The organism is Amycolatopsis sulphurea, from assembly GCF_002564045.1.
Classification (GTDB): domain Bacteria; phylum Actinomycetota; class Actinomycetes; order Mycobacteriales; family Pseudonocardiaceae; genus Amycolatopsis; species Amycolatopsis sulphurea.
On record NZ_PDJK01000002.1, the window covers coordinates 1 to 57,671 of the forward strand.

46 protein-coding genes and 3 pseudogenes (1 of these 49 running past the window's edge) are annotated in these 57,671 nt (G+C 70.0%); 17 read left to right on the top strand and 32 right to left on the bottom strand.

Annotated features, from left to right (window positions below):
- The 3 genes from ATK36_RS06120 to ATK36_RS06130 all read right to left on the bottom strand — a co-directional run.
- A partial coding sequence (locus tag ATK36_RS06120; RefSeq protein ID WP_098510380.1) for a YhjD/YihY/BrkB family envelope integrity protein occupies nucleotides 1-886 on the bottom strand: 886 nt, incomplete at its 3' end.
- 40 nt (nucleotides 887-926) lie between these two features.
- Complete coding sequence (locus ATK36_RS06125; protein WP_098510381.1) at nucleotides 927-1,718, bottom strand: transglutaminase-like domain-containing protein; 792 nt, start codon at nucleotides 1,716-1,718, stop codon at nucleotides 927-929.
- A gap of 84 nt (nucleotides 1,719-1,802) precedes the next feature.
- Nucleotides 1,803-2,279: a pyridoxamine 5'-phosphate oxidase family protein gene (locus tag ATK36_RS06130; RefSeq protein WP_098510382.1), complete on the bottom strand. Its 477-nt coding sequence runs from the start codon at nucleotides 2,277-2,279 to the stop codon at nucleotides 1,803-1,805.
- An 82-nt stretch (nucleotides 2,280-2,361) separates the two neighbouring features.
- Between ATK36_RS06130 and ATK36_RS06135 the strand changes: the two genes are divergently transcribed.
- On the top strand, nucleotides 2,362-3,174 hold the full coding sequence (locus ATK36_RS06135; RefSeq protein WP_098510383.1) for an alpha/beta fold hydrolase: 813 nt from the start codon (nucleotides 2,362-2,364) through the stop codon (nucleotides 3,172-3,174).
- Between the two features lie 262 nt (nucleotides 3,175-3,436).
- Here the strand turns inward: ATK36_RS06135 and ATK36_RS06140 are convergent, their stop codons facing one another.
- Together ATK36_RS06140 and ATK36_RS06145 are read right to left on the bottom strand one after the other, a co-directional pair.
- Nucleotides 3,437-4,012: a VC0807 family protein gene (locus ATK36_RS06140; protein ID WP_098510384.1), complete on the bottom strand. Its 576-nt coding sequence runs from the start codon at nucleotides 4,010-4,012 to the stop codon at nucleotides 3,437-3,439.
- A gap of 135 nt (nucleotides 4,013-4,147) precedes the next feature.
- Nucleotides 4,148-5,344, bottom strand: coding sequence for a low temperature requirement protein A (locus ATK36_RS06145; protein ID WP_098510385.1), 1,197 nt, complete (start codon nucleotides 5,342-5,344; stop codon nucleotides 4,148-4,150).
- Nucleotides 5,345-5,839: 495 nt separating this feature from the next.
- Here ATK36_RS06145 and ATK36_RS06150 point away from each other — a divergent pair.
- The 3 genes and pseudogenes from ATK36_RS06150 (at nucleotide 5,840) to ATK36_RS06160 (ending at nucleotide 9,565) form a co-directional block, all read left to right on the top strand.
- Nucleotides 5,840-6,880 (top strand): annotated as a pseudogene (locus tag ATK36_RS06150) (fatty acid desaturase family protein).
- 1,338 nt (nucleotides 6,881-8,218) lie between these two features.
- A pseudogene (locus ATK36_RS06155) lies at nucleotides 8,219-9,079 on the top strand (MaoC/PaaZ C-terminal domain-containing protein).
- Between the two features lie 27 nt (nucleotides 9,080-9,106).
- Nucleotides 9,107-9,565 (top strand): riboflavin kinase, encoded by a 459-nt coding sequence (locus ATK36_RS06160; RefSeq protein ID WP_098510386.1) that lies wholly within the window; start codon nucleotides 9,107-9,109, stop codon nucleotides 9,563-9,565.
- 551 nt (nucleotides 9,566-10,116) lie between these two features.
- On the opposite strand, the gene ATK36_RS06165 is transcribed toward ATK36_RS06160, so the two are convergent.
- The 4 genes from ATK36_RS06165 to ATK36_RS06185 all read right to left on the bottom strand — a co-directional run bounded on the left by ATK36_RS06165 (nucleotide 10,117) and on the right by ATK36_RS06185 (nucleotide 15,751).
- The gene (locus ATK36_RS06165; RefSeq protein WP_245915338.1) at nucleotides 10,117-10,674 is read right to left on the bottom strand and encodes a DUF5134 domain-containing protein; all 558 of its coding nucleotides are present in this window, start codon (nucleotides 10,672-10,674) and stop codon (nucleotides 10,117-10,119) included.
- Nucleotides 10,675-11,530: 856 nt separating this feature from the next.
- The gene (locus tag ATK36_RS06170; protein WP_098510388.1) at nucleotides 11,531-12,040 is read right to left on the bottom strand and encodes a trypco2 family protein; all 510 of its coding nucleotides are present in this window, start codon (nucleotides 12,038-12,040) and stop codon (nucleotides 11,531-11,533) included.
- A 16-nt stretch (nucleotides 12,041-12,056) separates the two neighbouring features.
- Nucleotides 12,057-13,568 carry a CHAT domain-containing protein gene (locus tag ATK36_RS06175; protein ID WP_098510389.1) on the bottom strand — a complete coding sequence of 504 codons (1,512 nt, stop codon included), beginning with the start codon at nucleotides 13,566-13,568 and terminating at the stop codon, nucleotides 12,057-12,059.
- 1,643 nt (nucleotides 13,569-15,211) lie between these two features.
- Nucleotides 15,212-15,751 (bottom strand): Uma2 family endonuclease, encoded by a 540-nt coding sequence (locus tag ATK36_RS06185; RefSeq protein WP_098514678.1) that lies wholly within the window; start codon nucleotides 15,749-15,751, stop codon nucleotides 15,212-15,214.
- A gap of 494 nt (nucleotides 15,752-16,245) precedes the next feature.
- Between ATK36_RS06185 and ATK36_RS06190 the strand changes: the two genes are divergently transcribed.
- The gene (locus tag ATK36_RS06190) at nucleotides 16,246-17,925 is read left to right on the top strand and encodes a TIGR04141 family sporadically distributed protein (protein WP_098514679.1); all 1,680 of its coding nucleotides are present in this window, start codon (nucleotides 16,246-16,248) and stop codon (nucleotides 17,923-17,925) included.
- 3 nt (nucleotides 17,926-17,928) lie between these two features.
- On the opposite strand, the gene ATK36_RS06195 is transcribed toward ATK36_RS06190, so the two are convergent.
- A complete protein-coding gene (locus tag ATK36_RS06195; protein ID WP_098510391.1) occupies nucleotides 17,929-19,296 on the bottom strand; it encodes a WS/DGAT/MGAT family O-acyltransferase in 1,368 nt (455 codons plus the stop codon).
- Between the two features lie 59 nt (nucleotides 19,297-19,355).
- Between ATK36_RS06195 and ATK36_RS06200 the strand changes: the two genes are divergently transcribed.
- A complete protein-coding gene (locus ATK36_RS06200) occupies nucleotides 19,356-20,624 on the top strand; it encodes an alpha/beta hydrolase (protein ID WP_098510392.1) in 1,269 nt (422 codons plus the stop codon).
- Here the strand turns inward: ATK36_RS06200 and folE are convergent.
- Nucleotides 20,588-21,181: a GTP cyclohydrolase I FolE gene (gene folE / locus ATK36_RS06205; RefSeq protein WP_098510393.1), complete on the bottom strand. Its 594-nt coding sequence runs from the start codon at nucleotides 21,179-21,181 to the stop codon at nucleotides 20,588-20,590. The two genes, ATK36_RS06200 and folE, sit on opposite strands and share 37 nt — an antisense overlap.
- A 129-nt stretch (nucleotides 21,182-21,310) precedes the next feature.
- Here folE and ATK36_RS06210 point away from each other — a divergent pair, with 129 nt between their 5' ends.
- Nucleotides 21,311-22,006 (top strand): helix-turn-helix transcriptional regulator, encoded by a 696-nt coding sequence (locus tag ATK36_RS06210; protein ID WP_098510394.1) that lies wholly within the window; start codon nucleotides 21,311-21,313, stop codon nucleotides 22,004-22,006.
- A gap of 460 nt (nucleotides 22,007-22,466) precedes the next feature.
- On the opposite strand, the gene ATK36_RS06215 is transcribed toward ATK36_RS06210, so the two are convergent.
- A complete protein-coding gene (locus ATK36_RS06215) occupies nucleotides 22,467-23,297 on the bottom strand; it encodes an LLM class F420-dependent oxidoreductase (RefSeq protein ID WP_098510395.1) in 831 nt (276 codons plus the stop codon).
- 109 nt (nucleotides 23,298-23,406) lie between these two features.
- On the opposite strand from ATK36_RS06215, the gene ATK36_RS06220 reads away from it, so the two are divergent.
- Complete coding sequence (locus ATK36_RS06220) at nucleotides 23,407-24,105, top strand: class I SAM-dependent methyltransferase (RefSeq protein ID WP_098510396.1); 699 nt, start codon at nucleotides 23,407-23,409, stop codon at nucleotides 24,103-24,105.
- A 4-nt stretch (nucleotides 24,106-24,109) separates the two neighbouring features.
- Here ATK36_RS06220 and icmF read toward each other — a convergent pair whose 3' ends face one another.
- Nucleotides 24,110-27,349: a fused isobutyryl-CoA mutase/GTPase IcmF gene (icmF, locus tag ATK36_RS06225; RefSeq protein WP_098510397.1), complete on the bottom strand. Its 3,240-nt coding sequence runs from the start codon at nucleotides 27,347-27,349 to the stop codon at nucleotides 24,110-24,112.
- 134 nt (nucleotides 27,350-27,483) lie between these two features.
- On the opposite strand from icmF, the gene ATK36_RS06230 reads away from it, so the two are divergent.
- The 3 genes from ATK36_RS06230 to ATK36_RS06240 all read left to right on the top strand — a co-directional run bounded on the left by ATK36_RS06230 (nucleotide 27,484) and on the right by ATK36_RS06240 (nucleotide 28,589).
- On the top strand, nucleotides 27,484-27,828 hold the full coding sequence (locus tag ATK36_RS06230) for an ArsR/SmtB family transcription factor (RefSeq protein ID WP_098510398.1): 345 nt from the start codon (nucleotides 27,484-27,486) through the stop codon (nucleotides 27,826-27,828).
- A 50-nt stretch (nucleotides 27,829-27,878) separates the two neighbouring features.
- On the top strand, nucleotides 27,879-28,082 hold the full coding sequence (locus ATK36_RS06235) for an SRPBCC domain-containing protein (RefSeq protein WP_342752082.1): 204 nt from the start codon (nucleotides 27,879-27,881) through the stop codon (nucleotides 28,080-28,082).
- Nucleotides 28,083-28,385: 303 nt separating this feature from the next.
- The gene (locus ATK36_RS06240; protein ID WP_211291820.1) at nucleotides 28,386-28,589 is read left to right on the top strand and encodes an SRPBCC family protein; all 204 of its coding nucleotides are present in this window, start codon (nucleotides 28,386-28,388) and stop codon (nucleotides 28,587-28,589) included.
- A gap of 147 nt (nucleotides 28,590-28,736) precedes the next feature.
- Here the strand turns inward: ATK36_RS06240 and ATK36_RS06245 are convergent, their stop codons facing one another.
- The 4 genes from ATK36_RS06245 to ATK36_RS06265 are packed head-to-tail and all read right to left on the bottom strand — an operon-like array spanning nucleotide 28,737 to nucleotide 35,427.
- Nucleotides 28,737-29,360 carry a GTP-binding protein gene (locus ATK36_RS06245; RefSeq protein ID WP_098510399.1) on the bottom strand — a complete coding sequence of 208 codons (624 nt, stop codon included), beginning with the start codon at nucleotides 29,358-29,360 and terminating at the stop codon, nucleotides 28,737-28,739.
- Nucleotides 29,341-30,114 (bottom strand): DUF742 domain-containing protein, encoded by a 774-nt coding sequence (locus ATK36_RS32785; protein WP_211291821.1) that lies wholly within the window; start codon nucleotides 30,112-30,114, stop codon nucleotides 29,341-29,343. The genes ATK36_RS06245 and ATK36_RS32785 overlap by 20 nt, the downstream gene beginning before the upstream one ends.
- A gap of 7 nt (nucleotides 30,115-30,121) precedes the next feature.
- Complete coding sequence (locus ATK36_RS06255) at nucleotides 30,122-30,574, bottom strand: roadblock/LC7 domain-containing protein (RefSeq protein WP_098510400.1); 453 nt, start codon at nucleotides 30,572-30,574, stop codon at nucleotides 30,122-30,124.
- On the bottom strand, nucleotides 30,571-35,427 hold the full coding sequence (locus ATK36_RS06265) for a sensor histidine kinase (protein WP_245915339.1): 4,857 nt from the start codon (nucleotides 35,425-35,427) through the stop codon (nucleotides 30,571-30,573). Before ATK36_RS06265 ends, ATK36_RS06255 begins: the two co-directional genes overlap by 4 nt.
- A gap of 1,028 nt (nucleotides 35,428-36,455) precedes the next feature.
- Between ATK36_RS06265 and ATK36_RS06270 the strand changes: the two genes are divergently transcribed.
- Together ATK36_RS06270 and ATK36_RS06275 are read left to right on the top strand one after the other, a co-directional pair.
- A complete protein-coding gene (locus ATK36_RS06270) occupies nucleotides 36,456-36,890 on the top strand; it encodes a DUF485 domain-containing protein (protein WP_098510401.1) in 435 nt (144 codons plus the stop codon).
- A complete protein-coding gene (locus ATK36_RS06275) occupies nucleotides 36,887-38,485 on the top strand; it encodes a solute symporter family protein (RefSeq protein ID WP_098510402.1) in 1,599 nt (532 codons plus the stop codon). Before ATK36_RS06270 ends, ATK36_RS06275 begins: the two co-directional genes overlap by 4 nt.
- Nucleotides 38,486-38,531: 46 nt before the next feature.
- Here the strand turns inward: ATK36_RS06275 and ATK36_RS06280 are convergent, their stop codons facing one another.
- The 5 genes from ATK36_RS06280 to ATK36_RS31300 all read right to left on the bottom strand — a co-directional run bounded on the left by ATK36_RS06280 (nucleotide 38,532) and on the right by ATK36_RS31300 (nucleotide 42,313).
- Nucleotides 38,532-38,882 (bottom strand): DUF3817 domain-containing protein, encoded by a 351-nt coding sequence (locus ATK36_RS06280; RefSeq protein WP_098510403.1) that lies wholly within the window; start codon nucleotides 38,880-38,882, stop codon nucleotides 38,532-38,534.
- Between the two features lie 26 nt (nucleotides 38,883-38,908).
- Complete coding sequence (locus ATK36_RS06285) at nucleotides 38,909-39,280, bottom strand: hypothetical protein (protein WP_386999667.1); 372 nt, start codon at nucleotides 39,278-39,280, stop codon at nucleotides 38,909-38,911.
- A 78-nt stretch (nucleotides 39,281-39,358) separates the two neighbouring features.
- The gene (locus ATK36_RS06290) at nucleotides 39,359-40,246 is read right to left on the bottom strand and encodes a lytic murein transglycosylase (protein WP_098510404.1); all 888 of its coding nucleotides are present in this window, start codon (nucleotides 40,244-40,246) and stop codon (nucleotides 39,359-39,361) included.
- A gap of 1,030 nt (nucleotides 40,247-41,276) precedes the next feature.
- Nucleotides 41,277-41,759, bottom strand: a complete 483-nt coding sequence (locus ATK36_RS06295) for a transcriptional regulator (RefSeq protein ID WP_098514682.1) — start codon at nucleotides 41,757-41,759, stop codon at nucleotides 41,277-41,279.
- 308 nt (nucleotides 41,760-42,067) lie between these two features.
- Nucleotides 42,068-42,313 carry a hypothetical protein gene (locus ATK36_RS31300; protein WP_141544385.1) on the bottom strand — a complete coding sequence of 82 codons (246 nt, stop codon included), beginning with the start codon at nucleotides 42,311-42,313 and terminating at the stop codon, nucleotides 42,068-42,070.
- A 137-nt stretch (nucleotides 42,314-42,450) separates the two neighbouring features.
- Here ATK36_RS31300 and ATK36_RS06300 point away from each other — a divergent pair, with 137 nt between their 5' ends.
- A complete protein-coding gene (locus ATK36_RS06300; protein ID WP_098510405.1) occupies nucleotides 42,451-43,002 on the top strand; it encodes a GNAT family N-acetyltransferase in 552 nt (183 codons plus the stop codon).
- A 108-nt stretch (nucleotides 43,003-43,110) separates the two neighbouring features.
- On the opposite strand, the gene ATK36_RS06305 is transcribed toward ATK36_RS06300, so the two are convergent.
- Entirely contained in the window at nucleotides 43,111-44,265 is a 1,155-nt protein-coding gene (locus ATK36_RS06305) for an acyl-CoA dehydrogenase family protein (protein WP_098510406.1), read from the bottom strand.
- Nucleotides 44,266-44,366: 101 nt separating this feature from the next.
- On the opposite strand from ATK36_RS06305, the gene ATK36_RS06310 reads away from it, so the two are divergent.
- Nucleotides 44,367-44,981 carry a TetR/AcrR family transcriptional regulator gene (locus ATK36_RS06310; RefSeq protein WP_098510407.1) on the top strand — a complete coding sequence of 205 codons (615 nt, stop codon included), beginning with the start codon at nucleotides 44,367-44,369 and terminating at the stop codon, nucleotides 44,979-44,981.
- 547 nt (nucleotides 44,982-45,528) lie between these two features.
- Here ATK36_RS06310 and ATK36_RS06315 read toward each other — a convergent pair.
- The 8 genes and pseudogenes from ATK36_RS06315 to ATK36_RS06350 form a co-directional block, all read right to left on the bottom strand.
- Entirely contained in the window at nucleotides 45,529-48,531 is a 3,003-nt protein-coding gene (locus ATK36_RS06315) for a helix-turn-helix transcriptional regulator (RefSeq protein ID WP_098510408.1), read from the bottom strand.
- 1,163 nt (nucleotides 48,532-49,694) lie between these two features.
- On the bottom strand, nucleotides 49,695-49,934 hold the full coding sequence (locus ATK36_RS06320) for a hypothetical protein (RefSeq protein ID WP_098510409.1): 240 nt from the start codon (nucleotides 49,932-49,934) through the stop codon (nucleotides 49,695-49,697).
- 175 nt (nucleotides 49,935-50,109) lie between these two features.
- Nucleotides 50,110-50,310 (bottom strand): DUF397 domain-containing protein, encoded by a 201-nt coding sequence (locus ATK36_RS06325; protein WP_098514683.1) that lies wholly within the window; start codon nucleotides 50,308-50,310, stop codon nucleotides 50,110-50,112.
- Nucleotides 50,311-50,373: 63 nt separating this feature from the next.
- Entirely contained in the window at nucleotides 50,374-51,246 is an 873-nt protein-coding gene (locus ATK36_RS06330; protein ID WP_098510410.1) for a helix-turn-helix domain-containing protein, read from the bottom strand.
- A gap of 405 nt (nucleotides 51,247-51,651) precedes the next feature.
- A pseudogene (locus tag ATK36_RS34370) lies at nucleotides 51,652-52,549 on the bottom strand (acyl-CoA thioesterase).
- Between the two features lie 34 nt (nucleotides 52,550-52,583).
- Nucleotides 52,584-54,008 carry a pyruvate kinase gene (gene pyk / locus ATK36_RS06340; protein WP_098510411.1) on the bottom strand — a complete coding sequence of 475 codons (1,425 nt, stop codon included), beginning with the start codon at nucleotides 54,006-54,008 and terminating at the stop codon, nucleotides 52,584-52,586.
- Nucleotides 54,009-54,114: 106 nt separating this feature from the next.
- The gene (locus tag ATK36_RS06345; protein WP_098514684.1) at nucleotides 54,115-54,780 is read right to left on the bottom strand and encodes a DUF2461 domain-containing protein; all 666 of its coding nucleotides are present in this window, start codon (nucleotides 54,778-54,780) and stop codon (nucleotides 54,115-54,117) included.
- A 95-nt stretch (nucleotides 54,781-54,875) separates the two neighbouring features.
- A complete protein-coding gene (locus tag ATK36_RS06350; RefSeq protein WP_098510412.1) occupies nucleotides 54,876-56,108 on the bottom strand; it encodes a glycoside hydrolase family 18 protein in 1,233 nt (410 codons plus the stop codon).
- Between the two features lie 185 nt (nucleotides 56,109-56,293).
- Between ATK36_RS06350 and ATK36_RS06355 the strand changes: the two genes are divergently transcribed.
- Together ATK36_RS06355 and ATK36_RS32045 are read left to right on the top strand one after the other, a co-directional pair.
- Complete coding sequence (locus ATK36_RS06355; RefSeq protein WP_211292001.1) at nucleotides 56,294-56,596, top strand: ArsR/SmtB family transcription factor; 303 nt, start codon at nucleotides 56,294-56,296, stop codon at nucleotides 56,594-56,596.
- Between the two features lie 571 nt (nucleotides 56,597-57,167).
- On the top strand, nucleotides 57,168-57,314 hold the full coding sequence (locus ATK36_RS32045; RefSeq protein WP_170069641.1) for a hypothetical protein: 147 nt from the start codon (nucleotides 57,168-57,170) through the stop codon (nucleotides 57,312-57,314).
- A 142-nt stretch (nucleotides 57,315-57,456) separates the two neighbouring features.
- Here ATK36_RS32045 and ATK36_RS06360 read toward each other — a convergent pair whose 3' ends face one another.
- Nucleotides 57,457-57,671, bottom strand: the end of a protein-coding gene (locus ATK36_RS06360) for a 6-phosphofructokinase (protein ID WP_098510414.1). The gene runs 811 nt beyond the window's last position; 215 of the gene's 1,026 nt are visible here — the last part of the coding sequence; its start codon lies beyond the right edge, outside the window; it ends in the stop codon at nucleotides 57,457-57,459.

The window sequence follows — 57,671 nt, forward strand, 5'->3', positions numbered from 1 at the left end:
GCGGGGCGTCGCGGGCGGTCGCCGTCCACGCAGTGATGTAGACGAGCATCCGGGCGATCAACGAGATGAAGAAGAGGACACCGATGACCGAACCGAACGCCACCACCGACGGCGAGTTGCTGATCAGTCGCAAGTAGAAGCCACCGGCCTGCTTCAGCAGTTCGAAGCCGAGCGCCGCGGCCACCGCACCCCGCATCGCACTGCGCGGGCCCACCCGTTCCCGCGGCAGGCGCGTAAGCACCCACAGGAACACCAGCCAATCGGCGAGCAGCGCGAGCGGCACGGACGCCACCGTCAGCACTGTGTGGCCCCAGCCCGTGTCCTCGACCCCGGCGACCTTCAGCAGGGAATGGCCGACCGCGGTACCGGACACCGTGATACCGAAGGACACCAGAAGGGAGGCTGCCAGCCCGAACAACGCGAGAATGTCCATCACGATCGTCCGCAGCAGCGGTGCGTCGGAACGGTTCTGCCCGTACATCGCGGTGAGCGCGTCCCGCAGCGCGTTCATCCAGTTCCACCCGGAGTACAGCCCGACCACCAGACCGGCGATACCGACCCCGGTGCGCTGCTCGACGAACCCGGTCAGCAGGGTGGTCGCCTGGCCGCCGAGGCCGCCCGGCAGCACCCCGGTCAGCGCATGCAGCAGCGAGGTGAGCAACTGCGGCTGGCTCGCCAGCACGAACCCCGCGATCGAGAAGGTCAGCATCAGGATCGGGACCAGCGAAAGCAGGCTGAAGTAGGTGATCGACGCGACGTAGTGGTAGCCGCCGTACTCGATGTACCGGTTCGTGGCCAGGGCCAGGTGGTCGAGCCATCGGTGCCGGGCACGCGCCTGAGCCCACTTGCTCGGCCCGGGCACCTTGCGGGAACGCTTCACGGACATTGTCTACCCAGCTATCACATGCTTTGTCGCGGGACACGCGTCACGCGAGCGAGACCGACGCGTGTCCGTCATCTCGGGGCAGCGGTCCGTCTGTGGTGGCGAACACAGTCGCACCGAGAAAATCAAGTTCACACCCGAGCGTCGCGAGAAACGGCGTATCGGCGGCGTCGCGTCCGGTGGCGATGCGCAGCATCGTCTGCCGAGGCGCAAGCCGCGTTGCGTCGAAAACGTACCAGCGGCCGTCGACACCGGCTTCGAAGACTGCGTGGAAGTCCATCGGCTGCAAACCCGGCGCGTACACCGACGTGTAACGCGCAGGGATGTCGACTAAGCGGCATAGCGCGATGCATACGTGCGCGAAGTCGCGGCAGACGCCTTCGCCGGCCAACAGCGTGTCGATCGCGTCGCAGGTCGGTCCTCCGGAGCCGACCACATACGCGATGCGCTCGTGTACGTGGTCGACGATTGCCCGTACCCGCGCACGGGCATCACCGAAGCTGTCTATGCCCGGCGGCAGCAGCCCGCCCATCCGGTCCGATGGGCAGTACCGACTCGGCCTCGTATAGCGCGCAACGTCAGCGAGCGTCACCGTCTCGGCCACGGCACGCTGCACCGTGCGCTCCCCGTGGTAAGTGACGCGATGCTCACCCACGTCAAGGTCATAAACTTCCGCGCGGGTGCCATGCTCAAACTCGGCGATGCGCGGAGCACCCGCGCCGGACACCGCGATTTCCCCAGAATCCGCGTGCACCGCGGCGACCGAGACCGCCGCGAGACCGGGTTTCGTCACCCGAACCCCGAACTCGGCATCGACCGTCACACGCTGTGCCATCGCCCCATCATGCCGGGGCGCCGCGCACGCCGCCGATCAGGCTTGGACCAACCCCGCACGCCGATCGCCCCATGCCATCCCGCGTCACCCCAGCACCGTTCGCACCACCGGCCCGTTGTCCGGTCGCGCGAAGCGCACCCATCGGCCCGGGTGCCACGACTCGATCAGCAGAGTGTTCCCTTCGACCCAGGTCAGCACCGCCTCTTCGATCTCCAGCCGGAACAGGTGAGTCGGCTCCGGCCCTTGCATGCGGGTGACCTCCGCGAGATCGGTGATCGCCACCGCGCGCCCGGCGATCTTCGCGTCGCCGCCCTCCTCGATGGCGGGCGCGGCGTGCAGGGCGAACCGGCCGTCGCGGAGGAGGTCTCGGGCCTTGCGGGCGTCCAGCATCGAGCCCACGTAGGCCTCGTCGCCGCGGAAAGCGATCTCACTGCCGCTGACGCGGGGCGCACCGTCACTCCGAAGGGTCGCCAGGACGTGGGATTCCGCCGCACTGAACCTCGCCTTCACCCGCTCGGCGAGGGACGGGACCGCGGTACTGAACTCAAGCCAGGTGGTCATGCGGATACCGTCTCATCCGGCACCGACAAAATCCGGGCTCCGAAGCGGATCCGGCGGCCCGAGTTGTGCTTGACTTCTCGGCATGATCGCGGAAAACGGGGACAGCACGGAAAGCCGCTGCCCGGTCGCCGAGGGCGAACTGGCCGTCCGCATCACCGGTTCCGGGCCGGTGCTGCTCCTCGTCCCGGGCGGGACCGGCGGCGCCACCTCATTCCGCGCGCTCGTGAAGCAGCTGAACGCCGACTACACCGTGGTCACCTATGACCGGCGCGGCCACTTCGCGAGCACGGACGCCACCACCGGCCCGGTCACCGTGCCGCAGCAGGCCGACGACGCGCTGGCGGTGCTGGACCACGTCGGCGCCGGCCCGGTGCCGGTGTTCGGGACAAGCGCCGGCGCACTGATCGCGCTTGACCTCGTCGCCCGGTACCCGGGCCGGGTATCCACGCTGGTCGCGCACGAGCCGCCCGCGGTCCAGCTGATGCCCGACGCGACCGGGATCCTGGAAGCCGCCGCAGCCCAGGTTCGGCTAGCCCGATCGGGTGATCTGATGGGGGCCGTGACCCGGTTCGCGGAGGGCATCGCCGGTGCAGCACTGCCCGATCTGCCGAATCTGCGCCTGCCGAACGAGGCCGACTGGCTGCGGCTCTTCGACCGCGAACTGACCGAGTTCTTCGACTACCTGCCCGACCTGCGCGCGCTCCGCCGCGTACGGACCGAGATCCTCCCCGTCGCCGGCGGGGCCAGCCGCGGCCGTTACCACTACCAGCCGGCCCGGATCCTTGCCCTGGAACTGGGATTGCCGTTCACCGAAGTGCCCGGCGCGCACCTGGCACCGCAACGGAACCCGGCCAAATTCGCGGCGGCACTGCGAGATCTGCTCGCCGGCCTCTGACGCCTCCGCCGCCGATACGCGACCACGGAACCCGACCGCAGCACCGCCAGGAGCCCGCTCACCAACCCCGAAACGTCGAGCCCGGGCGCAACCGCAAGACCCACTCACCGAACCAGTGACGTATCGGACCGCGGCCCTTTCGCGATCACAAAACCCGCCGGGTCCATAACACCTGCATCAAATCCGACGCATCAAGCCACATCGCGAAAACCAGCCACATCCGCGCCACCGCCACCGGCCCAGCACACCCTGGTCCGGCCCGTCAGGCGGTAGCCCGCGCGCGGTTGCGATAGCCGAGGCAGGCAAGTACTCCGAGCCCGATCACCGCCCAGCCGGCGGGCTGGCTGACCGTGAGGAAGGTCGCCGTCGGCAGCAGGAGAGCGAGCATCAGGATCGCCAGTGCGTGCAGCACGAGCATGCCGCCGATGAGCGCGGTCAGTACCGTCAGCGCCCGTTGGCGGGCAACGCCGGTGAGCCTGCCCTCGGACTCCGCACCGCGTTTGCCGGCGAACCGCATCAGCACCGGCAAGAGCGGCTTCCCGATCAGCGCCGAGCCGAGGAACACGATCCCGACCGGCCCGGTGAGCAAGGTGTCGCGCAGTTTGAGCACCAGTTCGCTGCCACCCGACAACGCCAGCACCACGAGGAGCACAGTGAACCCGGCTATGGAGCCGACACCGATCGGATCGATCCGCCGCTGTACCGCGAACTCGCCGACGGTGACGAGCAGCGGAACCGAAGCCCCGATCGCGAGCGCGGGCACCTCCCCGACCGGCGTCCGCAGCAACAGGTAGAGTGCAAGCGGCACCACGGCGTTCACGATGAGGCTCGGCGCCATGCGGCGCAATGGTGCGGTCACGGGTCGGGCGGACATCGGCAGGCCTTCCGGTCAGCGGCTGGACTTCTCCAGCGTGACCGGCGGACCATCGCCGAGCATCGGAGCCAGGGTGGGGCTTTCTGTCCACCCCAGGGTCTAGTGCCGTCGCCGCTTCCGCCTGGCCAGCACATCGCCGGCGAGACTGGCCCCGACCGCCACGACGAGCAGAAACAGGAACTGCACCGGCGTCACCTCCCCACCGAAGAATCCGAGCCACGCCGGGATCACCAGGCCGGCCACCAGCGCCCCGACGGCCCACCTCGGCTCGCGCCCCGAAGCCAGCCCGGACACGGCGCCGATCATCACGAAGGCAGCGACGCACCCACTCAGCAGCCACCTCGTGACCGGCTCGACGTGCCCGTGCTCGGCGGCTTCGACGACGTCGCCAAGACCGCCTGCCAGCACCGCCAGCAGCCCCACGACCAGACAATGCAGCGGAAGCAGCACCCGTGGCCCGGCTTTGCCCTGGCTCAGGTGCGGAATCCCGGCGAACCCACGGCGCAGCGCGCTGGCCCACAGCGTCGCGAGCAGCACAAGGGCGGCGATCACCGTCCAGTACAGCGCCGGGTGCCATTCCGGGATCTCGGCGATGGTCTGGGTCACGGTGAGCACACCTTCACCGAGCACGATGATCGTGAACAGCCCGAGCCGTTCGCCGAAGTGCGCCAAGTCCAGCCGCGCTTGGGCGGGCTTCACCGACGCCGGCTCGTGCCCGCGCCGGACCCGCCGCGCCGAATCGCGGTGGGCCAGCCGCGCCGAAAGGGACCCGATGAACCGCTCCCCGACTCTGGTGAAGGTGATCAGCAGATCAAGCCCGAGTCCGATCGCCCACAGCGCGTACCGCCACGGACCGTCCACCCAGATCGAAACGATCCACGGTACCATGCTCGCTCCGGCGTGCACCACCGGCCACTCGACGACTACCCGCGCCTCATACCCGCGCCGACCTTCCCACAACCGGCTCGCCAGCGCCCTAACCGCGAGATACGCAACGGCGAAGACCACCGCGTGCCCCTCCCGGATCCCGGCTACCGACGCAGCCATGAAGACCAACCCCACCATCCCGAGCAGCACCGGCAGTACGTGCGCCGCGTCGCCGGTGGTGCTGCCGTAGACGGTGAAGCACATCCACGCCGTCCAGAACGCCAGGAAGCACAGGACGTACAACCCCGCGCCGCTCCATGACGAGCTGCCGTGTACCAAATGCGCGAGTTGTCCCACCCCGGCGACCGCGACCAGATCGAAGAACAACTCGAGCCAGGACGCATGGCGTTCCTCAGTCTTCTCGTTCACGGCGGCCAGTATTCCGCCCCGGCTCCGGATGTCCACGGCACCACCCGACAGAGCTCCACGCGCCCCGGACACCAGCCGATCCGGCTATCCGCCGACGGCATCAGCATCCGGCCCGCACTGCCGTGCCCCGCCACGCATTCACCGAAGCCCGCTCCCGACCGAAGAACCGCTTGTTCCGGCCATCGAGCGCGCCCGGTTGCTCGGCATCTTCATCGATAGGCCTGCAGGTCCCGGAAACAGTGCGCGGCGCCATCACCGGACCTGCTCGTCGCCGCTTCGCCCGCCGACCGGCCACAGATCACCAGATGGGCACACCGGCAGACCCCATTGCTGAAGCCCGCCCGCTTACCTCCTAATCACCTGCCTCACCCACATACGGTCTCTGTTCCGACAGCCACCGAGGTGGGGCCAGCACCCCTGTCTCTCCTCGGGTCTGCCCCGTTGTACCCAGCCCCCGGCGCCGAAAGACTCAGGCCGGTGACCACTGACAAGTTCATCCTCGCCCCACCACCTCGGTCCGGTAGCGATTTCTCCCGTCTCACTCGCCGGATCTCCGACGCCGGTCTCCTGGATCGCCGCCCCGGCTAGTACATCGTGCGCAGCACTGTCGTGACCATCCTCTTCGCCGGCGGTTGGGTCGCGTTCGCATTGCTCGGCGATTCGTGGTGGCAGCTGGTGATCGCCGCATTCCAGGCGTTCCTGTTCGGTCAGATCGCACTCCTCTCCCACGATCTCGCGCATCGTCAGGTGTTCCGAACCCGCAGACCGACCGAGATCACCGGACGGCTGGCAGGCAATCTCGGCATCGGCATGAGCTACGGCTGGTGGATGGACAAGCACACGCGCCACCACGCCAACCCCAACCACGAGGAGCTCGACCCGGACGTCGAACCGGACATCCTGGTCTGGTCCCAGCGGCAAGCCAGGGAGAGCCGCGGCCTGCCCCGGTTCGTCGGGCGGCACCAGGCTGCGCTGTTCTTCCCGCTGATCACGCTGTAAGGCCTCAATCTCCACTGGTCCGGGATCCACGCTGTGACACGGCCCGGCATGCGTCACCGCCGTATGGAGGCGACACTGCTCGCCACCCACTTCGCGGTCTACCTGTCCGCACTGTTCCTCGTTCTCCCTCCGGGGATGGCTCTCCTCTTCTTCGTTGTCCACCAAGGACTCTGGGGTGTCTACATGGGATCGATCTTTGCGCCGAACCACAAAGGCATGCCGACACTCACCGGCCGGCCCGAGTCGGACTTCCTGCGCAAACAGGTCCTGACCTCACGCAATGTGCGAGGTGGGCCGGTCATCGACGTCTTGCTCGGCGGCCTCAACCACCAGATCGAACGCCACCTTTTCCCGAACATGCCGTCGGTCCATCTGCGTCGGGCACAGCCGATCGTCGAGCAGTACTGCGCCGAACTCGCGCTCCCTTACTTGCGCACGGGACTCGTAGAGTCCTATCGACAGACCTTGACGCACCTCCACGAAGCCGGGGCGCCGCTCCGGTCGAATGGACATTCCTCATCTTTACTCCGTTCTTGAAGACTCGACTACTTGGATGGACGATCAGATTTACTACTGGCAAAGGAAAATGGGATGAGTGACGCCGACACGAACAGCGCTTCCGAGCAGGACCTCAGAGGGACACGGGAACGGTCGATCACCGGATCCCTTGGCAACACTGGGATTTCAGGAAGGTCAGCGCGAATGCGCCGCGCGGCACCCGGCCGCTTTCAATCTCGTGCCTACCACACTAGACGAGACATGCCGGCAGTGCCAGGAAGTCCCCCGATCGAGGGGAAGGCGATGATCATGGTGGCAATTGCCCCAGCAGACAGGGAATACTGGACATCGACGGCGAGGGATGGCCGCACTGGGAGCCGCGCAATGGCACGCGCAGCAGGGATAGACCGCCACAATTCGGTGTCCGGGCGGCAAAGCATCAGAACACCGGCTCGGACGAACTCACGGGTATTCCGAGCGGCGAACGAGTTGCCGAGCCAGGACTACGGTCGACGCGGTCCGGGCAGCGATCGAGGAAGGGGTCGCAAAGGGGAATCGTTGATGGAGATCGTTCCCGGCAACGGTTCGCGCGACACGAGAAGCACATCGTGCGGTTTCCTGCACGGGAAGAACGTCACAGTGTGTGGGTAGAGAGGAGAAGGACGCTGGACAAACGTCAGTCGGATCTTCATACACCTCCACGGGAAGTGATGTGCAGCGGTCGTCAGAGCGGGACCAGGCATCAGAGCAGCGAGAGCGGCTAGGCCCTGCGCAGTCAGGGGACAGTGACGCCGGTGGAACGGCATTCGGTGTGACAGCAGCGGCTGGAGGTCCGAGGGTTCGCCGAGCGTGGCGACACAGCCGATTGCCACGCAGTGGCCGCCTCCAAGGTGCACGACCCCGGGGTGTAGAGCGCCCGGGTGAGCGCGCACCCGTTGAGCTGGGTGCCCTGAGCGACGAGGCGAGGCCGATGGCAAAGCGATCGCCGCCTCGGCTTCCGAAGGTCACCGTCAAGTCCTGCTGATGATGGACAGGCACGTTGGCGACAAAGCTCCCGGCGGTGGTGGGCAGTGGCCAGGTAAGCGAGGCACGGATAGCGCAGACAGAGGAGGCGGATGACACGGACGAGCACGCAAGGGGTGGGTCGACCGAGCGCGAGGGGTGAGCAAGTGCAGGGAGGCTGAGCGAGCGCGAGGGGATGGACTGAGCAAGAGAGCACAAACATCGGGTTGAGCCGGGCTGGGGCGCTGCGAACGATTGGAGGGTGGAACAAGACCAGACCGGCGATGGTGGCACGTCAAGGGGATCGTGCTGGGCTGCACAGTGGGTACGGTTGACCGAGGCGGGTGCCGGTCAGCGACGAAATGAGAAGCGTCTGTGCCTATTGATCCCGCGGTCGCGATCGGCGCCGATCTTGGCGAACTGCATTTCTCCTGGACTCGATCGGACGTGCTGCTCTACCACCTGGTGCTGGGCGCCGGGGCCGATCCGCTGGACGAACACGAGCTGCGCTACACCTATGAACAGGACCTGCGGGTGCTGCCGACGTTCGCCACCGTGGCGGCCGACCTGCGCACCTTCAGCCTCCCTCGATCACCTTTCCCGGAGTGGACATCGACCTGGCCAAAGTGCTGTACGGCAAGCAGGAAGTGCAGGTGCACCGGCCGATCCCGGCCGAGGGTGCGGCGATCGCCCGGACCCGGCTGGTGGACGTGTTCGACAAGGGCACGGCCGCGGTGCTGGTCCAGCGGACTGAGGCGACCGACGAGCAGGACGATCCACTGTGTACGGCCACAGCCAGCCTCTTGGCCCGCGGCGAAGGCGGATTCGGCGGAGAACGCGGGCCCTCGGACCGGATCGACCCGCCCGAGCGCGGCCCGGACGCGGTACTCGAGGTGACGACACTGCCGCAGCAGGCACTGCTCTACCGGTTGTGTGGCGATCGCAACCCGCTGCACGTCGATCCGGAGTTCGCTCGGCGCGGCGGTTTCGGCCGGCCGATCCTGCATGGCCTGTGCACCTACGGCATGGTCGCCAAGGCCGTCGTGGACGCCTTCCTCGACGGCGACCCGGCACGCGTCTCACTGTTCGGGACGAAATTCGCGGGCGTCGTGTTCCCCGGTGAGCGGCTGCGTGTACGCGTGTGGCGCGAGGACGAAAAGGCTGCTGGTCACCACTACTGCCCCGGAGCGCGACGGCGTGCCTGTGCTCTCGGACACAGTTCTGATCCCTCGGTGACCCGAGTCCGCGTACTACGGTGTCCACATGTCGGACGAGAGCTACTTCGTGGTCCGTGGCCCTGTCGAGCCGGGCGACCAGCGCGGCCGTGAGCTGGGCTTTCCCACGGCCAACATCGCACTGCGCGACCAGCGCGGCGAACTCGGCGACGGGGTGTGGGCCGGGTGGGCCGAACGTCCGGACGGCACCCGCGTGGCCGCCGCGGTGTCCGTCGGCCGTCGCCCCACTTACTATGGCGCCGACGGGTACCGGCTGGTCGAGGCGTTCCTGCTGGACTTCGAGGGCGATCTGTACGGCGAGACGCTCACCGTCTGGCTGGGCAGTCACCTGCGGGAGCAGAAAGCCTACGGCTCAGCCGGGGAGCTGATTGAGGCGCTCGCGCACGATGTCCAGGAGACGCGCGACTGGGTATCGGGGCATCCGGCCGCAGCGCTGCCCGCACTCGGCACTCCGCCACCGGACGGCGAGGTCCGGCGGGTCGGCTGAAAAGTGCCCTAGCCGGATGCGCCAACGGTGACCCGCCCGAAGGCGGATGCGCCGCAAAGCGGACGACGGAAATCGGAAAGCCGAAGGCCGAGATCGGAAATCGGACGGCCGAGGTCGGAAGACGGAAGGCGCCCGAGGCTGAGGGGCGTGCCGGGTCTCGCAGTGGCAGAGGACTCATCGCCAAGGCGGTTCGGAGGCCGGGTCCCTCCTGCCCGACCTGCAGCGCCCATCCTGCCAACCCCTGCAGCGCGTCCTGTCAGACCTGTTGCGCATCCGTCCTACCAGACCTGCCGCACGTCCGCCCCGCCCGAACTGCAGTGCGCCCGTCCTACCAGACCTTCAGCGCGTCCGCCCCGCCCGAACTGCAGTGCGTCCGCCCTACCAGACCTTCAGCGCGTCCGCCCCGCCCGACGTGCAGTGCGTCCGTCCCATCCGACCTCCAGCGCGTCCGTCCCGCCCGACCTTCAACGTCCGTCTGCTTGCCTGCGACGTCCGTCCTCCTTGACCTGCGGTCTCCGGGTTGTCGCAGCTGCTGGACGGGCGTACTCGTGTCAGGCCGCGGCCAGCAGCAGGTAGCCCATCCCGGCACCCATCGCGGCTCGGCACCACGTGCGGGAGGCGTGACCGGGCAGCGACTCGGTGCCACGCAGTCGCATCGCCTGTGCTCCGGCGCGGAGTGCGTCCGCTGCGAAGTAGGTGGCCAGCACCGCAGCCGCCGGCCAGGCCAGGCCGGTGTCCATTGTGGACATAGTGAGCCAGGGGCCGTGTGCCGTGCCGTGCTGGGGCATCGCGCTCACCATGTACAGCATGGCGAGCGCGGACAGCGCGTGGTGCCCACAGCCGGACGGCTGGCAGGAGCGGCGCTCGCGCAACCAGGAGACCCCGAGCCAGCCTACGGCGAGCCCGAGCACGGCCTGCCAGCCAGCCGCCGGAATCGGCCCGCCGACCGGCGAGAGCATGGCCACCATGGCGATCACGAGCAGTAGTTCCGCAAGATCGCCGGCGCGTACACCGGGGCCGAGGCGCACGTAATCGAGCCGTACCAAGCGAAGCACGCACGGCAGCGCGAGCAGCGCACACAGCACCGTGAACGACCAGGCCAATGACAGGTTCACCGCGGACCGCGCGACAGCGCAGCAGAGACGGGCATCCTCGGCCACCTCATTCCCGGAACGCGGACACTGGCATTTCACCGTGGCATGCGCCATCCGCCCGCGACAGCCAGCATTGTGGTGAAGCGGACCCACCGAAAGGACTACTCGGACAGGAACCATCCCACCGGCCGGGATGCCGGTGACGGGCCGCTGTTTCGCGGCCTCGATCCGATCTGTGGAGGTGTCGAGCAGTTTCTTGCGGCCTCAGCGAGGTCCCCGTGGACGTAGGCTACGCCGAACTGACCGCCGTGCGGATTCCCCAATCGTTCCGCTGAGAGCCAAAGCACCCGCACCGCCGCTCTTCTGCCCGCGGACGCAGGCCTCGCCGAACCAGCCACACGGATCCGGCCGTTCCGCTCAGGATCACAGCATCCTCAACGATGTCGTTCACGCCACGCAGTCAGTGCCCACCGAGCTGACCACCGCACGTTGGGTACATCGGTAGGCAGCAAGTCAACTGCGATGAAGCCTTCGCCTCGTGGCGGCGCAGAAGCCGGGTTCCTCCTGCTGCGCCCGCATGTGCCGTCATTCAAGACGATATCCACGTCAGGGGGTCAGGACACGGCTGCCGCCCCGGCCCACCCGTTCCAGCCTGGATTCCCTGGAGACTAGCCGGCGGGAAAATCTGCGCGGGAGCGGCAAGTGTCTGCTGTGGACAGTCGGGCGGACAGGTTCAGACGGTTTCGCCGAACGCGCCCGACGAGGTCTCGTGACGTTCAGTGGGACCACGGCGATCGCGGGATTGTGCCTCGAAGCAGGCGAGCCGGAACATCGTGGAACTGAACCTGGGAAAGCCTGACCAAGCACGCCCTCAGCCGACCGGCGCGACGGTGATCTTGAGCTTGTGCGACAGCTCGTCCTTGGTCTCGGTATCGAGACCCAGCGAGATCGACCCGTCCTCGGTCACGGTGAACGAGAGTTCCACCGTGCTTTCCTTCAGCACGAACGGGTCTTCGCCACCGCCGGCGACCGCGAGCACGGTCATGATCGTGGTGATCGCATCCACCAGCACCTGGTCGACGGTGCCGTCGCGGATCTCGTGTGCGGGCGCGAGGTCCGGTGGCACCAAAGTGATATCGATCGCGTGGGTGTCCTTTGTGGTCAACGTGGTGCCGAGCTTGACGGTCATCCCGACGAACGGGATCTTGAACTCCAGCCGCGCGCCCGAACCGGTCGTCGCGATCGCGTTCAGGGTCAGCTGGACCGCGGTGACCCGGACGGTCCGGCCGGGGTCCGCGCTCGAGATGCCGGCGTCGCGCACCGCGGCCTTGACCGCGTCCACCAGACTGCTGACCGGTACCCCGGTCGCCGTGACGTGCATGCTCGTCCTCTCGTGCTCAAGCGGGCGGGAACGCCGTCGCTTCCGGATCACCGTAGGCGGTGTAGGCGAGCCAGCTGGGATCGGGATCATCGTGAACGGCCGCCCGGCGCGCCCAGCCGAGCGCGTTGCCGAGTGTGGCGCCATCCTGCAGGGAACCGTAGAACGTCTCCGCGAACACCCGGGCGCTCCGGCTGCGGACCGGCCACAACGTGCCGACGAACGCCCCCGCGCCGGCTGCCATGAACTGCTGTGCCCAGCCGATCATCCGGCTGAACTCCAGCGCGTTGCCCGCAGTCCGGCAGGCGTTGAGGAACACCAGCGGGCGGTGCCCGGCGAGGCTCTGCCGGACGGCCGCGCTGTTGAGCAACCCCGGCACGAACGGGCCGCCACGCATCGCGACGGACGCGCCGTCTTCCGGAGTGAACGTGTTGTGACAGGCGAAATGCAGACCACCGCGGGGGCCGGCGGCGATCAGATCGAGCAGAGCGCCCAAGTCGCCGAGGGACGCACCGGGGCCGAGGACCCGCCGGAGGGCATCGACTTCCTCCTGCGCGTCGGTCGGGGCCGGTTCCGAAGTCACGTAGGTGCACGGGGTCACCGCGAGCTGGGCGTTGCGGGCCTGGCCGAAAACCCGGCGAAGCACGGGGAACTGCTCCACCAAGAACCCGTCGTCCGCGCCGGGGCGCAACGGGTACAGCAGTTCCCACGGCACCACGTCGAAGTCGGTGGCGATCGAGAACGCCGAAATGTGCTCGCGAATCTGCCAGAACTGGTCCTGCAGCACGTGCGGCACCATCGCCTGCCACAGCCCGACGCCGGTCTCGGCCATCCAGCGCCGGGCCATGCTTCCGGTGTAGGGGCCACGGCCCTGTGCGAGTTGTTTCAGCGTCGTGATCGCTCGTTCGATGGCCGCGCTCGCGTCACCGGCCGCGCCCTGCGCGAGGACCGGCTCGAACAAGTAGGCGTCGGACAGCAACTGGAAGACGGTCTGCCCGCCGAGCGACCGGACCTGCAACGTCACCTCGCCGCGGCGAGCCCGCACGTCCAGTGGCCCTGACCTGGCCCATTCGGGCTGTCCGGCCGGGCCGCCCGGCTCCACCGAAACCTGGGTCTCCAGCTCGGCGAGGAAGGTGCCGCCGGCGAAGGCCATCAAACGCACGCCGTGCAGACCGGGCTGCTCGGTCCGGAACACGAACCGGACCGGTTCGGACTCCCCGTGCGGCGGCACCGTGAGTCGCTGCTCCGGCGCACCGAGCGGGACGAGGCCCGTGGAAGGTTGCACCAGCAGGGAAATCGCGGTGGCCCCGGCCAGCCGATCAAGGAGTACCGAGGCGGACCACGGCCCGGGATCGGTCGCGACGCGCACGAGGAGGCTGATCTCGGTACCCAGCGCGGCCCGGCTGGGCAGCCCGGCGACCAGATGGCGAGGGTGGGACGCCGGAGCGGGCTCGACGTCGCCCTCCGGCGCCGGATCGCCAGCAGGGCTGAGCCGGTGGGAAGTCTCGCTCGCGCCCAGCCTGGTGTCCACGTCCGCGCGATCCGGAGCCGGGCCGGGACGGGCTCTGGCCGGCCTGCGCTTCGGTGCGCCGCCGTTGGCAGGAGCCGGGGCAGGTCGCCGGGCTTCGCGGATCCGGGGGCGGCGGCGGGCAGATCGGGCGCCGTCGGTCCCCGCCGAGCCCTCGTTTCCCCATCCGGACGGGGTATTGCCTGTGACGGCCTGGCCGTAACCACCGGGCGGCCGTTCCACCGGGCTCGCGGCGCCGCTCTGGTTTTCCGCGTTTGGCGGTGTACTGCCTGCGCCGGTCTGCTCGCCATAGCCACCTGACGAACCCGCGGCACCACCCGAACTCTCCCCACCCGACGGCGCTCTGCCGACACCGACCGGCCCGCCATCACCACCCGCCCACCGTGGCGCTGAATCCTCACCAGCGCTCCGCTCCTCGCGGTCTGACGGCGCACCGCCTGCGCCGGTCTGGCCATAGCCACCCGACGGCCACCCTCCCGGACCCGCGGCGCCGTCCTGATCCCCCTCGTTCGGTGGTGCACTGCCCGCGCCGGCTTGCCCGCCATCACCGCCCGACGGCCGTCCTACCGGACCCGCGGCACCTCCCTGATTTCCCCCACCCGACGACTGACTGCCCGCGCCCGCCGGCCCGCCATACCCGCCCGAAGAACCCGCGGCACCACCCGGATCTCCCCCGCCCGACAGCTCACTACCCGCACCAGCCCTCCCGCCACAACCATCCGACGACCACCCAGCAGCACCACCCGGATCTCCCCCGCCCGACAGCTCACTACCCGCACCAGCCGCCCCGCCATCACCATCCGACGACCACCCAACAGCACCGCCTTGCACTCCCCCACCCGACGGCTCGCTACCCACGCCGGTCTGCCCGCCATCACCGCCCGGCCACCACGGCGCTGAACCCTCGCCATCACCCTCACTCCCCCGGTCCGCCGGCACATCACCCGCGCCGGGGCCACTCGACGGCCACGCCGGATCCGCAGCACCACCTTGAATTCCCGCACCCGACGGCCAAGCTCCCGGACCCGCGGCGCCGTCCTGATTTCCCCCACCCGAAGGCGCGCCGACCTGTGACGGACCCCCACCACCCCACGACGCATCGTCCGAGCCAGCCTGCTCGTCATCGTCGTCCCAGTACGCCGAACCCCCAGAACCCCCGCCCCGCACGTCCTGGTCATCACTCGGAGGCAGGGCACCGGCCGTCCAGCCGAGCACGCGGGAGCGGTACTCAGCCGCCGGGATCCGGCCTGCGGCAAGGTCCTCGTCCAGCGTCCGCAGCTGGTATCGCCAGTCCGGCGCGCCGGTCCCGGCGGTGCTCCACAGCAGGTCGATCCGGACGGCCGCAAGGGTCGCCCGCTCCGGATCGGTCGCGTCGAGACCCGTCAGGGCAGCGAGGACGGCGGCGCGGGCCAGGGCCGAAGCCGGAGCCGCGTCCAGTGCGGCCAGGGCAGAGCGCACGCCAGGGTCTCCGGCCACCAGTTCTTCCAGCTCACCGAATTCCGGGTCACCCCGCCAGCGGGCACGCAGCTGCAGATAGCACTCGGCATACCGGGTATCGAGCATCGAAAACCCTCCCCCAACAAGCTCCCGATCGGTGGCCGGTCACAGTGTCGCCCACCGCCGTCCGCCCGGCCAGCAGGGCGGGGTCAGTGGCTGGAGACCAGCTCCGCCGGGCACAGGTCCAGCCGGTACGGCCGGTCGAGCCGGGCCACCTGCTCGCCGGTGGCCTCGGCGTCCAGCACGTAACCACCGTCGACGAGGCGGAAGCAGCTCAGTGTGGGCTCGGTGGGTTCGACCACCCAGTAGTACGGGCAGCCCGCCGCGGCGAGACGGGCTGGCTTGAGGTGGTGGTCGATGTGCCGGCTGGAGGGCGAGACCACCTCGACGGCCAGCACCGGGACGCCGACCAGCGCCCGTTCGGTGAAGGTCTCCCGGCGGCCCACGACCACGTCCGGGATCAGCACGGTGAACTCGTCCAGCACTACGTCCACGGGAGCGGGCAGCACCTCGCAGTCCGCAGGACAGACCGGGGTGAGCGCGGCGAGGAGGCGCGCGACCACCCGCTGATGCAGCGGACGCGGGGACGGGCTCACCAGTAGCGTCCCGTCCACCAGTTCATACCGGTGGCGTTCATCCGAGATCGTCTCCAGGTCCCGACGGGTGAGACGGTCGCCATGTGCGAACATCGGGACTGTCACCATGCTGCCCCCGCAGGCGGGCCGAGAAGAAACGACTCCGCCAGGGTAGACGGACACATCCGGCAGCGCGAACCGGCCTCCGCCGCGTTCCGGACCCGGGCGGCCCATTCCGCACGGCCGCTGCCCGATCCCCGGTTCACCCACGGTGACGGGATTTCCCGGAAAGCACCACGGACAGCCCAGCGGCGGGGGCGATACAGGGCCGATCGAGTCATGTCCGCGATTTCCCGGAAAGGCCATTCGCCGTCCAGCAATCGGCCATCGCATGCTCATCGTCTGGTAGCCTGAGCCGCACGGACACCGTTTCCCGGAAGCACATCCCGAGTACCCTACCATTCCGGATCACCGGATCATGAGAAAGGCCGATTCAGCGGAATTTCATCATTCGGCATTCCCTGCGCGCTGCGTGATTCACCGGACGGACGGATCGGCGCGTCATCCTGACCGGACGCCGTTTCGCCTCCTTTCCTCCGGTGGTGGTCATGTCTCCGTCCGCACCGAGCAGGCCGGTGTCGTTGTTCCGCCTCGACGGCGGTGCCCCGGACCACGAACTGCTGGTTCCGTTGACTCCGGAGCAGATCAGCACGGACATCCCGGTCCGGCTTTCCGGGACCCACGCCCGCCTGGTGGCCGGCGCGTTCCGCACCGAGGCCCCGCATTGGCTGCCGCACGCGGAAGCGCTCACCGGCAGCACGCTCGAACTGTCCTCGATGCTGCCGTTCGCGGTCCTGCTGGTGCCCCGCCCGCCGTGGTGGTACGCGGTCACCTGGGGCGCCGGGCATCTGGTGCTCAACGACGACCACGTCGAGCCGGGTTTCGGGCTGCGCTTCGGCATCCGCCGGCTGGACCCGTTCGCGCTCGGGCTGGTGGCGAGCGCGGCACTGGACGTGTCCGCGCGGGCCACGCAGATCTCCATCCCCGGCGGCGGCGAGCTGTCCGCGTTCCGGCTGGAGCCCTACGGCGAACTGGTGCAGCGCATCGCCGGTTCGGCCGATCTGACCGACCTCACCTACGGCCGGGTGACCGGCAAACGGCACCGCATCCGCGTCGGCACGTCGTTGTGGGCGCCGCTGGCCAAGGATCCCGAAGCATTCCTGGCCGATCTCGACGCGGTCGCCGCGGTGGTCGACGAGCCGGACGAGGATTCCGCGCTGCGGTTCGTCTCCCAGACCCGGCCGCTGGACCGGCACCACCCAATCGTGCCGGAGCTGGAACGGCGGCTCGCCGGCGCGCTCGGCTGCGACGGCGGGGAGCTCGGCCTCGCCTGGCCGCCCGGGGCCGGGCCGGACGCGGAGAACGCCGGCTCGTTCCTGGTGACCGCGCTCGGCGCGGGCGGTCCGTTGCACGTGCCGGGGCGGCTCGAACCGGAGCACCTCACCGCGCGGCTGGCGAGTATTCCGGAGGACCGGCGGCTCAAGGCGTTGCGAGCAGGACGGATCACGCCCTGCGCCGACGAAGCCGGGGCAGAGCCGACCGGCGCGCCGCTGCCCGCCGCGAAGTGGCTCGCCTACGAAACCACCGTCGAGCACACGCGTTACGTCTTCCACCAGGGCCGCTGGTACCGCATCGGCGAGACCTACGTTGCCCAGATGCGCGAGCAGGTAAGCGATCTGCTGGCGCGGCGTCATCAGTGGCCGGCAGTGACTTGGAAACCCAGCGGTGCACCGGATGACGAGCATCGGTACTGCCGGCTCGTCGCGGAACAACCCGGGTACGTCTGCCTGGACCGCGACGTCGCAAGCACGCCACTGCACCCGCGGTTCGAACTGTGCGATCTCTTGGGCCCCGAAGACGAGCTGATCCACGTGAAATGGCTGGGCCGGGCGACGGCGGCGAGCCACCTGTACACCCAGGCGCTGGTCTCAGCCGAAGCACTGCACGACGAACCGCAGGCCATGGCACAGCTGGCCGACAAAGTGTCCACTTCGGACCCCGGACGGGTGCTCTCCGGCGCGCCGGACACCGTCGTGCTGGCCGCTGCGGGCCGTTCCTGGCACGTGGACGAGCTGTTCACCCTGTCGCAGGTGGCGTTGCTGCGCCTGGACCGCGCCCTGCGAGCGTTGCGGGCGACCCTGGCGTTCGCGGACATTCCTTACACGGCCAAGAAAAAGGTGTCCGCGCGACGGATCCCGAAGCAACGACGGGGCGGCACCCGCCGCTGAATCTCAGCCGGGCGTGGCCACGAGCAGCTCCCGCAACGCCTCCGGCAGCGCGTCGGCGAGCGGCCACAGATCCTTGACCAGCTCCTTCGCCCCCAGCAGCCCTACGCCGATCTTTCCGTCGCAGGACAACACCGTGACGTTCAGCCCGGCGCCGTGGAAGACCGGCCCCAGCGGGTAGAGCCCGGTGACCCGCGCGCCGAGCAGGTACAACGGCATCGGCGGGCCTGGCACGTTCGAGACGATCAGGTTGTGCACCACCGGATGCCGTTCGGCCAGCCGGAGCGCCGAGTACGCCCGCACGCCGAGGCCGAACACCGCCGCCGGGGAGAACTGCGCCCAATCGGCGAGCAGGTCCGCACTGATGTCGTGATGATGGTCCTTCGCCAGCCGGTTCGCCTCGGCCAGGAAGAACACCCGCGCCGCCGGATCGGCCAGGTGCGTGGGCAGCGACACGAAGAACGCGGACACCCGGTTGCTGCCGCGATCGCGTTCGGTCCGCTCGTGCACCGACACCGGCACGGTGCCCACCAGCGGGTCCTCCGGCAACTCGCCACGGCCGAGCAGAAACTGGCGCAGCGCACCGGAAACCAGCGCCAGCACCACGTCGTTCACGGTGACCCCGAACGCGTTCTTCACGCGCTTCACCTCGGCCAGCTCGAGCTGCGCGAAGGCGACCGAGCGGTGGCCGGTGATCGTCCCGTTGAGCGAAGTGCGCGGCGCGGTGAACGGCACCGGCATTCCCTTGCCGTGCAACGCCTTGCCGAGCCAGCGCGGCAGCAGCCGGGCGATCTCCGCCGGGCGGCGCAGCAGTACATCCGCGCTCTCCCACAGCATTCGCACCCGCGTCGGCAGGCCGGTGTCGTGCCCGGCGTCCGGGATCTCCGGCACCGGCGCGTCCGGTGCGAATCCGGCGAGGTAGGTGATCAGGCTGGCTCCGCCGACCCCGTCCACACTGGCGTGGTGCATCTTGATCAGCACGGCCACGCGGTCCTCGGGGCCTTCGATCACGGAGCACTGCCACAGCGGATGCGCGCGATCGAGCTGCTGACCAGCAAGATGCGCGCACAGCTCGGCCAGCTCGCGATCACCGCCCGGCGCGGGCAGGCCGACCCGGTGCAGATGGTTGTCCAGGTCGAAGTCCTCGTCCTCGACCCACACCGGATGGCTGAGGTTCCAGAGCGGATTGTGCAGTTTGCGGCGGAACGCCGGGATCACCGCGACGCGCTCCGCGAGCCGTCGTTCGAATTCCGGGAACGAATACCCGCCGGGCATGGTCGTCCCGTCCAGCGTGAGCAGTCCGCAGACGTGCAGCAGCTGCGACGGGGTCTCCAGACAAAGAAAACTCGCGTCGAGGCCGCTCAATCTCTGCATCGGTCCAGGGTATTCCAGAAACGGCGGGCACGGAGTCCCGCGAAGGTAGCATCGGACAGGTGAAACCGGACTTCCTCACCCGGCGGGCGGCGACGCTCGGGCTCACCGCGCTCGCGGTGGCACCACCGAAGGCCCGTCGCACCTCGATCCCGGTGTTCTTCGCCGGATGGCTCACCGGCGAACTCGCCCCGCATCTGCTCGCACTCACCGCGGCGGACACCGTGCAGCATCTGGCCCGCCGCGGATTACGCGGTCGCGGCGATCGTGCCGGGCTGGCCCTGGCCGCAGTTTCGGCGGCCGGGCTCGGCTCGGTGATCGCCACCGCGCAGCGTGCGCGGGGCGAGGTCGAATCTGCCCTGACCGGCGCGCTCGGCCCGGACTACGCCGAACGGCTGGCGCCTCGGCCCGGCGACCTGGCCACGCCGTGGACACAGATCGCGCTGCCGTTCCGCAGCCACGACCCGCAGGTGCGGCGGGACCGCGACATCGCCTACGCCCCGGGCGGGAAGCGTTTCCTGCTCGATGTTTTCCGCCCGCGCGAGCCGGTCCGCAACGCGCCGGTGCTGCTGCAGATCCATGGCGGCGCGTGGGTCGTCGGCAACAAGGAGGAGCAGGGCCAGCCGCTGATGCGGCACCTGGCACGCCGCGGCTGGGTCTGCGTGGCGATCAACTACCCGCTCGCCCCGGCGCACCGCTGGCCCGCGCACATCGTCGCGGCCAAGCAGGCGCTCGCCTGGATCCGCGAGCACATCGCGGACTACGGCGGCGATCCGCGGTTCGTCGCGGTCACCGGCGGTTCGGCGGGCGGGCACCTCGCCGCGCTGCTCGCGCTGAGCCAGAACGATCCGGCACTGCAGCCCGGTTTCGCCGAAGCGGATACGAGCGTGCAGGCCTGTGTGCCGCATTACGGCGTGTACGACATCGCGGCCGCCACCGGCACCGCGGACAGCCGGTACCGGCTGGAAAGCCTGCTCGCGCGGCGGGTGTTCGCGCCAGATCGGCCTCCGCGCGATCACCTCGACGATTACCTCGCCGCCTCCCCGCTGAACCGGGTGTCCGAGGAGGCGCCGCCGTTCTTCGTGATCCACGGCAAGCACGATTCGCTGGTACCGGTGGCCGAGGCACGCGAGTTCGTGCAACGGCTGCGGGAGAAGTCACGCGAGGTCGTGGCCTACGCCGAGCTGGCGGGCGCGCAGCACGCGTTCGACGTGTTCCCCTCGATTCGCAGTGCGCACGTGGTGCGCGGGGTCGAGCGGTTCCTCGAACACACCTACCGCGCGTGGGCGGACGGTCAGGAGTTGACCCCGGCGAGCGCGAAGAACTCCTGACGGGACCGGGCGTCCCGGCGGAGCGTGCCGAGCAGCGCCGAGGTGACGGTCGAGGACCCGGTCGCCTGCACGCCGCGCAGCGTCATGCAGGTGTGCTCCGCCTCGATCACCACGCCGACACCCTGGGGTGAGAGCTGGTCGGACAGCCAGCCCGCGACCTGCTTGGTCAGCCGCTCCTGCACCTGCGGGCGGCAGGCGAAGTGCTCGACGACGCGGGCGAGCTTGGACAGCCCGAGGATCCGCTCGCCCGGCAGGTAGCCTACGTGCGCGACGCCGGTGAACGGCAGCAGGTGGTGCTCGCAGACCGAGCGCACCGGGATGCTGCGGGCCAGCACCAGCTCGTCGTACCCCTCGTCGTTCGGGAACGTGGTGAGGTCGAACGAGCGCGGGGTGAACAGCTCGGCGTACGCGCGGGCCATCCGGCCGGGGGTGCCCTGCAGGCTCTCCGAGTCGAGCTGGATGCCGAGGGCGCGCAGGAAGTCCCCGGCTGCCTTCTCGGCGGCAACGAGGTCGAGGCCGGGATCGGGTTCGTGGACGACGCGGAGGGCGGATGACATGGGCGGTCCTCGGGGCTCGACGGGTTTCGCCTGGAAATCTTGGTCTTATTGCCGGGGAGAGTCAATGTGACCAGGTGAACACACCCGTGAAGGGGATACGGAAACATTGCTAGGGGTTATCGTAGCGGCGTGACGAGTGAGCGTGCGACGATCCGCGCGGTGGCGGCCCTGGACGAGGACCTCCGCCACGGGATGTACGCGTTCATCCGGGATTCTGGCCGCCCGGTGACCCGGGAAGAGGCGGCCGTGGCCGTGGGCATCTCGCGGAAGCTCGCGGCGTTCCACCTGGACAAGCTCGTCGCCGCCGGCCTCTTGCGCACGAGCTACGGAGCCGCGGGCAAGGTGGGCCGCGCCCCGAAGGTCTACGAACCCGCCGCGACGGATTTCGCGATCTCCATCCCGCCGCGCCGCCCGGACGTCCTCGGCGCGATCCTGATCGACGCCGTCGCGTCCGCCGGCTCTGCCGAACCGGCCCGCGACGCCGCCCTGCGCACCGCCCGCCGGCACGGCACCGAGGCCGGCGCCGAGAAACGCACCCACACCCGCCCCGGCCGGCTCGGCCCCGAACGCGGCTTGACCCTCGCCGGCGAGATCCTGACCCGCCACGGCTTCGAACCGGCCCGGGAAACGCCGGTGTGCCTGCGGCTGCGGAACTGCCCGTTCCAGCCGCTGGCCGGCCGGGCACCGGAGCTGGTGTGCGGGCTGACGCGGAGTTTCCTGACCGGAGTGCTGGACGGGCTGGAGGTCGCCGGGGTGGCGGCCGTCCCTGCCGCTGCTGGGGTGGGTGGGTGTTGCATGGAGCTGCGTGGGGGCGTTGGAGGGTGATCTTGCGGATGGCGGGATTTGTGCCGTCGGGGGTGTCCGGCGGGTCGGGGAAGCTCGTGGTTGCTTTTGCGGGATGAGCGTTGTGGTTGACGGCGCGGGATTCGAGCGACCGGGCCAGTCCTGTCGACGGCGGTGGAGGCGTCCGGTGGCTGCCTTTGCGGTGAGGGTTGCAGGCGCTGGATTCGGACGGGCGGGCCAGGCCCGTCGACAGCGGTAGAGAAGCCCGGTGCCCGCCTTTGCCGGATAAACGTTGCGGTTCGAGACGCCGGATTCGGGCAGCCGAACCAGATCTGCCCACCTCGCCAGAGAAACCCGATGCCCGCGCCTCGCCGGAGGCTGCCGCAGGGTGTCGGCAAAGTCGGTGTGGAGGTCCGTGAAGGGGCCCTTCACGGACTCTGAGTCCGTGAAGGGCCTCTTCACGGCGCGTAGCGGAGTGAGCAGGCTTTTCGCTGCGCAGGGCTCAGCGGAAGTCCGCGGCCACCCGGGCGAAGTCGTCCAGCGCGCTCAGCGTCTCCGCCTCCGGCATCGTCTTGAGGAGGAACAGGTACCGCTCCACGCCGGCTTCGGCGAACCGCTTGACGACGTCGGGGTCGGCAGCGCCGCCGAAGACCGTGAACGGCACGTCGGTGCGGCCCTGCCCGGCCAGCCAGTCGCGGACGCGGCGGATCTTGTCGGCCGGGATGTTCCCGCGGGGAAGCCACCCGTCCCCGTGCTCGGCCAGCCGGCGCAGCGCGGCCGGGCTCTCCCCGCCGACGTAGATCGGCGGATGCGGTGCCTGCACCGGCTTGGGCCAGGCGAAGATCGGGTCGAAGTCGACGTGCTCACCGTGGAATTCGGCCTGTTCCCGCGTCCAGATGGCTTTGAGCGCCTGGAGCTGGTCGTCCATCTTCGCGCCCCGGGTACGCGGATCGGTGCCGTGGTTCGCCATCTCCTCCCGGTTCCAGCCCACGCCGACGCCGAAGGCCACCCGCCCGCGCGAGATCAGGTCGAGCGAGGCGACCTCTTTGGCCGTGTGCAGGGTGTCGCGCTGGGCGAGCAGGGCGATCCCGGTCCCCAGCACCAGCCGCGACGTGTTCACCGCAGCTGCGGTCAGGGCGACGAACGGATCCAGCGTGCGGTAGTAGACCCGCGGCAGGTCGCCGCCGCCCGGGTACGGGCTCAGCCTGCTCGCCGGGATGTGCGAGTGCTCGGCGAGGAACAGCGAGTCCAGCCCGCGTTCTTCGAGCGCCTCGCCCAGCACGTCGGGCCGGATGCCTTCATCGGTGACGAACGTCGAGATGCCGAATTCCATGTTCTGTCCTACCGCACGGACCGGGCGCGGTATTCCCGCCGTGGGCCACGACTCACCCGATCGGTTCGCTAGTGTGCAAGATCATCAGCTGCCGAACAGGAGCCGCCGCATGTACATCCCGAAGATCGACTTCGAGCAGGTCTACCGAGGTACCCGTCCCATCGCCCCGAGGATCCCGTGGGACATCGGCGAGCCGCAGCCGGTGCTCGTGGCGCTCGAAGCGGCCGGCGGCTTTTCCGGCGAGGTCCTCGACATCGGCTGCGGACCCGGGGACAACGCGGCGTTCCTCACCACCCGCGGATACCACGTGACCGGGCTCGACAGCTCGCCTGCCGGGGTGACCGAAGCCCGCGCGCGAGCAGCTGGGAAAGGACTGGACATCTCGTTCGGACAAGCCGACGCGACCCGTCTCGACGGCTACGAAGGCCGGTTCGACACAGTGCTCGACAGCGCGCTCTACCACTGCCTCGACGAGGAAACCCGGCCCGCGTACCTCGCCGCGCTCGTTCGTGCGACGAGGCCCGGCGCACGGCTGCACATTCTGTGTTTCCCCGACACGGTGCCGGAGAACTACCCGGTCCCGGACCGGATCACCGAGCAAAGTCTGCGCGAGACCGTCGGGCAGGGCTGGACGATCACCCGGTTGGCGCAGGCGACCTACACCACCGCGTTGACCCGCGAAGACGCCGCCGACGCCGTCAGCAGGCTCGCACCGGACGAGCCGGCGCCCGACTTCAGCGCGCTCACGACCGACGAGCGCGGCCGGGTGGTGCTGCCGTTGTGGCAGCTGACCGCGCTGCGGGCGTGACGGCTCAGACGTTGCGCCGGTACTGACCGCCGACCTCGAAGAAGGCTTCGGTGATCTGCCCGAGCGAGCACACCCGCGCGGCATCCATCAGCACCCCGAACAGGTTGCCGCCGCGGGTGGCCGCCTCGCGCAGCGTCTTGAGCGCCTGCTGGGCGTCCTCCTGGTGGCGGTGCTGGAAGTCGGCGAGCCGGTCGAGCTGCGAACGCTTCTCGTCCTCGGTCGCGCGGGCCAGCTCCACCTCCACGTCGTCCTCGCCCGATTTCGGGTTGCGGAAGGTGTTCACGCCGATCAGCGGCAGCGAACCGTCGTGCTTCTTCCGCTCGTACAGCAGCGATTCGTCCTGGATCTTGCCGCGCTGGTAGCCGGTCTCCATCGCGCCGAGCACGCCGCCGCGTTCGGAGATCCGGTCGAACTCGGTGAGCACGGCCTCCTCGACCAGATCGGTCAGCTCGTCGATGATGAACGAGCCCTGCAGCGGGTTCTCGTTCTTCGACAGGCCCCATTCCTTGTTGATGATCATCTGGATGGCCATCGCCCGGCGCACCGAGGACTCGGTCGGCGTGGTGATCGCCTCGTCGTAGGCGTTGGTGTGCAACGAGTTCGCGTTGTCGTACAGCGCGCACAGCGCCTGCAGCGTGGTGCGGATGTCGTTGAAGCTCATCTCCTGCGCGTGCAGGGACCGGCCCGAGGTCTGCACGTGGTACTTGAGCTTCTGCGACCGCTCGTTCGCGCCGTAGCGCTCGCGCATCGCGACCGCCCAGATCCGCCGCGCCACCCGGCCGAGCACGGAGTATTCCGCGTCCATCCCGTTGGAGAAGAAGAACGACAGATTCGGCGCGAAATCGTCGATGTTCATCCCGCGCGCGAGATAGGACTCCACGTAGGTGAAACCGTTGGCCAGGGTGAACGCCAGTTGGGAAATCGGGTTCGCACCGGCTTCGGCGATGTGGTAGCCGGAAATCGAGACCGAGTAGAAGTTGCGCACTCCCTGCTCGATGAACCATTCCTGGATATCGGCCATCATGCGCAGGCTGAATTCGGTGGAGAAGATGCAGGTGTTCTGCCCCTGGTCTTCTTTGAGAATGTCGGCCTGCACCGTGCCGCGGACGTTCTTCAGCGCCCACTCGCGCAGCCCGGCGGCCTCGGCATCGTCCGGCTCCCGGTCGTGCTCGGCGCGGAATTCGGCCAGCTTCTGGTCGATCGCGGTGTTCAGGAAGAACGCGAGAATGGTCGGCGCCGGGCCGTTGATCGTCATGGACACCGAGGTGTTCGGCGCGGTGAGGTCGAATCCGTCGTACAGCGCCTGCATGTCCTCCACCGTCGCGATGGAGACCCCGGACGTGCCGACCTTGCCGTAGATGTCCGGCCGGGTGTTCGGGTCGTGCCCGTACAGGGTCACCGAATCGAACGCGGTGGACAGCCGCTTGGCCTCGGAATCGGCGGAGAGCAGCTTGAACCGGCGGTTCGTGCGGAACGGGTCACCCTCGCCGGCGAACATCCGCGCCGGGTCCTCCCCGTCGCGCTTGAACGGGAAAACGCCCGCGGTGTACGGGAAATAACCGGGCAGATTCTCCCGGCGGAGGAACGAGAGCAGCTCGCCGGATTCGGTGTAGCGCGGCAGCGCCACGCGCGGGATCCGGTTGCCGGACAACGTGTCGCGCCACAGCTGGGTGCGCAGCTCCCGATCGCGGACCTTGACCACCAGCTCGTCGCCGCGGTAGTCCTGGGCCAGCGCGCGGAACCGTTCGAGCAGCTTCGTCGACTCGTCGTCCACATCGGACTCTGCGGCGGCGAGCAGACCGTCGAGCGCGTCCGTGCTCGCGTCCACTTCGGACAGCGCGGCCCGCGCCTCGGCGAGGTGCTCACGCTTGCGGAGCGCGGCGACCTGCTTGCCGGTCTGCTCGTGGTAGTCCCGCAGCGCGCCCGCGATCTCGGACAGGTAGCGCGCCCGGCCACCCGGGATGATCGTGCTCGCGTCGGTGGAGACCTTGCCGGTCACCTCCGGGAGCATGCCCGCCGACACCGACAGGCCGCGCCCGGCAAGCTGGTCCCGCAAATACTGGTACAGCGCGGTAACGCCGTCGTCGTTGAACTTCGCCGCGCTCGTGCCGTACACCGGCATGTCCTCGGGAGCGGAACCGAAAGCCTCCCGGTTGCGCACGATCTGGCGGGCGACGTCGCGACGCGCGTCCTCGGCACCCCGGCGCTCGAACTTGTTGATCGCGACCGCATCGGCGAAGTCGAGCATGTCGATCTTCTCCAGCTGCGACGCGGCGCCGAACTCCGGCGTCATCACGTACAGCGATTCATCCACATAGTCGACGATGCCCGCGTCGCCCTGGCCGATACCGGGCGTTTCCACGATCACCAGGTCGTACCCGGCGGCCTTGCAGGCCAGAATGGACCCGCGGAGCCCGGCCGGGATCTCGCCGGAGGTGGTGCGGGTGGCCAGCGAACGGAAGTACACCGGGGAGCCGGCCAGGCAGTTCATCCGGATCCGGTCGCCGAGCAGCGCGCCGCCGCCCTTGCGCCGCGACGGGTCCACCGCCAGCACCGCGATCCGCAGCTTGTCCTCCTGATCCAGGCGGAACCGGCGGATCAGCTCGTCGGTGAGCGAGGACTTGCCCGATCCCCCGGTCCCGGTGATCCCGAGCACCGGGACCTGCCGCCCGCCCGCGGCCTCGGCGATCGCCGTGTGCCACTCTTCGGGCAGGTTTTCCCGCTCCAGCGCGGTGATCACCCGGGCGAGCGCCGCCACGTCACCGGAGAGCAGCTTGTCCGCCGACGCCGGCGGCTGCGTGGACAGATCGCTGTCACAGGCCTCGATCATCCAGTTGATCATGCCCGGCAGGCCCATCTCGTAGCCGTCCTCGGGCGAGAAGATCCGGGCCACGCCGCGGGAATGCAGCAGGTCGATCTCCTCGCGCACGATGACGCCGCCCCCGCCGCCGAACACCTTGACGTGCCCGGCTCCGCGTTCGGCCAGCAGCTCGACGAGGTAGCTGAAGTATTCGACGTGCCCGCCCTGGTAGGCGGAGATCGCCACGCCCTGCACGTCCTCCGCGATGGCCGCGGTGGCCACCTCGTCGACCGAGCGGTTGTGCCCCAGGTGCACGACCTCGGCACCCTGGGACTGCAGGATCCGGCGCATGATGTTGATCGAGGCGTCATGGCCGTCGAACAGGCTCGAGGCCGTGACGAACCGGACCGGGTTCTTCGGACGGTACAGATCCTTGCCGCTCATCTCTTCAAAATACTCGGACTTCCTACTATCGGATACCCGATCTGCGGTGACCGAGGTCTCATCACCGGGTTGACAGCACGGGCCCGGGCGCTATGTTCAACCAATCAGTTAATCAACCACATGATTGAGTACCGATGCCGACGGATCAGCTGAGCAGTACCTTCGCCGCACTGGCGGACCCCACCCGGCGGGCCATCCTCGCCCGGCTCGCCGACGGCGAGGCCGGCGTGAGCGAACTGGCCGAGCCGTTCGAGATGAGCCTGCAAGCGGTGTCGAAGCACCTGAAGGTGCTGGAGCAGGCCGGGCTGATCAGCCGCGGCCGCACCCGGCAGTGGCGCCTGTGCCGACTCGACGCCACCCCGCTCGCCGGGGTGGCCGACTGGGTCGGGCAGTACCGGCGGTTCTGGGAGGCCGGTTCCGACCGGCTCGACGAACACCTGCAGCAACCGCGGCGGACCGGGGAGGAGCACGAACACTGACCGAGGACGATCTGACCATCGTGCGCGTTTTCGACGCGCCGCCAGAGCTGGTGTTCCGCGCCTGGACCGACCCGGAGCAGCTGGCGAACTGGCTCGGTCCGCAGAAGTTCCGGGCTCCGGACGTCGCGACCGACCCCCGGCCTGGGGGCTGCCTGGCAGGGCCGGATCACCAGCACCGAATACGGCGTGGACCGCCGGATGAGCGGGGTCTACCGCGAGGTGGACCCGCCAGGGTTCCGGCAAAGTCGGTGTGAGGGCCCCTTCGCCGACCGCGGAGGTCCGTGAAGGTCTGTGAACGTGAAGGTCTGTGAAGGGGCCCTTCACAGACCCGAGACAGGTCCGGCGCACACCACGAGGTGGTCGCGCGCCTCGAACACCTCCGCATCGCCCGCTGCCGGGCGCAATCGACGACGATGGCAGGTACCGCCGATGATGACGCGGCAGCCACGGCTCACTCTGCTGATCACGGGGCCTCGACCCAACTTTGCCGGGACCCTGGGTGGACCCGCCGTCCCGGCTGGTGTTCACCTTCCGCTGGGCGAGACCGTCGTGACGAGGTGGGCGAGACCGTCGTGACGATCGCCTTCGCCGGCCGGGACGGCAAGACGAAGATGACCTTCCACCAGGCCCCGTTCCCGAACGAGGCGGAGCGCGAAGGGCACCGGCACGGGGGGGCAGTCCGGCTTCGAGGACCTCGCCGCGACGCTGGGGGCGAGCCGATGACCGCCACCCGGCCCGAGATCGTGTCCGAAAAGGACTGACACCTCGCGCGCGAAGCATTGCAGCGCAAGGAGAAGGAACTTACGAGTTCGCCGCCGCTGACGCGGCCAGCAGCCGACGGCGGCACGGCGAGTACTGCACTGCCGAGGCGTCCGCCGGGTCACCGCAGTGGTGACCCGGCGGACGCGTCAGTGGGCGTTGGCGTTCGCGTTGGCCGCGCGCAGCGCGATCCACTGCCGCATCGCGTACTCGACGAGCGTGATCAGCGTCTGCTTCGTCGACTCGCGTTCCCGGGCGTCGCAGCGCACGATCGGCACGCTCGGGTCGATCGAGAGGGCTTCCCGCACGTCGTTGATGTCGTGCTCCAGCACCCCGTCGAAGGTGTTCACGCCGACGATATAGGGCAGCCCGCGGTCCTCGAAGAAGTCGATCGGCGCGAACGAGTCGGCCAGCCGCCGGGTGTCGGCCAGCACGACCGCGCCGATCGCCCCGCGCACCAGGTCGTCCCACATGAACCAGAACCGCTGCTGGCCCGGGGTGCCGAACAGGTACAGGATCAGGTCCGCGTCGAGCGACACGCGGCCGAAGTCCATGGCGACCGTGGTAGTCGTCTTGTTCGGGGTCTGGTCGAGGTTGTCGATGCCGCGGCTGGCGTCGGTCATCATCGCCTCGGTGGTGAGCGGAACGATCTCCGACACCGAGCCCACGAACGTCGTCTTGCCCGCCCCGAAGCCGCCCGCGACCACGATCTTCGCCGATGTCATGGTCGGGGGTGCGGTTTCCCGCGGTGCCTTAAAGCCGACGGAGTCCACTCAAAACCCTTTCCATCAACATCAAGTGTGCTTCGGCGCCGTCCTGGCCCGAGATCGTCCGGTGCACGGTGACCAGGCCCGCATCGGCGGCATCACTGATCAGCACTCTCGCCACGCCGAGCGGCACCCGCAGTGCCGCGGCGATCTCGGCCACCGAACGTGGAGTCCGGCACTCTTCCATGATCGAGATGCTCTCGATCTGTTCTGCGGCCGCCTCGGGGAAGCCCCCCGCGGCGACGTGGTCCTCGGTGGAGATCAGGGTCTCCAGCTCGAGCGCGTAGTTCGCCCGGGTACGCCCGCCGGTGAGAGCGTACGGCCGCACGATGGCCGTCTCCTCGACCGGGTCCACCCGTTCCGGGGCCCGGGTGAACGCGGCGGGCACGGTGAACTCGCCGCTCGGCGGCCCGGGGTCGAAGAGCCCGCCGGGTCTGGGGCCGTCGGAATCCGTACTGCCCGGTGGCGAGGCGAGAGAGGTCACACCTTCTCCTAGATCGGCCGGCGGGGGTGCCGCCTGCGGTTCCGCTGCCGCCGCGGGCGCGTGGCCCGCGTACGGTGGGAGGGACTGAGGTTCCGTGGGTTCCGGGGCATCCTTGCCCGCCTTCTTGCGCTTGCGGCGCGCACGGCCCGAATCGAGGCTGAAGCCGTTGAAGACGTCGGCGATGGTGCCGTCGTCTTCGGCGGGCCGGGCATCCCCGTGCAGGGGCTCGCCACCGCCGGGAGGCTCCTCGCCGAACAATCCGGACCCCTGACTCATCGCGCCATCATCCCACCGGTTCGCCGATCAGCGAACCGCCCGCGCCCTGCAGCTGCGCGCGCAGTTCCGGGGTGAGAATCTGGCCGACCCGATCCACCAGCATGGTCATCTCGTAGGCCACCTGACCGATGTCGCAGTTCGGCGCGGCGAGGATGGCCAGGCAGGAACCGTCGCTGATGGACATCAGCACCATGATGCCGAGTTCCATCTCCACCACGGTCTCGCGCACCGAGCCCGCCTCGAAACACCGGGCCGCGCCCTGGGTCAGGCTGACCAGCCCGGAGGCCACGGCGGCGAGCTGGTCGGCCCGGTCCAGCGGCAGCCGGTCGGAGGCGGTGAGCAGCAGCCCGTCGGCCGACACCACGACCGCGTGCGCGACTCCGGGAACCCGCTCGGCGAAGTCGTTCACCAGCCAGCCGAACTGGTTCTGCTGCGGCTGGGCCGCATTCGGCGAGGTCATTCACCCTCCAGTGTTTCGTGGTTCTTCTCGGCGCCCTGCGCGGTGCGGTGGCGGCCACGCTGGATACCCTGCTGGAAACTGCTCAGGCGGCCACGCACGTCGTGCGCGTCGCGGGACGGACGGCTGGGTACCACCCCGGAAGGCGGCGGTGCGCTGCCCGGGAGGAGCTGTTCTCCCCGGCGGCGCCGGGGCAATCCTGCCGAAGTGAACGAAGCAGGGGCAGACTGGGACACCGCATCCACGGTCCGCCAGCCCTCATCCGACCCGAACGTCCACTCGGATCCGCCCTTTCCGCCCCCTGTCCCGGCCACCGGGGCGGGAACCTGCCCCGGATCGACCGCAGCAGGTCCCGGCGGTACCTCCGACGCCCCCCGCCGCCGAGTCGGCAAGCTGCCCGGCCGTCCGGCGGGGTCCGGGGTGATGCGCTGGTCCGGACCGCCGGGGTGCGTGGTGTCGTCGCCGGGGGTGCCTGACGGCTGGACGGTCCGCGCCGGATCACCCGGCTCTCCGCCAGGGGCGTCGTCCTGCGTACCGGTGAGGCCGGAGGGCTGGGCCACAACACCCGGCTGTCCGGCAGCGTCACCGGACAACCCCGCGAAACCGGACGGCTGAAGGGCTTCCGGCCGCCCAGCCGGGGTGCTCCCCGGCGTGCCGCTGAAACCGGTCGGCTGAACGGCCAAGTCCGAACCATCCGGCTGCCCGGCGGGCACGGCCCCCGGCGCGGCAGTGAAACCGGTCGGCTCAAGAATCCGATCCAGGCCGGCCGGCTGTCCGGCAGGAACGCCGTCGCTCGGCGGTCCGGTGAAGCCGGACGGCTGCACGGCCTGGTCCGAACCACCCGGCTGCCCAGGGGCGCTCTCCGGAGCACCGGTGAAACCGGTCGCCTGAACGGTTTGGTCCGCACCATCCGACTGGACACCTTCGCCCGCCAGTCCCGCGAAACCGGACGGCTGAGCAGCCTGCTCCGATCCACCCGGCTGTCCAGCAGAGGTGCCGTTGTCCGATGCACTGCCCGAACCGAACGGCTGCCCGCCCGGCTCCGGACCATCCGGCTGACCGGCGGAAGCGTCGCTCTCCCCGGGCCGAGCCGACGCGGTGCCGGTCGGCTGCGTACCGGCTTGCGGGGACTCGGAGCGCTGGTTCGCCGTACCGCGCGACGGGAGTCGGAAGTACCCGGTGCCCGCTGCTTCGTCCGCGGGGCGCTCGGGGGTGTCCTCGGCGGCTGCCGGGCCGGTCGTGGTGCCGTCCGCCGTCTCGGTGTCGCCCGCGGACTGGTCCGGACCACTTTCGGTGCGGGACGGATCGTCTCCGGCCGGGGTCTGGCCGCGGTTGCCCATGAACGCCGCCGCCACGCGTGACCGGCCGTTGTCCGGCGGGGTGCCGTCGGCGGCCGGGGTACGGCCGGGTTCCTCGCCCGGCTCCGTGACGTCGCGGGCCGGGGTGAACGCGGTCGGGAACAGCGCCCCGCCGGCGGTGGATCCCGGCGGGGCGGGTGAGGTGGCACCCGGGGTCCGCCGGGGCATCGCCGTGGGAGGCTCCGGGCGATCCGCCTCGTCCGGACGACCCGGCGAGGCGAGCCCGGCCGCGTCCGATGTGGACTGCGCACCCGGCGCTGCCGTGAACCCGGGCGTGCCTGCCCCCGCCGCTGAAGACGGTGAAGACCCGGCCTGGCCCGTCGGCTCGCCCCAGGTCGGCGCAGCCCCGGATCCGCCTGAAGACTCGCCCGGCGCGAACCCGGACCGGTCGGCAGATTCACCCGATGCCCCGGCCCCAGCCTGGCCCCGCTGCGGTACGGCGCTGGTCCGGCCTACCTGCTCGCCCGGCGACCCCGCACCATCTCGGCTCGGCAGCGACCCCGCACCGGCCTCACCCGGCGCACCACCGCCGGTCCACCCGAGCCGCTCGCCCAGGGACCCGGCACGGCCGGGCTCCTCCCCCGCCGGTACCGAACCCGTCGAGCCCGGCTGCATCGGCCCTTGCTGCCCGGCCCATCCCGAAAGCAGACCCGGCACGCCATCGGCCGAGGGGACCGTCCCGGCGGGCCGCTCCCCCGGAACCGGAACGTCCGGCGCCGCAGGGGTGAAGCCCATCGCCCCACCCGGCTGCTCCGCCGCGCCGGACTCGCGGACCGCCTGGCGGCCGCGGTTCACGCCGCGCTGGAAGCTGGTCAGCCTGCCGCGGATGTCCGACGGGTCGCGGGCCGGGAGCTCCGGCTTGTCCTGGTCCGGTTCCGGCGCCACCGCGTCCGGGGTCGCGCTGCCGGGCAGCAGCTGCTCGCCGCGACGGCGGCGGGGCAGGCCCACCTTGGTGAACGCGGTCGGCTCGGACTGGGTGACCGCCTGGACCGTGCGCCAGTTCTCGTCGCTGGCGAAGTCCCAGTTGCGTTCGTCCTGTTCCGGCGTGGTGACCGGGGCGGCGTCCACGGCAGCGGCCGCCGGGGTGGCTTCGGCGGGCTCGGCGGACGGTGCGGGCGAACGGAACCACGCCGAGAGCATCTCGTCGAAGATCGGCGTGTTCTCGATCGTCGTCTCGGCCGCGGACGGCGGCGGCACCTCCGGCACCTGCTGCGCGGCCTGGCTCCACCAGTCGCTGAGGGTGCCGCCCGCGGCCGCGGCGAACAGGTCCTTGCCCGCCGGCAGCGCACCGGCCCGCTCGTCGCGCGGGGGTTCCGGCGGCGGCGGTGGCGGCGTCTCCGGACGCGGCGGGGGCACGTTCACGATCTGCGGGAGCTGGGGCGGAGGCGGCGGGGCCTGCTCGTCCCGCGGAATCGGGCTGAACAGCGCCGTTCCGGAGACTTCCAGGTCCGACGGCGGACGCGCGCCGTCGACTGGGCGGCCCGCGGCGGGCGGGAGCATGCCGGGCCGCGTGGCCCCGTTGGCCGGACGCTGCCGGCGCGGCAGCCCGGACGAAGTGGCCGCCCCGGCGGGCATACCGGCGATCGGGCCGGTCTCGATGACCGACCCGCCCATCACCAGCTCCGGCGGGACCACCACGGTGGCCCGCACCCCGACGATGTCCTTGCCACCGTGCAGCGAGACGCCGATGCGGTGCCGCCCGGCGAGGCGGCCGACCACGAACAGGCCCATCCGGCGCGAAGTGGCGAGGTCGACCGAGCCGGAGTCGGTGAGCCGGCCGTTGGCCTCCACCACCTCGTACTCGTTCATGCCGATGCCCTTGTCGAGGATGTCGACGTTGAGCGAACCGTCCTCGGCCAGCCGCGTCGCCACCGTCACCTGGGTCTCCGGCGCGGAGAACGCGGTCGCGTTGTCCAGCAGCTCCGCGACCAGCCGCTGCACGTCGCTGGCGGCGAACCCGACGATCTTCACCGCCGGCGGGTGCTGCACGGAGACCCGCTGGTACTGCTCGATCTCCGAGACCGCGGCGCGCAGCACGTCGTGCACCGCGACCGGCTGCCCGGACCGGCGGCCCGGTTCGGCGCCGGAGAGCACCATCAGGTTCTCGTTGTTGCGCCGCATCCGGGTGGCGAGGTGGTCGAGCTGGAACAGCGTGGCGAGCTGGTCGGCGTCCTCCTCGTCACGTTCGAGCCGCTCGATCAGCTGCAGCTGCCGCTGCACGAGGCTCTGGCTGCGCCGCGACAGGTTCACGAAGACGCTGCTGTACCCGGCCCGCATCGCGGCCTGTTCGGTGGCGAGCCGCAGTGCCTGGCTGTGCACCTTCTCGAACGCGCGCGCCACTTCGCCGACTTCGTCCTGCACCTGCACCGGGACCGGGGCGACCTCGACGCTCTGCGCGCGGCCCTCCTGGATGTTGCGCACCGCGTCCGGCAGGTCCTTCTCCGCCACGTCGAGTGCGCTGCGCCGCAGCGTGTTCAGCGAGCGCAGCAGCTGACGGCTGATCACGAACACCACGGCGACGGCGACGGCGAGCGCGGCGAACAGCAGCACGGCGAGCAGCCCGGCGCTGCTGCTGGCGTCCTCCACGAGCGAGCGGGAGGCGGCGGTGAGTTCGACGGTCATCCGCTTGCCGACCTCGCCCAGCTGCGCGGTGACCGCCTCCGCGGCGGCACCCCACTCCGGCGCGGACAGCTGGCGCAGCGCGGTGCCGTTCGCGGTGCCCTGGTCGCCGAGCGCGAGACCGGCCATCCGCTTGACGTCGTAGGCGGTGTCCGGCTTGAGCGTGCTGTCGAGATCCTGCCGCTGGGGCGCGGTGGCGGCGGCGGTGAAGTCGGCGATGCGGTCGTCGTAGCGCAGCTGGGCGTCACGCACGTTGCTCAGCTGCTGCGGGGTGAGGGAACCGCCGGCGATGCCGTAGGCCACGACCGCCTGCGTGACCGACGCCTGCTCCTTCGCGGCCTCCAGATCGTGCAGCGCGGCCGGGGTGCTGCCCAGCGCGTCCGCGCTGACGCCCGCGGAGACCGCGGTGTCCGCGGCGATCAGCGCGGTGGTCACGGCGGTGTAGTCGTCCACGACCTCGGCCGCGCGCAGCAGCCCGGCGCCGACCTGCTGGCGGATCACGGCGATCTCGTTGACCTGCGCCGTCGCCGAGTTCACCGCGCCGGAGAGGCTCGAACCGCCCGTGCCCGCGCGGCCGGCCGCCTCGGTGAAGGGACCGATCGCCGCGTCGGTGGCCGCGCGCGCCGACTTCAGCTCGGGGGTGGCGCTGGGAGTGCCCGCGGTCAGCTGCGCCGCGGTGAGCGTGCGCTCGCGCTGCAGGCCGTCGGTGAGGGCGCGCAGCTGCGCGCTCAGCGCGACCAGCCGGTCGACCCGCTGGTAGTCGCTCGAGCGGCTGACCTGGCCCACGATCGCGGTGATGCCCAGTACCAGGGCGAGCACGATGGGGACCAGCGTGACGGCGGACAGCTTGACCGGCAGGCTCCAGTCCCGCCACCGCATCGCCGCCCGCCAGCCGGACGGTCCACTCGGCTGTCCGGCCGGCTTCTCCACAGGCACGTGGCCTTCTCCTGCAACGGTCACGAAGGTGACTCCCTGTCCGGCGTCGTGGCTGCCGCCCGAGCGCACCCGGGGTGGGGGGTGCGGTCCACGGTGTTCCGCCGACCCGCGCGATCGACCGGGGTCAGGCCCGACCGCGCGGCTCCGGCGCGGTCCCGGCAGGCTGGTGGCTTCCCGGGACTCTGCACGTGCACGGCGCAAGTTGCGTACTGCACGGCGGTGGTCGAGATCAACTTGTCGAAGCCTTATCGATCGCTGCGGTCAGCTGGGCCAAGAAATCGTACACCAATCCCGGATGAAGTTATTGTCTTCCATCGCGCCCGGCTGACCAGGGAAAATAGCCGGATCCCCGCCGATCGCGGCGCGGAGTTTCGCGATCGGGCCCTCCGCCGGCAATTCTGGTTACCCGGCGCACCGGACGGCCTCCACACCTGGTCACCCGATTAGCCCACGGAGGGTAGCCGCATCCCCCATCAGATCTACGCTGCGTGCCCCCATTGGGTTGTACGCCCCGGAAGATGAACCCGATGTTGTGGAGATGCAGCGACTCGCCGCACGACCCGGTGATTTCTGACGGCCTCCCACGATTCCGCGGCAATCTCCCGCAGGCCATCCGGCGGCACCGCGGCAGCCACCCGGCCCATCACTACCCGGCGTCACCATCACGGCGGTCGGAGCAGTGTACCGCCCGCCATTTGCCGCAACGACTCACCACCTCGGCGACACCCCGTGACATTTCCGCTCACTATTCCGAGTGATCCGGTCGTGATCTTCCGAAAAGCCCGCATTCCCGGTATTTTCCGGCCGGAATCGAATTCCCGGCAGACCCCCGGCAACCGGCTTTTTCCGCCGGCGACGGGCGTCGTTAGTATGGCCGCCTCCCCGTCCGCAAGGGCGATCCGGGTGTCATCCGAACGAGGCCCGGTCCACCCGCACCCCGACCCACGGGCGCAAGTTGCCGGAGGCATTCCATGCACAACGTCGCGCGCACCCCAGCGCCGGCCACTCCGCTCGAGGAGACCGGCCGGCTACCGGCCCTGTTCGACCAGGACGGCGGCGCGTTCCAGGAGCCCGGGGAGCCCGGCCGTGGCCCGGACTTCGACCTGATCCAGCGCAGCCCGGAGTTCCGCACGCTGCGCAGGCGGTTCCGCGGGTTCGTCTTCCCGATGAGCGTGGGCTTCTTCGCCTGGTACCTGCTCTACGTGGTGCTCGCCGCGTACGCGAACGACTTCATGAGCACCCCGGTGTTCGGCCTGGTCAACGTCGGCATGTTGCTGGGCCTCGCGCAGTTCGTCACGACCGCGCTGATCACCTGGCTCTACTCCCGCTTCGCGCACCGGCAGGTGGACCCGCGCGTGGCCGAGCTGCGGGAACGGGCCGCCGTGACGGAAGGAAAGCCCCTGTGACCACCCTCCTCGCCACCGGCTCGCACGAGAACAACCCGGTGGTGAACGTCGCGGTGTTCGCGGTGTTCGTCGCGATCACCCTGTACGTGGTCTACCGCGCGGGCAACCGCCGGTCCTCCGCCGCCCACTACTACACCGCGGACAGCTCCTTCTCCGGACGGCAGAACGGTGTCGCGCTGTCCGGTGACTTCCTGTCCGCCGCCTCGTTCCTCGGCATCGCCGGCGCGATCGCGATGCACGGCTACGACGGGTTCCTCTACTCGATCGGCTTCCTGGTCGCCTGGCTGGTGGACCTGCTGCTGATCGCCGAGCTGCTGCGCAACACCGGCCGGTTCACCATGGGCGACGTGCTCAGCTTCCGGATGAAGCAGCGTCCGGTGCGCGCCGCCTCGGCGACCTCGACGCTGGTCATCTCGTTCTTCTACATGCTCGCGCAGATGGCGGGCGCGGGCGGGCTGATCGCGCTGCTGCTGGACGTGCACACGAAGCTCGGCCAGGCGCTGGTGATCGTGGTGGTGGGCGTGGTGATGGTGGCCTACGTGCTGATCGGCGGCATGAAGGGCACCACCTGGGTGCAGATCATCAAGGCCAGCATCCTGCTCGTGGCGAGCACCCTGATCACCGTGTTCCTGCTCGGCAAGTACGGCTTCAGCTTCTCGAACCTGCTCTCCGCGGCGACCGAGCACAGCCCGATGGGCAAGCAGCTGCTGGAACCGGGCGGCTCCTACGGCAAGAACGGCACCACCAAGCTCGACTTCATCTCGCTGTCGCTCGCGCTGGTGCTGGGCATCGCCTCGCTGCCGCACGTGCTGATGCGGTTCTACACCGTGCCGAACGCCACCGAGGCCCGCCGGTCGGTGGTCTGGGCCACGGTGTGCATGTTCATCTTCTACCTGTGCACGCTGGTGATCGGGTTCGGCGCGGCCGCGCTGGTCGGCACGGACGAGATGAAGTCCGCGCCGGGCGGGGAGAACTCCGCGGCGCCGTTGCTGGCCCTGCACGTGGGCGGGACGGTGCTGCTCGGCATCATCTCGGCGGTCGCCTTCGCGACCATCCTGGCCGTGGTGGCCGGGCTGACCATCACCGCGTCCGCCTCGTTCGCGCACGACGTGTACGCGAACATCTTCAAGAAGGGCAAGGCGGAGCCGGCCGACGAGGTGCGGGTGGCCCGGCTGACCGCGGTGGTGATCGGCGTGCTCGCGATCCTCGGCGGCATCCTGGCGAACGGGCAGAACGTGGCGTTCCTGGTCGCGCTCGCGCTCGCGGTGGCCGCCTCGGCGAACCTGTCCACGCTGCTGTACTCGCTGTTCTGGAAGCGGTTCAACACCACCGGCACGCTGTGGGCGATCTACGGCGGGCTGGGCGCGTGCGTGCTGCTGGTGCTGTTCTCACCGGTGGTGTCGGGTGCGCCGGACTCGATCTTCCCGCACGCGGACTTCCAGTGGTTCCCGTTGAAGAACCCGGGCCTGGTGTCCATCCCGTTCTCGTTCCTGTGCGGGGCGCTCGGCACCTTCGCCGGCCGCGGCAAGGCGGACCCGGCCAAGCACGCGGAGATGGAGGTCCGGTCGCTGACCGGGATCGGCTCCGGCGCCTGAGCGCGATGACGGCCCCGGCGGGTTCGGCCCGGCCGGGGCCGTTCGCTCAGAAGATGTCCTGGCTCGCCTGCACGCGGTGGGTGACCCGGCGTTCGACGACGAAGGACACGAACGGCACGCAGCCGGCGAGCAGCACCAGCACCGTGCTCTTGATCGACCAGCGGGCCTTGATCGCCAGGTCGATGGTGAGTACCAGGTAGATCATGTACAGCACGCCGTGGATCGGCGAGTACACCGCGGCGGGCGTGGAGTTGCCGAAGCCGTACTCGACGACCATGGTCACGCACAGCGCGAGCAGGCCGACACCGGTCACGTACGCGCTGGCTCGGAACCGGGTCAGCGCGCCGGTGGTCTTGGCCGGGCGGCTCGGGGCGGCACCTTCGGTGCTGGTCGTCATGGGGGCGTCCTCACTTCGGCGGGCGTTCAGGACTGCTGATCGCGGGCGTGCAGCTCGCGCAGGTAGCGGTTGTAGGCGGCGAGTTCGTCGTCCTCGCCGCCGGGCAGCGGGGCGGGCACGGGCACCGGGGCCGGCCTGGCGGGCGCGGGTGCGGCCGGTTCGGCCTCCTCGCGGGCGCGCAGCTTCTTGATCCGCCAGAACATGAAGGCCGGGAACAGCCCGAACAGCGGCCATTGCAGCACGTAGCCGAGGTTCTGGAAGGTGCCGCTGGCGGACATGAACCGGTCCCACTGCCACCAGGCCAGCCCGCAGCACAGCGCGAGGCTCGCCGCGCACGTGGCGGCGATCGCGAGCCGCCGCCCGAGCTGGGACGGGGCCGGGCCGGGTTCTGCTGGCACGGCTTCGACGCTAGCACTGGCCGCGTTCCCGCTCTCTGAGAGGCGGCCCCGCTGTGGCGGCCGCCCATCCCGGGTGGGTCAGCCCGCCTGGGCCTGCTGGGCGGATTTCGCGTAGCCGTCGGCCAGGCCGAACACCTTCTGCGCGTATTCGGTCGAGTTGTTGTACGAGAGCACGCCCGCCCACCAGCCGGCCGGGGCGGCCATGGTGCGCCCGCCCGCGCACAGGTAGCGGGCGGCGGCGAGGGCCGCGTCGTCGATCTGCTGCGGGTCGCCGAGGCGGTCGCCGTTGCCGTCGGACGCCCACTTCATCCACGTGCTCGGGATGAACTGCATCGGACCGACCGCGCGGTCGGCCACCGGATCCCCGTCGAACCGGCCGCCGTCGGTGTCGCTGATCGCGCGGACGCCGGCCGAACCGTCCAGCGGCACGCCGATGATCGGCTTCGAAGGACGGCCCTCGGCGCCGAGCACCGCGCCGCCGTACTGGCCGTGGTTGGACTCGATGCGGCCGATCCCGGCCAGCGTCGCCCACGAGATGTGGCATCCGGCGTCGGTGGCGCGCATCGCCAGCTCCGCGTTGCCGTACGCGTGCAGCGCCCGCGCTGGGATCCCGGTGGCCCCGGCGACCTTTCCGGCCCAGGCGTCGAGCGGATCACCGCCGGAGGGGCGGGCCGACTGCGGTGTGGTGCCCTGGTCGGCACCGCCCGCGACGACCGCGCTCACCGGCGCGATCGAGCCCGGCCGCACGTCCACCGCTTTCACGCTCAACGCCGGGATGTCCGTGGTGGTCGGGCTCGCCGCGGGCGCGGACGCCCTGGTCACGAACCAGATTCCACCGGCGGCCACGGTGAGCACCCCGGCCGCCACCCCGAGCCGCACGGCGAGCGCGGCCCCGTGCCGGCGTACCCGGGACGGCGCCGCGGTCTCGGTCGGCTCGACGTCGGGGGTCTGTCCGGTGACGGGCACGAACTCCGGTCCTCCAGCATGGCGGTGGGTCGATCAGCGGCGCCGGGCGGGCCCCTGCGGGCTGGGCACCTCGATCGAACAACGAGCCCGCGCAGACTAGCGTTACGCACCTGCTGGTCGAGTTTCCGCCACCCGGCGTTCACCCCGCCGGGTAACCGCGCCCTGGCAAGCACTGCCGAAGGTCTTTGCGGCGGGCTCAAGGCATTGGTTGCCGGGCCGCGAACAGCACGCCGTCCGCAAAGCACTGCGCCCGGTCGTGCTGCTGGAGACCTGACTGCTCCGGGCCGGGCACCCGAGACCTGACGACGCAGCCGGCGCGCCGCAGGCCCAAACGCCGGGAGACACGCCAGAACCACCGGACTCCGTCACACGGCCGTCGATTTCGAGCCCGCCGCGCCAGGGCCGAGGACATGGCGCCAGCGAACCACCGCCATACGACGCGGACCCGCCGGAACCACAACTCGGGCAATGGACTCCCGAAGACCCGAACCGGAGCGCCGATTTCCCAGGCCTGCCACGCCAAGGCCGAAGACCCGGCAGCCGATACGAACGGTTCACGCACCGGCCTGCCGCTGTCCAAGCACGCCGGCTCAAGGCATTAGGCCCCAGGGCGTCGGCAAAGTCGGCGTGAGAGGCCCTGCGCAGACCACGGAAGTCCGTGAAGGTCCGTGAAGGGGCCCTTCACGGACCTGAAACCGGTCTGGCGCACACCACGAGGTGGTCGCGCATCTCGAACACCTCCGCATCGCCCGCTGCCGGCCGCAATCGATCGAGAGAGCAGGCGCCGTCGATGATGACGCGGCAGCCACGGCTCACTCTGCTGATCACGGGTCCTCGACTGACTTTGCCGGGACCCTGGCATTAGGCCCGAGCCACAAGGCACCTCGGCAACCGGACCCCGAGACTCTGCATCAGCCGAATTCGAGCCCCAGCACGTTCGCGCCCCGGTATCGAACTCCGGCCCGCCCGGCACTCCACCCCGAACCCGCCGAACGACGGCGGGTCCGGGAAACCGTGCCGGAGCGGTGGATCAGGCGGACTTCTGCTGCCGCGCCAGCCGCGCCACGCACCAGGCCGGGGCGCTGCCGCGGCGCAGGTGCTGGAGCACGGTCATCGGGCCGAGCCGGCGGCTCAGGTCGGACGGGGCAAGGCCCGCCGCCCGGTAGTCCAGGGCTCGCTGGTCGAGCGGGCTGATCCCGGCGTCCCACCACTGCTGGGCCTCGGTGACGTCGCCGACCATCTGCCACCAGCCCGCGGCGGCGACGAGCAGCTCCTCGGGGACCTCCGGCAGCCGGGCGCGCATCGCGTCGAGGTAGCCGGGGTCGGCGGCCTCGACCGGGGCGAACCGGCCGGGGCCGGTCCGGGCGCGCTGGGCCGGGATCCCGGGCGGCGCCGCCGGGGCGTCCGCGAGCCAGGCGGAGGCGATGCGGTCGACCTCCTGCTCCTCGGGAGTGCGTTCCCGTTCGGCGGCCCACTGCCGGATCAACGCGTCCACTCCGGGATCTCCGGTCATCCCTGCCTCCTGTTCGGCCCCGACGGGCAGGCCCTGACCGCCTGCCCCGCTGCGCGGTTCCTCGTCTGGCACCCACAGCGTGACCAGCGGACACACCCCGTCCGAGAACGGTTTCCGGGACACCGGACGATCGACTGATCACGCAATGTGAGCACCGTAGGGCTGCGGCGGGTTTCTCCGCCATACCCCGGCCCGGACAAATTCCGTGACCAGGCCGTTTCTCGAGGCAATCCACCCGGATGGTCGAGCGCCGGGATCAGCACCCCCGGGGCCAGTGACTATGCGTCAGCACCCGACCGGAGTACGGCTCAGGAGAACACCTGCTTGAAGAAGGTCACGATGGCGTCGGCGCCATCCTTGAGCCAGCCGAGCACGCGGTGCACCATTTCTGCCGAATGTGTCGGCTGGCTGATCAGGAAGAACAGCACGAGCACGACCACCCCGATGACGATGACCTTCTTCACGCCGCTGGACATGGCTCCCCTCTGATGCGCGATCCCGGATCCCTTGCGGATACCGGCCGACCACGCGAGCATCACGCGTGGCCTCTTCACTCTAGTGACGATTTGCCCGCAAAGCCCGGACCGGTCCGTGCGGGCACCGAATCAGCGCAAGAAAGTGCAACGCCGTGAGCCACCTCACCATCGGATTACACCCGGAAGTGCCAACCGGATCCCGCTACGCTCCGGCGATGGACGTGCACCGCCCGGCCGCCGGGGCAGCACCGGGCGGCGTCGTGCTGCGCCCGGCCGGCGAGTCCGATCTGGACTTGCTGGAGGCGCTCACCAACGACCCCGGCACGGCCGGTGAGTACCAGTGGTTCGGCTGGCACGACCCGGGTTACCTCCGGCGCCGCTGGCGCGACCACGGCCTGCTGAGCACGGACGGCGGCATGCTCGTGCCCACAATGGACGGCCGCCCGGCCGGGCTGGTCTCCTGGCATCGCAGCCGCACCGGTCCGCAGGCCTACTGCTGGAAGATCGGCCTGGTGCTGCTGCCGGAGGCGCGCGGGCACGGCATCGGCACCGAGGCGCACCGGCTGCTCGTGCGCTATCTGTTCGCGCACACGCAGTTCAACCGGGTCGAAGCGACCACCGATGTGGACAACCGGGCCGAACAGCGCGCACTCGAAAAGGCCGGCTTCGTCCGCGAAGGAGTGCTACGCGGCTTCGACTTCCGAGACGGGCAGTGGCGCGACCATGTGCAGTACTCGGTGATCCGCTCGGACCTCGCAGACGGCTGAAGTGTGACGCCGGGGCAGGCTGTCCCGATCAGCACATCCGAGCGTTCGTCCAGGCGCAGCACCACCGCCACGTCCGGTGGGCCTGTTTACCGAAGGTCCTTCCGTGGGTCACAGCGTGCGGGAAATGATCTCCTTCATGATTTCGCTGGTGCCGCCGACGATGCGGGAGATCCGCACGTCCGCCCAGGCCTGCGCGATCGGGTACTCGGTCAGGTAGCCGTAGCCGCCGAACAGCTGCAGGCAGTCGTCCACGACCTTGTTCACCCGCTCGGTCGTCCACAGCTTCGCCATCGCCGCGCCCTGGACGTCGAGTTCGCCGCGCAGGTGCCGTTCGATGCACTGGTCGAGGAAGGCCCGGGACACCACGGCTTCGGTGGCCGCCTCGGCGAGCTTGAACTTGGTGTTCTGGAAGCCGAAGATCGGGCGGCCGAACGCCGTGCGTTCCTTCGTGTAGTCGATGGTGAGGTTGACCGCGGCTTCCAGCCCGGCGACCGCGGTGACGGCGATGATGAGCCGTTCCTGCGGCAGTTGCCGCATCAGCTGGACGAAGCCCTGGCCTTCCTCCTCGCCGAGCAGGTTCGCGGCGGGCACGCGCACGTCGTCGAAGAACAGCTCGGCGGTGTCCTGGCCCTTGAGGCCGACCTTGTCCAGGACGCGGCCGCGGCGGAAGCCCGGGGTGTCGGTCTCGACCACGATCAGCGAGAGGCCCTGCGCGCCCTCGTCCGGGTTGGTCTTGCAGGCGACCACCACGAGGTCGGAGTGAAACCCGTTGGTGATGAACGTCTTCGCGCCGTTGATCACGTAGTGGTCGCCCTCGCGGACCGCGCGCGTCCGGATGCTCTGCAGGTCCGATCCGGTGCCCGGCTCGGTCATCGCGATGGCACCGACGAACTCGCCGGTGGCCAGCTTCGGCAGCCACTCGCGCTTCTTCTCTTCGGACGCGTAGGCCAGCAGGTAGTGCGCGACGATTCCGTTGTGGACAGTGATGCCCCACGCGGCGTCCCCGGCACGGGCCTGCTCCTCGTACAACGCGGCTTCGTGCGCGAAAGTGCCGCCGCCACCGCCGTACTCCTCCGGGATGGACAGGCACAGCAGCCCGAGCGAACCGGCCTTGGTCCAGATCTCGCGGTCGATCTTCTTCTCCGCCGCCCAGCGATCCCGGTACGGGGCGAGCTCCTTCTGCAGGAAGGATCGGGACAGCTCCCGGAGATCCTCGAGGTCCGGGGTGGTGCTCCACGAGCTCTGCGGGATCTGCAACGACACGGTGCCTCCTTGGTGCGGCCGGACTGGAAAACATTACTATTGGAAGGTAAGTTCTCTCCGGAATGTACCTTTCCCTCGTCCGCCACGTAAAGGGAACCTCGATGACCGAACTCGCCCGTGGGCACCGCACCCAGGCGGAGCGCCGCGAGCAGACCCGGACCGCGCTGCTCGACGCGACGATAGATTGCCTGGTCGAGATCGGGTATGCCCGGACGTCGATGCAGGAGATCTGCGCGCGGGCGGGGGTCTCCAAAGGCGCCGTGCAGCATCACTTCGCCACGAAGGCCGAGCTGATGGCCACTGCGGTCGAGCACCTCACCACGAAGCTGAGTACCCAGCTCTCCTCCTCCGTCGCCGAGCTGCCGGACGGGGCGTCCGGCGTCGCTGCCTCGATCGACCTGTTGTGGAAGGGCTATTCGGGCACGCTCTCCACCGCGGTCACCGAGCTGTGGGTCGCCGCGCGGACCGATCCGGAGTTGAAGGCGGCGATCCGCCCGGTGGACCGCGCGCTCGGGCGTACTGCGCTGGAGCATGTCAGCCAGACCGCCGGGGAGCTGCCGAAAGAACGTGCCGAGACGCTGTTCTGGCTGACGGTGAACCTGACCCGCGGCCTGGCCTTGGACGCCGAACTGGGCGGCGATCCGAAGCGGCGCCGCCGGCTGCTGGAGGAGTGGAAGCGGATCGCGGTGCAGCTCTATTCGGACGGTACGGGCTGAGGCTGCGTCCGGTCTGTGCCCGATCGGCGGCCGATCTGTGTCGTCTGGTGTGGCCGGAGTGGGTCGAATTGCCGGGGTGATCACTGCGGAACTCGTGGTTGGGCAGCCGTTCCCTGCTTGGCCGTCCCCTGCTTGGCCGTCGGGCTGGGCGCTGGGTCGGCAGGGTTCAGCCGAGTTCCGGGTCGTTCTTGTACGCCGAGCGCGCCTGAACGCTGAGCCGCCGCGTTGCCACGTCTCGCTGTCGTCCTGATCGCTCGGCACACCTGGTGTTCCGGCGACGCGGCGTTCACTTCTCCCGATTATCCAGCAAACCGGCGACCCCTGCCTCGCCCTGCCCCTGCCTCGCCCCGACCCCGGTCGGTTCCGACGTCGTCCGCGGTTCCGACGTCGTCCGCGGTTCCGACGTCGTCCGCGGTTCCGACGTCGTCCGCGGTTCCGACGTCGTCCGGCAGACCGGCCGGTCTGCCGGACGGCTCGCGCGGCCGACCCGGCTCGACCCCTCCCCGGTTTCCCTGCCGCCCCACCGTGTTCGGGGCGGCGGGGCGGGTCATTCCGCCGGAGTGGTCAGCAACCCGCGCTCGTAGGCGATGGCGACGGCCTCGGCGCGGCGGCTGGCTCCGAGTTTCGCCATGACCCGGGACAGGTGGACGCTCACGGTCTTCTCGCTGATGTACAGCTCGTCCCCCACTTGCCGGTTCGTGCGGCCCAGTGCGACGCGTTCCAGGACGGTGCGTTCGCGGTCGGTGAGGGGGCTGGTGCGAGGTGCGGGGGTGCTCGGCGCGGCGCCGGGCAGGTCGACGCGGGCGCGGCGGGCGAGGGCGCGGGTGGCGTCGCGCAACGGTACGGCGCCCAGTTTCACGGCGACGGCGTGTGCGGATTCCAATGCCGCCGTGCCCGATTCGCCGGCCGCGAGCCGGGCGGATGCTTCGTGCCGGCGGCAGATCGCTTGTTCGTAGACCGCGCCGTAGGAGAAGGCTTCGGCGGCTTCGGCCCAGAGCGCCGGGTCTGCGGGACCGTCCAGCCCGGACGCGGCGGCTTCCAGCCGGGCCAGCCAGGCGCGGCCTTCCGGGCCGAGTGTGCCCGACCGTGGGCTGCCGTCGGCGGCACAGCGACGGCCGTGCTCCAGCAGCCGGCGGCCGGCCCGGATGTGTTCTTCGACCGCGCGGTGATCGCCGCGTGCGCGTGCTTCGGCGGCCAGCGCGACGGCCGAGGGCATGCCCACAGCGGCGGCGCGGATGCCGGCGAGCAGCGACGGTTCGATCTTTTCCAGCCAAGCCACCAATTCCTCGGTGCTGCGCAGGGCTTCGACGTGGTCTCCGCGCCACGCTGCGAGGTGGATCGCCGCTTCGCCCGAGTTCAGGGCGATTTCGATGTCCACGGCCCATTGCCGGCGCAGTTCCCCGGTGAGGTGCGCAGCCTCGTCGAACCGGCCGCGTGCCACCAGGAACAGCACCCAGATGGCCAGGATCCGCGCGGCGACCGCGCTGGAGACACCACGGCCGGTCCGTCCGGCGTCCTCCTCCGGCCAGTCTCCGCCGAGGTACCGCAGGTAGAGCTGCCGGGCGCGCAGCTCCATGCCGTAGGAACTCCAGGTGAGCCCGGTTTCCTCGGCCCGCGCGGTGCCTCGCGCGGCGTGTTCCAGCGCGGACTCCATTTCGGACTGGTCGACGTAGCTGAGTGTGAGGAAGTACATCGCCCGGAGTTCGACGTTCAGGGCGCCCGCCTCGTGCGCTTTCCGTTCGGCCTCGCGCAGCCGTGCGCGGGCTTCGGTGGCGTCGCCCGCGGAGTCGGCCAGCGTGCCGAGGGTGATCAGCGCGGACGCCTCGGCGCCGGCCGAACCGACCGACCGCGCGGTGGAGACCGCGGCGATCGCGCTTTCGAGGGCTTCGTCCGGACGGTCGGACAGGCGCAGGAATGCGGCGCGCGCCGCCAATACCCACGAGCGGGCCGGAGTCGGCTCCTCGTCCGCCAGGAGCTGCCATGCGCGTTCGATCGCGTCGGTCGCTTCGTCGAGTGTGCCTTCGAGCGTGAGCAGCGATTCGGCGTAGCGGCGCCACGCGTGGGCGGCCCGCGCGGGTTGGGTGTCCGGCGGCAACGCCTCGACCGCGGACCGCGCGTACGCTACCGCGCGCTCCGGCTCGCCGGAGGTGCCCGAGAAGTAGGAGGCTTCGTCGAGCAGCTTGACTTCGTCGAAGTCGTCCGGGTGGTGTTCGGCCGGCACCGCGTCCCAAATGGACAGTGCTTGTTCCACGTGCCGCAGCGCGACGCCGGGTGCGCCGAGTTTCTCCGCCTCGTACATCGCCCGCAGCAGCGCGGGCAGTGCGGTGCCGAAGTCCCGGCTCTCCAGGCTGTGGTAGGCGAGCTTCGCGTCTTTTCCGCGTCCCTGCGCGGTTTCCTGGATTCGCGCGGCGTACCCGGCGTGCATCCGGGTGCGTTCGCCGGGGAGCAGATCGGCGTAGACGGCTTCTTGCAGCAATGCGTGCCGGAAGACGTAGAAGCCGTCGTCGATCACCAGTACGTGATGCTGCACGGCTTCGCGCAGCGTTTCGTCCAGCTCCGCCTCGTCGAGGCCGGCCACCTGCGCGAGCGCGGCGTGTGACACGCCTTCGCCGGCCACCGAGACCACCCGTAGTACGCGCCGGGTCTCGGCCGGGAAGCGTTCCAGGCGGGCGAGCAGCACTTCGGCGAGGCCGGCCGGCAGATCGGCGCAGTGGGCGCCGCTGGCCAGCAGCTCCTCGACGAAGAACGGGTTGCCCTCGGAGCGTTCCGCGATCTCCGCGACCACGTTCGGATCGAGGGGTTCCTCGGCGAGCGCGGCCACGAACGCCCGCGCGTCGGCGGGTTCGAGCGGAGTGAGCTCCAGCCGCTCGACGGTGGCCAGGCGCACCAGTTCGGACAGCAGGCCGCGCAGCGGATGCCGGCGGTGCACGTCCTCCTCGCGGTAGCTGCCCACGACCAGCAGCCGCTGCCCGCGCAACCGGCTGAGCAGGACCGACAGCAGGTCGCGGGTGGAGGAATCGGCCCAGTGCAGATCCTCCACCAGCAACACCACCGGCCGGTCCCGGGCGATCTCGGTCAGCACCCCCAGTACTGCGTCGAACAGCTGCAGCTGACCGAGATCCTGTTCCGGCTGCGGCCGGCGCGCGGCCTCCCGCTCGCCTGCCGCGACCTGCCCGTGGTCCCCGCTGGCCTCCGGCTCCCCACCTTGGGGCAGCAGCCTGCGCAACGCCGGCCGGGCCCGCACGGCCGCCGCGACGACCGGATCACCGGCCGCGCCGAGCGGCTCGAGCGCCTCGGCGAAGGGCAGGTAGGGCAGCCCGCCGTCGCGCACGTCGATGCAGCGGCCGGTGAGCACCAGGGCGCCACCGGCGACCGCATCCTCGCCGAGCGCGGTGAGCAGCCGGGTCTTGCCTACCCCCGCGTCGCCCGCGACCAGCACCGCATTCGCTTCCCCCCGCTCGGCACGCGCGAGCGCGGCGCGTAGCCGCCGCACCTCCTGCGTGCGGGCCACGAGCGGAATTCCGGAACCGAGACGGGGCACGAGAGGCATTCTGGCTCAGACCCCCGACAGTTCCGGCACGGTTTTCCGACGTTCGGCGGGTTCAGGCGGTCCGCCCAGAGCGAACAGCCCGGTGTGGCGTGATGGAGCCGCTGGTGGCCGGGTGTCCGGGAATTCCCGGGATCTGCCGACGTCGGCCGCGAACCGGCCCGTCCGGGGGCGGTCGGTGACGGAGGAATCTGCGGGGAGGATCGGCAGTCGGGTTTCGGGCTGAGGGTTCGGGAAACTCACACGAACGGATGATGGCCGGGTTGGTGACTGGGTGGTCGAGCATCTCCCGTGGGTGGGTGGGCCGCTTCGATGGCGACGGGTGGGGATGGCAGGGTGGGCGGGTAGGCGACGATGCTGGGTGCGACCGGCTCGGAACCCCACGGGGGCGGACGGGGATCGACGCGCCAGACGACCGGCGAGGAACCCCGACGGGGTGGGTGGGCAGCGGTACTGCGAGCAGACAGCCGAGAACCCCACGAAGGCAAGCGGGAAACACTGCAGGGAGCGACCGGCCCAAAGCCCCGCAAAGGGCGGGTGAGCAGCGGTGCTGCGAGCAGACAGCCGAAACCCCACGGAGGTAAGTAGGCAACGATGCCGGGAGCGACCGGCCCGGAACCGTGCGGCGGCGGGTGACTGCTGACTCCGTGGCCGAGCGTCGGGGAACACGACGCGAGCAGGTGAACGGCGGTCTCGCGGGCTCCCCGGCAGGGTGTCGGCAAAGTCGGTGTGGAAGGCCCCGCGCAGCTGCGGAGGGCTGTGAAGGGCCCCTTCACAGACTCTGAGTCCGTGAAGGGGCCCTTCACGGACCCGAAACCGGTCGGGCAGCCACGGCTCTCTCTGCTGATCACGGGCCCTTGGCCAACTTTGCCGAGGCCCTGGGCTCCCCGGCGTCAGGGTGCCGGCGACGGGCGGTGGTTCGCCCACGAAGATCACCTTGCCAATCAGCGGGAATCGGTGCGGCCCGGCGCAGTCCTGGCCGGTTGTCGTGCGTAGCCATGGTCTAGCGTCGCGCGACATGCGGACCCGAGCTGGGCTGGACCGAAACCGGTGTCCGGACCCGAGCTGAGCCCAAACCTACATCGGCGTCTGGACCCGGCCTCCGCCTGAATCCCGTCCCGACGTGTGGACCCGCATTGCGCCCGGATACCGGAGCCGAGCCCCGATCAGACGCGATCGCGAGCATCCGCGGAGTCCGCCGCCGGGGCGCGCCGTTGCTGCGGCGGTACCGGCACCGACGACGCCGACGACACTGACGGCGCCGGTGATGCCGGAGTCGATCGATGTGCCCGGAACCAGTGCAGCATCCGGTTCGGGCGGTGGCGGGAGCGGCCTGCGGCGCGCTGCAGTTCGGCGGCGCGGTACTCCACCTCGGCGCGGGTGGCGTCCAGGAAGCCTGCGTTCATCGGGGTTCTCCTCGGCACTCGATTCGTCATCAGAACGAAGTTCAGAGTGCGGCTGAGGCCCGCCCGGCCACATCGGATGATCGCCCAAACCCGAGCGCAAACCGGCCCCTTACCCACACCCAAGGCCACGGAAAGCCTGGTCGGCGAGGTAAGGGGCCGGAAAGAGGTGCGAGGCTCAGGCGGATTCCGAGCCGGCGCGTACGGCGGCGAGCAGCGCCCGCCAGCCCGAGGCGGGCAGCCGGAAGGCGCCCCCTTCGGGGTCCTTCGAATCGCGCACAGCGGCGCCGCCGTCGACGAAGGCGACCTCGACGCAGTCGTTGCCGCCGCCGCTGAAGCTGCTCTTGCGCCACTGCGCCCGGGAAAGGTCGTCCGGCATCATGGTCTCCACTTCCTCACTGTGTCTCGTTGCGAACCTGGGTCTCGGTTCCACGGTGGTGCACTAGCCCGCGCCGGCGGCCTGTTCGGCGAACCGGGCGGCCGCCTCGGCGATGAGCTCGACCGAGTCGTCCGGTTTCAGCGCGGCTGCGCGCAGATGGTCGAACATCAGCGCGTAGCGCCGGACGTCGTCGGGCTGCTCCAGGTACAGCCCGCTGGAGGTGCTGTCGTCCACGTAGACGACGTCGGGGTCGGCCTGCTCGGGGAAGCCCATGATCAGGAACGGGCCCTCCATCCCGGGATGCGCCCCAGCCCCGAACGGCACCACCTGGACGGTCACGTTCGGCTTCTCCGCCACCACGGTCATCCGCTGCAGCTGCTCGGCCATCACTTCCGGGCTGTCCACGACGCGATACAGCACCGCCTCGTCGACGACCACCCAGTACTCCGGCGGCGACGTGTCCTCGAGCAGCGCCTGGCGGGCCATCCGCGCGGCGACCCGGCGGCGGATCTCGGCGTCGTCCGCGTCCGGCCGGAGCGCGCGGATGACCGCGTGTGCATACCGTTCCGTCTGCAGCAGCCCCGGCACCAGCAGCGCCTGGAATGCGTGCAGTGAACTGGCGTCCGCCTCCAGCCCGACGAAGGTGCCGGTGAAGACCTCGTTGTAGGCGTGCCACCAGCCGCGTTTGCGCGCCTCGCGGGCCAGCTGCACGAGTGCTTCCTGCTCGTCGCCGGTGATTCCGTACAGGGCGAGCATGTCCCGGGCGTCGCGCGGGGTCACCCCGACGTGCCCGGTCTCGATCCGGCTGACCTTGGACGCGGAGCATTCCAGCTTCTCGCCGACCTCGTCGATGGTGAGGTCGGCCGCCTCGCGCAGCCTCCTCAGCTCGCTGGCGAGCCGCCGGCGGCGAACGGTGGGTCCCTGGCCTCTCGCCACGACAGCACCTCCGGTTCGTGTCCCGCATGCGCGCACCCGATGCCCGCACTACTTATCTAACCAGTTGCCCGGCCGGTTCGTGGAATGGTGACACCGCGACATTCCCAGGTCGGCGCCGATCCGGGTGCCGAACTGCAAAATGCAGGATGCGCTTGTACGCTGGCATTGTGCACCGCGGTCCGCCGAGGTCGCTGAGCAGGGTAGACGAGGACTCGCCGGGAAACGCGCGGAGTGCGCGGGCGTTTTCCCGGTGTCAGGTGCCCGGGGCTGTCCCCCGACCGGTCCCGGGCACCACCCGGCTTTCGCCGGAAAACATTCCCCGGCCGGTCATTCCCGGTCATTCCACGGCACGAAAGCATGGTTTTCCGCCGAGCCGGTCAACTCTGCGTACGACCCGGGACGCATTCAGCGCACTCGCAGCAGGCCCTCCCGCACGACGGTCGCGACGTGCTCGCCCTCGCGGGTGAAGAATCGTCCGGTGGCCAGTCCCCGGGCGCCCGAAGCGCTGGGCGAGGTGCTGTCGTAGAGGAATCATTCGTCCGCGCGGAACGGCCGATGGAACCAGAGCGCGTGGTCGAGGCTGCCGCCGAGCACCTCGTCCACGTCCCAGTACACGCCGTGGCGCGCGAGTATCGAATCGAGCAGGGTCATGTCCGAGGCGTAGGTAAGTACGCAGATGTGCAGCAGCTGCGCGTCCGGCAGGGTGCCATCGGCGCGCATCCAGACGCGGTTGTGCCCCGAGAAGGCCCGCTGGTCCGGGTGATCCACGGCGGGTCGCCGACGTAGCGGACGTCGATCGGGCGCGGCTGGCCCGTGAACCGCAGCGGAAGCCCTCGGCACGTTCGGCGAAGGTCGGCAGGGTCTCCGGGTCCGGCAACCTCGGGCATCGTCTCGGAGTGGTCGATGCCCGGCTCGTCGACCTGGAACGAGGCCGACAACGAGAAGATCGCCTTGCCGTGCTGGATGGCCACCACCCGCCGGGTGGTGAACGACCGGCCGTCACGGATGCGGTCCACCTCCTACACGATCGGGACGCTCGGGTCGCCGCCGCGGATGAAGCAGCGTGCAGCGAGTGCACCCGCCGTGTCTCCGGCACGGTGCGCCCGGCCGCCACCAGCGCATGCCCGGCCACCTGACCGCCGAACACCCGGACCGGGGATTGCGCGGGCGAGACGCCGCGGAGGACGTTCTCCTCGATCCGCTCCAGATCCAGCAGCGCGACGAGTTTGCCGAGCACGAGCCGGCCACCGCCACCGGGCACCGAGTCCAGTCCGGTGGCGGCCTGCCTGGCCATTTCCGTCATGTCCGGGAACTACCCCGCGCGGGGCGGGCACCGCTCAGGCGTGATCGTCCTCACCGAGCCGGTGCACGTGGATCAGGTTGGTGGAGCCGACGGTGCCCGGCGGGGAGCCGGCCACGATCACCACCAGATCGCCGCGCTGGTACTTGCCCATCTCCAGCATCGAGTGGTCGACCTGCTGGATCATCTGGTCGGTGGAGTCCACCCGCGGCACGATCTGGGTGGTGGTGCCCCAGGTCATCGCCAGCTGGCTGCGCACGCTCTGCTCCGGGGTGAACGCCATCAGCGGCAGCCGGGTGTGCAGCCGGGCCAGCCGGCGCACGGTGTCGCCGGACTGGGTGAACGCGACCAGCGCCTTGGCGTTGAGCCGCTCGCCGATGTCGCGGGCGGCGTAGGAGATCACGCCGCGCTTGGTGCGCGGGACGTGCGTCAGCGGCGGCACGACCGGGGAATCGGTCTCCACCGCCTCGACGATCCGGCCCATGGTCTGCACGGTCTCGATCGGGTAGCGGCCGACGCTCGTCTCACCGGAGAGCATCACCGCGTCCGCACCGTCGAGGACCGCGTTCGCCACGTCGGAGGCTTCCGCGCGGGTCGGGCGGGAGTTGCTGATCATCGATTCCAGCATCTGTGTGGCGACGATGACCGGCTTGGCGTTCTCCCGGCAGATCTGGATGGCCCGCTTCTGCACCAGCGGCACCTGCTCAAGCGGCAGCTCCACGCCGAGGTCGCCGCGGGCGACCATGACCGCGTCGAAGGCCAGCACGATGGCCTCCAGGTTGTACACCGCCTCCGGCTTCTCGATCTTCGCGACCACCGGCAGCCTGCCCTTGCCGACCCGGTCCATCACCTGGTGCACCAGGTCGATGTCGGCGGGCGAGCGGACGAAGGACAGCGCGATGAAGTCCACGCCGAGCTGCAGGGCGAATTCGAGGTCCTCGATGTCCTTGTCGGACAGTGCGGGCACCGAGACGTCCATACCGGGCAGGGACACGCCCTTGTTGTTGCTGACCGGGCCGCCTTCGGTGACCTCGCAGACCACGTCCGGGCCCTCGACCTCCTTGACCACCAGGCCGACCTTGCCGTCGTCGACCAGCAGCCGGTCCCCCGGCTTGGCGTCCTTGGCCAGGCCCTTGTACGTGGTGGAGACCCGGTCGTGGGTGCCTGCGACGTCCTCGACGGTGATCCGGACGACGTCACCGGTGTGCCATTCGGCCGAGCCGCTGGCGAAGGTGCCCAGCCGGATCTTCGGGCCCTGCAGGTCGGCGAGGATGCCCACCGCCCGGCCACCGTCGGCGGCCGCGGACCGGACCAGGTCGTAGACCTGCTTGTGGTCGCTGTGGCTGCCGTGGCTGAAGTTCATCCTCGCGACGTCCATCCCGGCGTCGACGAGTGCCCGCATCTTCTCCGGTGTGGAGGTCGCGGGGCCCAGGGTACAAACGATCTTCGCGCGTCGGCTCACACCGGGACAGGGTAGTCGCTCGCCGGAGCGCCGTCTGTACCGATCCCGAAACTCCGGGCGAAGTCTTCCCGAACGTCTTCGCCGGACGTCCCGGACGGCGAACGGCTCAGCGGCGGGGCCGCTCGCTCGGGCCGACGTGGTCACGGGCCCATTCGTTGAACCGGCGGACCTGCCGCCAGTGCTTGCGCACCCGGTCCAGCGCCGCGCGTTCGTGCAGGAAATCGTCCGGCGCCCAGGCCCGGGCCGCGTAGACCGAGCGGTACCGGAGCAGGTCGAGCCGGGGGTGGTCCTCGGCGTACCCGCGCGGTCGGGATTTGAGCCGGTCGCCCAGGATCTCCCAGCCCTGCTTGCGCAGAGTGGTCAGCATGCCCGCCAGCTCCGGGCCGTGCAGCTCGGTGTCCACCGCGGTACGGAACCGGGCCAGCTGATCGGGCGCGAGATGGAAGCAGCCGCCGCCTACGCGCAGCCCGGCCGGGCCGACCTCCACGTAGTACGCGCCGCCGCCGCGGCCCGCCTCGATCACTCCGCCGCAGTGGGTCTTGTACGGCGTTTTGTCGCGCGCGAACCGCACGTCGCGATACGGCCGGAAGACCTTGCCCGCGCCGAATCCCTCGCCGAACTCGGCCTGCAGCTCGCCGAGCAGCGCTTCCATCGGCGCCCGCACGTGCTCCCGGTAGATCGCGACGTGGTCATCCCAATAGGGCTTGGAATTGTCCGCGAGCAGCCCGTCGTAGAACTCGACGGCGTGCTCACCGAATCCACTGAACCTCACCTGCCGCACGATAACCCTCGGCACCGACAAAACCGTGAAGGGGCCCTTCACGGACTCTGAGTCCGTGAAGGGGCCCTTCACAGCATTTCAGCCGGTCAGTTCGCGAGTGCGCTGATCAGCTCGCCGTCCGGGGTGTCACCGGACAGTTCCCAGAACATTGTGCCGCCGAGGCCCTGGGTCTTGACGTAGGACGTCTTGCCCGCGATGGTCTCCGGGGTGTCGTAGCTCCACCAGTTCGACCCGCACTTGGCGTAGGCGGTACCTGCGACCTTGCCGGTGGCCGGGCAGCTGGACTTGAGCACCTTGTAGTCCTCGATGCCCTGCTCGTAGGTGCCCGGGGCGGGTCCGGTGGCGGTGCCGCCGGGGGCGTCCTGAGTCACGCCGGTCCACCCGCGACCGTAGAAACCGAGGCCCAGCAACAGTTTCGACGACGGGATGCCACTGCTCTTCAGCTTCTGGATCGCCGCGTCGGAGTTGAAGCCCTTGGTCGGGATCCCGTCGTAGGACGTCAGTGGCGAATGCGGAGCGGTCGGCCCCTGCGACGCCCACGCGCCGAAGAAGTCGTAGGACATCACGTTGTACCAGTCCGCGGACTGCGCGGCGCCCGCGTAGTCGGCCGCGTCCATCTTGCCGCCGTCGGTGCCGTCCGCGGTGATCGACGCGGTGACCAGCTTCGAGGACCCGAACTTGTCCCGTAGCGCGGAAAGCACCTTCTTCAGCGCGTCGGGACCGCTGTGGTCACAGGTGAGCCCGCAGGCGTTCGGGTACTCCCAGTCGATGTCGATGCCGTCGAACAGCCCGGCCCAGCGCGGGTCGTTGACCAGGTTGTAGCAGGAGTCCGCGAACGCGGCCGGGTTCTGCGCGGCCTGGCCGAATCCGCCGGACCAGGTCCAGCCGCCGAACGACCAGAGGACCTTGAGACCGGGATGCTTGGCCTTCAGCTTCTTCAGCTGGTTGAAACTGCCCGCGAGCGGCTGGTCCCACGTGTCCGCGACACCGTCCACACTGCCCCCGGCGTCGTAGGTCTTCTGGTAGTCGGCGTACGGGTCGCCGACCGCGCAGCCGCCGTTGGTGACGTTGCCGAAGGCATAGTTGATGTGCGTCAGCTTCGCGGCCGAACCGGAGGTCTCGATGTTCTTGACGTGGTAATTGCGCTGGTAGATCCCCCAATCGGTGAAGTAGCCGACCACCTTGCCGGCGGCGGCCTGCGGGGTGGCGGGGGCGGTCTGGCCGGCCGCGGCGGGCACCGCCAGCCCGATCGCGGCGAGTGCGACGCTCGCCAGCCCGGCCAGCGCGGACAACGCTGTTCTCTTGCTCGTACGGGGCATTCCGGCTCCCTTCGGGGAGTCACCTGGTGGTGACGGATCAGGGATGTGAAGTGGGGACGAATTCACCGTAAAGTGGTCTGAACCAATCGTCAATCCTTCGGAATTGGTTCAGACCATAAGGAGGTAGCGTAGCGGCGCACATTCCTTGACAGGCATATGCCCGGCGGGGCAGATTCGCGGAGGTGATGCAGACCTTCGACGTGCTCGCCGAGCCCCGCCGCCGGGCGCTTCTCGACCTGCTGCGTGACGGCGAGCGCTCGGTCGGCGAGCTGGTCGCCGAACTGGAGCTGAGCCAGCCCGCGGTGTCCAAGCACCTGCGCGTGCTGCGCGAGGCCGGGCTGGTCACCGTCCGGGTGGCCGCGCAGCGGCGCTGTTACCGGCTCCGCCCGGAACCACTCGCCGAGGTGGACGCCTGGCTCGCGCCGTACCGGCAGTTCTGGTCCGGCCGGCTCGACGAGCTGGAACGCCGGCTGGACGAGAGCGGCTGAACCCGCGCTACCCGAGCAGGCGCCGGGTGTGCGGCGACCTGCCGTCGCGCGGCCCGGCCTTCGGCGAGCCAGTCAACGCCCTTGGCGGCGAAGAACGGGTAGTTCTCCGCGAAGGTGCGCCAGAAGACGTCGAAAGTGGACAGTGCGTCCGACGACGGCTGGGCACGGCATTGCGCGGGCAAGGCGGGCAACCGATGCAGGAATCGCACGCCCAGGTCACCATCGAAGCTGAGCATGCGTGCACGACGGTCCACAGTGGCGACAAGGCCTTCGTTGGTGGCGAACGTCGTCCCGTCGCCGGTTCCGGTGACCGAGCCCGGGAGACAGCTGCCCTCCGTGACGTCGTAGGTGGTCAGCTTCCCGCCGGCCACCTCGATCAGCTGCCGTAGCCGTCAGTGCGCCAGACACCGTCCACAGTGGAGTTCACCGGGGGCCGCGACGACGGAGAGCGCGGCCAGGCCCGCCAGGAGGATTCGCACGAGGGCGACGGTAACGAAACACCGGGGGCGCACGGAATCCCGCGCGCCCCCGGTACTCAGGCCAGGGTCCCGGCAAAGGTGGTCGAGGACCCGTGATCAGCAGACAGAGTCGTGGCTGCCGCGTCATCATCGACGGCGCCTGCCATCTCGATCGATCACGCCCGGCAGCAGGCGAAGCGGTGGTGTTCGAGATGCGCGACCACCTGGTGGTGTGTGCCGGACCGGTTTCGGGTCTGTGAAGGGGCCCTTCACAGACCCTGAGTCCGTGAAGGGCCCCTTCACGGACCTTCACGGACCTCCACGGTCGGCGAAGGGCCCCTCACACCGACTTTGCCGACGCCCTGGGTACTCAGGTGGGGGCAACCCCACTTGAGGAGGTGCTCAGCCGAAGAAGACCTCGGCCTCCTCGTAGCGTTCCACCGGCACGGTCTTCAGCTCGGCGGTCGCCTCGGACAGCTTCACCCGGACGATGTCGGTGCCCCGCAGCGCCACCATCGTGCCGAAGTCGCCGTCCGCCACCGCGTCCACCGCGTGCAGGCCGAAACGGGTGGCGAGCACCCGGTCGTAGGCGGTCGGCGTGCCGCCGCGCTGCACGT

Excerpts from the sequence above, each read along its gene's own strand:
- icmF (WP_098510397.1), bottom strand. The coding sequence starts at position 27,349 with ATGAGCGGCAAGGATCTGTACCGTCCGAAGAACCCGGTCCGGTTCGTC.
- ATK36_RS06300 (WP_098510405.1), top strand. The coding sequence starts at position 42,451 with ATGGACGTGCACCGCCCGGCCGCCGGGGCAGCACCGGGCGGCGTCGTG.
- ATK36_RS32785 (WP_211291821.1), bottom strand. The coding sequence starts at position 30,114 with ATGAGTCAGGGGTCCGGATTGTTCGGCGAGGAGCCTCCCGGCGGTGGC.
- ATK36_RS06170 (WP_098510388.1), bottom strand. The coding sequence starts at position 12,040 with ATGCACGTCACGGCGACCGGGGTACCGGTCAGCAGTCTGGTGGACGCG.
- ATK36_RS06125 (WP_098510381.1), bottom strand. The coding sequence starts at position 1,718 with ATGGCACAGCGTGTGACGGTCGATGCCGAGTTCGGGGTTCGGGTGACG.
- ATK36_RS06160 (WP_098510386.1), top strand. The coding sequence starts at position 9,107 with ATGTCGGACGAGAGCTACTTCGTGGTCCGTGGCCCTGTCGAGCCGGGC.
- ATK36_RS06265 (WP_245915339.1), bottom strand. The coding sequence starts at position 35,427 with ATGCGGTGGCGGGACTGGAGCCTGCCGGTCAAGCTGTCCGCCGTCACG.
- ATK36_RS06220 (WP_098510396.1), top strand. The coding sequence starts at position 23,407 with ATGTACATCCCGAAGATCGACTTCGAGCAGGTCTACCGAGGTACCCGT.
- ATK36_RS06190 (WP_098514679.1), top strand. The coding sequence starts at position 16,246 with ATGTCTCCGTCCGCACCGAGCAGGCCGGTGTCGTTGTTCCGCCTCGAC.
- folE (WP_098510393.1), bottom strand. The coding sequence starts at position 21,181 with ATGTCATCCGCCCTCCGCGTCGTCCACGAACCCGATCCCGGCCTCGAC.
- ATK36_RS06280 (WP_098510403.1), bottom strand. The coding sequence starts at position 38,882 with ATGACGACCAGCACCGAAGGTGCCGCCCCGAGCCGCCCGGCCAAGACC.
- ATK36_RS06140 (WP_098510384.1), bottom strand. The coding sequence starts at position 4,012 with ATGGCGCCGAGCCTCATCGTGAACGCCGTGGTGCCGCTTGCACTCTAC.
- ATK36_RS06325 (WP_098514683.1), bottom strand. The coding sequence starts at position 50,310 with ATGCCGGACGACCTTTCCCGGGCGCAGTGGCGCAAGAGCAGCTTCAGC.
- ATK36_RS06310 (WP_098510407.1), top strand. The coding sequence starts at position 44,367 with ATGACCGAACTCGCCCGTGGGCACCGCACCCAGGCGGAGCGCCGCGAG.
- ATK36_RS06350 (WP_098510412.1), bottom strand. The coding sequence starts at position 56,108 with ATGCCCCGTACGAGCAAGAGAACAGCGTTGTCCGCGCTGGCCGGGCTG.
- ATK36_RS06130 (WP_098510382.1), bottom strand. The coding sequence starts at position 2,279 with ATGACCACCTGGCTTGAGTTCAGTACCGCGGTCCCGTCCCTCGCCGAG.
- ATK36_RS06355 (WP_211292001.1), top strand. The coding sequence starts at position 56,294 with ATGCAGACCTTCGACGTGCTCGCCGAGCCCCGCCGCCGGGCGCTTCTC.
- ATK36_RS06215 (WP_098510395.1), bottom strand. The coding sequence starts at position 23,297 with ATGGAATTCGGCATCTCGACGTTCGTCACCGATGAAGGCATCCGGCCC.
- ATK36_RS06295 (WP_098514682.1), bottom strand. The coding sequence starts at position 41,759 with ATGACCGGAGATCCCGGAGTGGACGCGTTGATCCGGCAGTGGGCCGCC.
- ATK36_RS06270 (WP_098510401.1), top strand. The coding sequence starts at position 36,456 with ATGCACAACGTCGCGCGCACCCCAGCGCCGGCCACTCCGCTCGAGGAG.
- ATK36_RS06320 (WP_098510409.1), bottom strand. The coding sequence starts at position 49,934 with ATGAACGCAGGCTTCCTGGACGCCACCCGCGCCGAGGTGGAGTACCGC.
- ATK36_RS06315 (WP_098510408.1), bottom strand. The coding sequence starts at position 48,531 with ATGCCTCTCGTGCCCCGTCTCGGTTCCGGAATTCCGCTCGTGGCCCGC.
- ATK36_RS06255 (WP_098510400.1), bottom strand. The coding sequence starts at position 30,574 with ATGACCTCGCCGAATGCGGCCCAGCCGCAGCAGAACCAGTTCGGCTGG.
- ATK36_RS06195 (WP_098510391.1), bottom strand. The coding sequence starts at position 19,296 with ATGCAGAGATTGAGCGGCCTCGACGCGAGTTTTCTTTGTCTGGAGACC.
- ATK36_RS06135 (WP_098510383.1), top strand. The coding sequence starts at position 2,362 with ATGATCGCGGAAAACGGGGACAGCACGGAAAGCCGCTGCCCGGTCGCC.
- ATK36_RS06230 (WP_098510398.1), top strand. The coding sequence starts at position 27,484 with ATGCCGACGGATCAGCTGAGCAGTACCTTCGCCGCACTGGCGGACCCC.
- ATK36_RS06185 (WP_098514678.1), bottom strand. The coding sequence starts at position 15,751 with ATGTTCGCACATGGCGACCGTCTCACCCGTCGGGACCTGGAGACGATC.